Below are 57,671 nucleotides of genomic sequence, written 5' to 3' on the forward strand. Positions count from 1 at the left end.
CCGCCAGGTACTATGCAAATAAGTGTGTAAGTACTACGTTCAATCACTCACCGATAAAGCCCAATAATGTATCCAACCGTACAAGAGTGCGACGCAAGTAAAGCTGCGGTATAAACTACTGCCCGGCCAATAAGGCTTTTAAGCGCAGCGCTTATTATCTTTACAGCATGAACAAAATTATATTGGTTACAGGTGCTACTTCGGGTTTTGGGAAAGCCATTGCTGAGCAATTTGCCGCCAATGGCTGGGATTGTATTATTACCGGCCGCAGGGCAGAGAAATTAACGGCCCTTAGCGAACAACTGGTGCTTAATTATGGTGTTAAAGTATTGCCACTGGTGTTTGATGTGCAGGACAGACATGCAGTTTTTGCCGCGTTAACTAGCCTTCCCACCGAATGGAAGCAGATAGATGTATTGGTGAATAATGCCGGACTTGCATTGGGCCGCGATAATTTTGAAACCGCATCCATTGACGATTGGGATACCATGATTGATACCAATGTGAAGGGCTTGCTATATGTATCGAAAGCTGTACTGCCCTATTTTACCGCACACAATAAGGGGCATATTATTAATATTGGTTCTACGGCTGCCAAAGAGGTTTATGCCAATGGCAATGTATACTGCGCCACCAAATCGGCCGTGGAAGCCATTAGCAAAGCACAACGTATTGACCTGTTGCCACATCGTATAAAAGTAACTGCCATACACCCCGGCGCAGTGGATACCGAATTTTCGCTGGTGAGGTTTAAAGGCGATGCTGCCAAAGCAAAAGCAGTGTATGATGGTTACCAGCCCTTGGTAGCGGAGGATATTGCTGCTACTGTTTTTTATTGCGCCAATTTACCCGAACATGTATGTATTAACGACCTGGTAATTACCTGTACAGCGCAGGCTAATTCGCTTACTACTTTTAAAGGATAAAACCACTAATTAGCATGCAGGTGCTGTGTTGGCGGGGTGGCCATACGGTTCTCGTAACCGGGTGGTGCAAAACGGGGATCTTGTATTAAAACAGAATCGGTTAGGGTGTACATAAAAGCGCTTAGCTGTCCAATTTCAAAATTGGACAATGGTATGCCATGTAACAGCAAAGAATCGGTAGTGGGGCCCTTTACTACTGCCGTGCGATAAAAATTAAGCACACTTAACAAAGAAACAAAACGGCCATCGTGGCCATAGGGAAAACTTAGCTGCACATTGCGTAATGTGGGTACTTTAAACAATAAAGAATCTTTTGCATTGCCGGTAATCTTCATACGGCCAATATCCTGTAAATAATCATCCATTGGCAGCCCGGCATTACGATAGCTTAGATCGGTAAATAAGGGCGGTGTATGGCAGCTGATACATTTTTGCTGAAACATATTATACCCCAGCCGCTGTGGCAGGTTAAAACTGTCTTCCCCACGCATTACCCTATCATATTTACTATTGGCACTTACCATCATTACTACAAACTGGCTTAATGCTTTGGTTAGTCGTTGGGTATTGATGATTTCATCGCCAAAAGCGGCTTTAAACATGCGGCGGTAGGCGGTATCGGCTTTTAATTTGGCCAGCACATTGTCAAGGGTTTCGGCCATTTCGTTGGGGGCGGTAATGGGTGCCAGTGGTTGCAGGTCTAAATGATTGATGCCACCATCCCACATAAACTCTTTTTGCCAGGCCATATTTACCAATGTAGGGGCATTGCGTTTGGTAAAAGTATAATTATAGCCATGGCTTAGGTTATGATCGTAGGTGGTAAATGCGGCAAATTGCTGGTGGCAGGCTGCGCAGGAAAAATTACCATCCTTGCTTAAGCGGCCATCGTAAAACAGTTTTCGCCCAAGTTGAAACCCTTCCTGGGTTAAAGGGTTTTGTTTAAAATTATATACCGGTTTGGGCCAGCCTTTTGGCACTACAAATGCCAGCGGATGAGTTTGTGGTACCGCTGTAAATTTTACCCAGCTTACACTGCATAAACCGGCCAGTAAAATAAATAATATGGTATAGGCTAATTTCAAGGGTTGGGTATAATGCTAAACATGTGCTGGTAATTATCCGCCATTTGAACAGCCAGTGGGCCAGGTTCATGACAAATGGGATGTTGTGCAATTTGCAAAGGCTGCAGGGCAATAAACCATTGCAGTATGTTTACCTGAATTGTAATGGTACCATTGTTTTTTATAACCATTGGCTGGGGCAAGTTTAATACAACCGTTCTTACCGTTTGCTGCTGTGGTTTATAGCCACCAACATGATAACTAAATGCATGTTGGGGCGTTTTGGCTACAGGGGCATTGCCTTCCAGTTTGGCCATGATATAGCCGGAGTTCCATGTCCAGAACATGCCTTTTGCCGGGTCCAGTGCACCTGTTTGTACACCACTTACATTCTTTACACTATCCACCCCCACCATAAATTGTATGGACTGGATCGTGTTGAGTGTGGTAGGTAACTGCAATTGTTTGGAATTACTATCGGCTTCGTTGATTAGGAAGTAATCATTGGCGTATTGCTGTTCACCATCGCCTTTTAATACCAAATTGGAGATATAATATTTAAACCCGCTGATAGTAAATGATTCGCCGGCCGCATTGGTGTAAAAGCTATCTGGTTGTAATGGTGTATTTCCAACTGTATGTACCCATTGTATGGTGCAGGAATGCCCTGAAGGCTGCTGTGCATGCACAATTGTTATCTGCAAAATTAGCAGTACAACCAAACAGCCAACATATTTGAAACAATACCTCATGATGGGTACAAATATATTTGATTGTAGGCTGATATTATAGGACTGTTTATTTAGGCATTTGCTAATTGGCTGTTAACTAAAAGCTAAGGGCTAACAGCTAAAAGCCCTATGACGAATAGCATTACTACAGTACAAGTGTGCGACGCAAGCAAAGCTACATCTGGCTCTCCTGCCCGGCCCATCCATTATTTAAACATCACCGTTTTACCTGTTTTGGCCGATTCCCTTGCGGCATCTAAAATTTTTACTACCATCATATTGGTTTTTAAAGCATACACACCATTTTCGGGCACTTCAATTTTCTTTCTTATCACATCTGCCAGGTATGCAAAAGGATCGGTATAAACGGGCACATCCGCAGCACTCACCTGTATGGTTTGTTCGGGTACAGATTCTTTATTCCTAATGCGCATGGTATTATTGTTTACGGTTATGGCATAGCCTTTTTGACCGTACACTTCCATATCTTTCCGTCCAAAGGGCCAGTTCCACGAAGCCTGAATAATGCATTGTGCCGCCGGATAGGTAAGAACAATGGTGGCTTCATCGTCTACTTTGGGATAAATAAGCGGCTTATACTGTTGGGTGATAGCCGTTACAGAAATGGGCGCTTCGCCCTTCATTAAATAGGTAATTAAATTGGCGCCATAGCAACCAAAATCTACCAATGCTCCCCCGCCATTTTGCACAGGATCTGTTAACCAGTTAAAAAACTCGTTGGATACCCCAATTTCTTTGGGGCCCTGGTGACCATCATGAATAATCACTTTGGTAATATTGCCCATATAATTGCTGTCGTTAACCAGCTGATAGGTTTTTACCGTGGAGGGATACCAGGAAGTTTCGAAATTGGTGAGCAGGAATATATGGTTTTGCTGTGCCAGTTGCTGCATCCTCAAGGCATCGGCGTAATTGGTAGACAATGGTTTTTCTACCATTACATGTATACCACGCGGCGCACAGGCTTCTACTACTGCGGTATGCTGATAAATAGAGCCAAATGCAGCTACGGCCTCTGGTTTAACTGCCTCCAGCATGGTGGCTAAATCGGTAAAAAATAGTGAGGCCGGCAAGTGGTATTTGGTAGCATAACTTTGTGCCAATGCTGTGTTGGGTTCGTAAATGCCTACCAGAGAAATATCGGTTTTATCCTTGCGCTCAAAAATCCATACGGCATGGCCATGGGTAAGTCCGGCAATGGCTAAACGTACCGGCGCAGTTGATTGTGCGTTTGCCATAAATAGTGCCGCATTACACAAAATAGTTAGCAGCAGACAGTAAAGATATTTTTTCATTAAAGCATGTTTTAGCAATCGAAATAAAAATGGTGACTATCTGTTTTTAAAGATACATCTTTATTGGCCCGGCAATAAAATAAGCAGCAGCTTTACTTGCGTCGCACACTTGTACCGTAGCATTGGATGGAGCTTTTAAAGGCAAAGAAGATGAAGAAAGGGTTGGGAACAAAGCTTCATCTGGCAAATCTTAGTGAAAACTATTTTCCAATAATCTATAGAAAGCCAAAAAATGTTGTTTGTTCGTTTCTTTAATTAGCGGCTGTATGGATTGTTTCATTGTATTGAGGCAGTTTTTTTCCTTGCCTTCACAATTAATAGCTATTTCACCTGCAATTATTTTAGCCCAATTGGTTAAAAAAGATTTATCAATTATTGGGTTGCCTGAATATAAAAACGCAATTAAATCATTAGGTTTTTTTTGAAAAAATTCATTGCCGGAATAACCTATCGCTTCTGATAATGCGCCATCTGAACTGAAAGCCATTTTTGAAACCAAATAAATATAAAATGGCCTTGTGCTATTGTTCTTTGTAAAAAGGCTATCAATAATTGACAATGTTTTTTCGTCGTCCTTTGCTTTAAACTTCTTATTATAAAAATCTTTTGCCGCAGTTGATACTTGTTGATTATCCAAATATAATTGTATGTTAACAAGTGCCTGACCATTAGCATTACTACAACATAATAAAAAGATAAAAATGAATATTTTCATAATGTACAAAATAAATCTAAACTATGAAGCGACAATACGTTTAAGGACTGGTTTAGCGCTTATCAAATTACTCTTTTGTATTTAAATTTTTTGCCTTGGTTTAAAAGTAATTGGTTGCTGATAAAGTTGCTGCCCATAGCACGGAACGTACAAGTGAGTGACACAACAGCAGATGACACTAGAGAAAGAGCCGACTAACAATAAAAATCCCCGCTACCATTATGGCAACGGGGATTTTTGCATTATGAATTTAATTACAAATGGCTTAATACCTGCTCGCCCATGGCATCGGTGCCCAATATCATTTCGGGGGCAGTGGTGGCATCGGCTATATCACGGGTGCGATAACCAGCTTTTAATACCTGGTCTACTGCATGAATAACCAGTTCTGATTCTGCCTTCATACCAAAGGAAATATCGAGCAATAATGCGGCTGATAAAATAGAAGCCAGCGGATTGGCTACGCCCTTACCGGTAATATCATGCGCAGAACCATGAATAGGCTCGTACACACCGGTACCATCGCCAATGGAAGCAGAAGCAAGCATACCCATTGAACCGGCAATTTGCGAAGCTTCATCGGTAAGAATATCGCCAAACAAGTTGGCAGTAACTACCACATCAAAGCGACAAGGGTCTTTAATTAACAGCATGGCGGTAGCATCCACAAACTGGTATTCAACTTCCACATCAGGATATTCCAAGGCCAGCTTTTGAATTTCTTCTCTCCATAAACGACTGGTTTCTAAAACATTGGCCTTATCTACTGAACATAATTTTTTACGTCTTGTACGGGCAGCATCAAAGGCTTTTCGGCCAATGCGCTCTACTTCAAAACGGCTGTATTCTGCCACATCGTAAGCAGTGTCGCCATTGTTTTTACGGCCTTTATCGCCAAAATAAATATCACCGGTTAATTCGCGGAAGAACAGAATATCTGCACCTCTAAGAATTTCTGGCTTAATGCTGGATGCCGCCAATAATTCATCAAATAATTTTATGGGGCGCAGGTTGGCATACAGGCCCAACTCCTTACGCATTTTTAATAAACCTTGCTCTGGACGCACTTTGGCAGAGGGATCGTTATCGTATTTAGGATGACCTACTGCACCAAACAAAACAGCATCAGAGGCTTTCATTTTTGCCAAAGACTCTTCAGGCAATGGATTACCGGTAGCTTCTATGGCCACATGACCAATTAAAGCTTCATCGTACGTAAACTCGTGACCAAATTTTGCAGCCACTTTATCTAACACTTTTTTACCTACTGCTGTAACTTCCTGGCCAATACCATCGCCGGGAACAATAAGAATTTTTTTGTTTGCCATATATGTTGTTTGTTGAAGCAAGACCCATTAGCAAAAAGCAAGTGGTCTTATAAACTATAATTGAAAATACTTACTTAAAAATATCGGCCACTGGCTAAATTATATTCAGCATTTTTTGGGTGGCTATAATTGCTGAAACAGTTTGGTCACTATCAAGACCTCTTGTTTTAAACTCTTTCCCTTCCTTACTCCAGGTTATAATGGTTTCGCATAAAGCGTCAGATTTACCACCCGGCGGAATACGCACTGCATAATCAGTTAGTTGTGGCAGGCATATTTTTTTATCGGCATAAACTTTTTTCAGGGCATTCATAAATGCATCGTATTGTCCATCGCCCTGTGCATGTTCTTCAAATACTTCGCCATCAATTTTAATACGCAGGGTTACCGAAGGCCTTAAATCTTTAGAATGCGTTAGTACATAATTTTCTACGGTTACATTCTCCTCAACTGCACTATAGCTATCCAATACATCAGAAATGATATAAGGTAAGTCAGCCTGCGTAACCACTTCTTTTCTATCGCCCAGTTCAATAATACGCTGGGTAACTTTTTTAAGATCTGCATCAGATAATTGAATACCCAGTTCGTTCAGGTTATTTTCTATATTGGCTTTGCCGCTGGTTTTACCCAGTGCATATTTACGCTGGCGGCCAAAACGTTCGGGCATTAAATCGTTATAATACAGGTTGTTTTTCTTATCTCCATCGGCATGTATGCCGGCGGTTTGGGTAAATACATTTTCGCCAACCACGGGTTTGTTGGCAGGTATCATAAAGCCTGAAAAGTTTTCAACCAGCTTGCTTACCTTATACAACGATTGCTCTTTTACTGAAGTGGTTACATTTTTTACATAATCATTCAACACGGCAATGGCGCTGGCAAGTGGTGCATTTCCGGCTCTTTCACCCATGCCGTTTACCGTTAGGTGCAAACCGTGGGCACCTGCTTTTACCGCTTCCAGCACATTTGCGGTACCCAAATCATAATCGTTATGGGCATGAAAATCAAAATGAATACCGGGGTAGCGGTCTACCAGTTCCTTTACATAATTAAATGCTTCTTCGGGTATTAGTACGCCCAATGTATCGGGTAATAAAATTCTTTTAACGGGTTGTGTTACCAAAAAATCCAGGTATTGCAATACATACTCTTTTGAGTTGCGCATACCATTGCTCCAGTCTTCCAGATACACATTGGTATCTATTCCATTTTTTAGGGCCAAAGCAATTACGGCACCTACTTCTTCAAAATGCTGTTCCGGGGTTTTCTTTAACTGATGGGTTAAATGGTTTAAAGAACCCTTGGTTAACAGGTTCATTACTTTGGCACCTGCTTCCAGCATCCAGTTAACTGAGGTTTCGCCATCCACAAAAGTGAGCACTTCTACCCTGCCAATAAAACCGTTATTATTGGCCCATTCAGTAATTTTTTTAACGGCTTCAAATTCGCCTTCCGAAACACGGGCTGAGGCAATTTCAATTCTGTCTACCTGTACTTCGGTAAGTAATAATTGCGCAATCGTTAATTTTTCTGATGCGGAGAAGGATACACCACTGGTTTGTTCACCATCCCTTAAAGTGGTATCCATTATTTCTAAATGCCTTGAAGAAGTTGCCATCGTTAGTTGTGTAACCATTATTTACTGTTATTGGATGGTTACCGGTTAATTTCCTTATTGAAAAATAATATAGCTATTGTTGTACTTAGCTGTTGTTGTATTACTGGTCTTTGTTGTGTCACTCACTTGTACTTTCTCATTTATGGCAGCATTCATTTTTTTTGTATTGCTGCTATACCTACTGCAGTACAAGAGTGCGACGCAAGTAAAGAGTAGAACAGTACAAAAGCCGGGTAAAAAACCGGCCTTTGTATAAATGTGCCTTTAAATAAGTCTTGCTCCTGAAAAATTTCTAATTTCTTCTCTCATGGCCTGCAGATAATCTATATCATCAAAACCATTTAACATGTTGTGTTTTTTGTATCCGTTTATATCAAAAGATTCCTGTTCGCCGCTGGCATCAATGGTAATGGTTTGGGCTGGAAGATCAACTGTTAATGATGCATTTGAATTTGCTTCTATAGCAGTAAAAATTTTATCAAGAAAAGCTGGTGAAACGGTTACTGGTAGTATGCCAATATTTAATGCATTGCCTTTAAATATATCAGCAAAAAAACTGGAAACCACGCAACGGAAACCATAATCGTAAATAGCCCATGCCGCATGTTCGCGGCTGCTGCCACTGCCAAAGTTTTTACCAGCCACTAAAATTTTACCAGTATAAATTGAATTGTTTAATACAAAATCCTGTTTGGGACTATCATCGTTATTATACCGCCAGTCTCTGAAAAGATTGTCGCCAAAACCTTTACGCTCGGTTGCTTTTAAAAAACGAGCGGGAATAATTTGATCGGTATCTACATTCTCTATTGGTAATGGTACTGCTGTACTTTGTAATACGGTAAATTTATCGTAAGCCATATGATGAAACTTTATGCTGTAAGCCTGCGCCTGCAGCTTTTATTAAATTGAAATAGTGAATAAAATGCGTTTATGCTTCCAGTAATTCTCTTGGGTCGGTTACATAACCTGTAACTGCTGCTGCGGCTGCCACTAATGGGCTTGCCAGTAAAGTGCGGCTACCCGGGCCCTGGCGACCTTCAAAGTTTCTGTTACTGGTACTAACTGCATATTTACCTGCGGGAATTTTATCATCGTTCATCGCTAAACAGGCAGAACAACCTGGCTGACGTAACAAGAATCCAGCTTCTGTAAGAATATCCAGAATACCTTCTTCTTTAATTTGAGCTTCAACAATATGTGAACCGGGAACAATCCATGCCGTAATATGATCAGCTTTTTTACGTCCTTTTATAATAGACGCAAATGCCCTGAAGTCTTCAATACGTCCATTGGTACAACTACCAATAAATACATAATCAACCTTTTTGCCTATCATAGGTTCATCTTCGCCAAAACCCATATAGGATAATGATTTGGCATAAGTAGATGCACCACCTTCCACATCGGCTGCTTTGGGAATGCTTTTAGATATACCGATGCCCATACCGGGGTTGGTACCATAAGTAATCATGGGTTCAATATCGGCTGCATTAAAATGATATTCCAGATCGAAAGTAGCACCTTCATCTGTTTTCAATGTTTTCCAGTACGCAAGTGCTTTATCCCAAGCTTCGCCTTTTGGTGCTTTTTCACGGCCTTTAATATAATTGAAAGTAGTGTCGTCTGGGGCAATCATACCACCACGGGCACCCATTTCTATACTCATATTACACACTGTCATACGGCCTTCCATGCTCATGTTTTCAAATACATCGCCGGCATATTCTACAAAATAACCGGTTGCACCACTTGCAGAGATTTGAGCAATAATATATAGAATAACATCTTTAGGTGTAACGGCTTTACTTAGCTGGCCATTTACATTGATGCGCATTTTTTTGGCTTTGGGCTGCATAATACATTGTGAAGAAAGTACCATTTCAACTTCTGAAGTACCAATACCAAAGGCGATAGCACCAAAAGCACCATGGGTAGAAGTGTGTGAATCGCCGCACACAATGGTCATGCCTGGTAGCGTGATACCATTTTCGGGGCCTACTACGTGAACAATACCATTTTTAGGATTACCTAAACCCCAGTGTGAAATACCATATTTGGCAGAATTACTTTCTAAGGCTTTTAATTGTTTTGAAGATAACGGATCTTCAACCGGAAGATGCTGATTAATGGTAGGTGTGTTATGGTCGGCAGTGGCAAAAGTATGTTCCGGAAAAAGCACAGAAAGATTACGGCTTTCCAAACCCAAAAAAGCCACCGGACTTGTTACTTCATGAATAAAATGACGGTCGATAAAAAACACATCCGGACCATCTTCAATTTTGCGTACCACGTGTGCATCCCACACTTTATCAAACAATGTACTTACAGCATTACTCATTCTTCAATTGTTTAAAATATTATTTAACAGAATTCTAAAAGGCGATTGCAAATTTCCTAAAAAATTCACTAATAATAAGCTTCACTTAATAATTATTTAAAATAATTTCCCAAATGAAAATGCTTGTTTTTTGAAGCGAGGGATGTGACGGCTAATTAGCTGTTTTGCGAAATTTTGAATTTATAATAGACTGATATTCATATACATATAATACGTATATCAGAAAAAATATTGATAAGCGTTTATTGTTTTTAAGGTTTTATGGCAATGTTTATTAACAAAACAACTGGCAGCAATCAATAATTTTACCACAAAATTTCATACTTACAATTGATAGTTAGCGCTTTATGTAAAATTGCAGTCATTTACAAGACACATAAAAGTGTGTTGCTTGGATTGAATTTATAGTAATAAAAAAGCAGCATAGCATTGTTGCCGCACAAGAGTGCGACGCAAGTAAAGCCTCCTATTTAATCAGTTGCTGACACAACAATTGACCTTAAAAATCTACTACCATTTTTTAAAATAAGCCGGATTTTAAACATAACTTCCGCCTCTGAAAAAAAGCATATGAACAGTAAACTAATTTTGGTTCTTTTATTCTTAGGAGGGATTGTAATAATGGCATTTAAAGCTGATACCGGTGGCAAGAAGAAAGTAGTTTTTTTTGGCGATTCAATTACTCAGGCCGGCGTACAGCCCAAAGGTTATATAACTGTTTTGGCGAATATGCTTAGCAATGATCATATTACCAATTATGATTTGGTGGGTGCTGGTATTGGTGGTAATAAAATATATGATTTGTACTTAAGAATGGAAGATGATGTTATTAGTAAATCGCCTGATATTGTGGTGGTATATGTTGGCGTAAACGATGTATGGCATAAGAAAACCTCTGGTACCGGAACCGACGCAGACAAATTTGAAAAATTTTACCGCGCTTTAATTGCGAAATTACAGGCTGCCGGCGCAAAAGTAATTGTTTGTACACCCGCCACTATTGGTGAAAAAAACGACAACAGTAATGAACTTGACGGCGATTTAAATAAATACAGCAATATCATTCGCAGCATGGCGGCTGATTTGCATATTCCGCTTGTTGACCTGCGGAAAGCGTTTTCAGATTATGAAGTAGCTAATAACAGCGCAAATACAGATAAGGGAATACTTACCAGCGATGGTGTACACCTGAACGATAAAGGCAACGAAATGGTAGCCAAATTAATGTGGGAAACCATCAAAACCGTTCAATAAAATTAATCATCCAGTTCTTTAATCAATACATCCAGCTGTTGTATATGGTTGCCATACAGCTTTTTAAGGTACCAGCGGGTAAAATAGTACATACCTATACAAAGGCCAATGATATATACCAGTAAAAAGGCAATAACCCATGGCAGTTTACTCATAGTAATCACCAACGGTTCATTGGCTGATGGGTTATATAATGTAGCATCGTTATAGCCCAACAGGAAGGATACGCCCAGGCTTATAGGTATTAAGGCCATGGTAAGTTGAAAATACCTTTTTACAAATTCTTTTAAAATACCAGCCATTTGCTGCAGGTTTACCTTAACAGGCAAAATACTGCCAGTAAGCTTATTTATTTTTTTAAGCAGCGCAAAGAGTACTACTATAAACAGTACAAAAACAAAGGCAAAAATACCAAAGTACATACGAATGGAAGGGTATTTGGTTTGTATACTTATAATAGCAAAAGCGACTAAAAAAGTAATGCAAAAACCAATTTCTATCCATAAACTTCTTTTAAGTTTACCGGTTATGGATTTTGTTTTTTTACCCAGCATTTGGCTAAAATCCAGTTCAGATTTTACCACCTGCATCAGGGGCTGTTTATCCTTCCATAATATTTTTAGTTCATCCAATTCCATTAGAACAATATTTATGTAAACTGGTAATGTTTTTTACTTTCTTCTTTCAATTTTACTTTTAACCGGTTCATTTTAACGGCTACATTATTAGCGCTTATTCCCAGCATTTGTCCAATTTCATCATAGCTGTAATCTTCCAGATATAGCATCACCAGGGCCTTATCTATTTTAGAAAGTGTTGCAATGGCTTTGTACATGGCCTGCATTTGTTCCTCTATATCACTTTTCTCCTCTACAAAATCTGGCAGTATTTCGGTGCTAAAAACCTGTGGCTGACGTTTTTCCTTGCGGTAAAATGAAATTGCAGTATTCAAAGCCACACGGTACAGCCATGTAGAAAACTTTGCCTCCCCCCTAAAACTATCAAATGCATGCCATGCCTGCAGGGTCACCTCCTGAAAAAGGTCTTCCCTTTCAGCCACATCGTTCATATACAGGTTACAAACCTTATGAATAATGTTCTGATGCGTATTTAAAAGGTTGATAAAAGTACTGGCCTCAGGCATTAAAAGCTTTTAAACAAAAGATAGTAGAAATCTACTTTATTAAAAAATTCTGTTTATCAGTAGCGTAAAAACAATAAATATTACAAAACAATTTATTTTTTATGTAGGCGGCATTTGAATATGCAGGTGGCTTTACTTGCCACGCTCGGTTCGGGGTTCTGTTTTCATGGCATCAAAAAAAGCATAGGGTATTGGGCATAAAAAAACAGCACCTATAAGATGCTGTTTTGGGGTAATAAATATTTATAGTATAACAATCAACGCATAAATAATGCCTGGTAAGAAAAAGAATAATGTAAGTAATAAATCCAACCAAAACTTGCCATTTATGGCATTTTCGTGTAAATACACTGCCAATGGTGGCAATAGAATGGCTAAAATTACCAGTAAAAGGGTATTCTCACTTGTATCAGCATTCCCGGCTTTCTTATCTTTTTTATACTGCTTCATTTGCTTTTTTGCATCGGCAAGTCTTTCCTTTTTATCTTGTTTAGATAAAGACTTAAACTCACTCAGGGCATTGTCAGCAGCAGCCTGGTCGGTTGTAACGGTGGTAGCAGGTTGTTCATCAGGTACAACATTATCCAGCGTTATTGCAAACGTAGCTGGCACAAAAAGCAAGATGGCCATTAAACCCAATACAATCGATTTAAGTTGATTTCTTTTCATAGATAAAATTTAAAATTGTGGTGAATAGAAAGCAAAGTAAACAAATATTAACAAGTACATTTCTTATCAGTAAATTATGTAAATAAAATACTTTAATGTTTAACCAGCCTGTAAATGATTGTACTTTCTTTTAAAATAAATGGCGCCAATGACAGTACCAATTATTCCTATTACAGTTATTATCATTACGGCATCAGTAAAAAATGCTGTCCACGATAATGTAACGCCAATAAACTCTTTTAAAAACAAAACAAATGCACTACCCAAATAACCAAAAGCATCAGCTATATACATAATAAAACCCACATTACTTTTTATACGATAGGTGGCAATCATACGCTCAAAATACAAAGCATTAAAGGGTACATAAGCCAGGTATAATCCGGTGCCAATACTGGTAATCCATATAACAGGATTTACGAGCTGATACATAAATAAAACAGTTACAATTAAGGCCAGGGCATAACCTGCAATTATAATCACATGGTTAATCATAAAAGCCCTGATATTATTTTTTACCAGGACCAGGCAGCTCATAATTGCCAGCACGATTAACGATACATAGGTTTCTGATACGGTAAAAATAGCAGCATTGTTGCCATAGCCAAGTTCTGTCCATAATTCATTGGCAAAATTATCCCTGAAATCCCGCAAAATGGTAAGCAAAACATAAGTAATAACAATGATAACAATACCCGGCAAAAAAGTACTGATAAAAGATCGTCGTTCTTCTTTGGTCATGGGTTTACGTACACTGCGCAGGGCAATATCTTTTTCATCTGGCGGTGGTATATGGTTTAGTAACCAGGTAAATAAAAACATTGGTAATACAAAAAAACCGCCAGCCAAAAAAGGCATCCAGAATTCGCTAACATGCCAGTTTAGCAAAATGCTTTTACCCACCGTTTTTACAACTCCTGAGGAGAATATAAAACTGATTGAAAGCACTGCTCCCATAAATTCGGTGGCTTTGCGCCCTTCTAAAAACCCAAATACCAAACCCCAAACCATGCCTAATGGAAACCCATTTAATAATAAAAACACAATACTATATGGCGCCGGTGTTATAGCAAATAACAGCAAGGATAACCAGGCCAACAAAATCAGTTTTACAATGGTATTGGCTCTTTTTTCGGGTTGCATGCCGCTGATAAAACGGATACCATAAAACTTACTTAGCATATAGCCTATTAACTGTGCTGAAACCAGCCATATTTTATAGTCGAACCCCAGAAATTGAATACCATCGAAAGTACCAACCGTAAAGGGTTTACGAAAAGCATACATGGAAAAATACACACCAAATGAAGTAACTGCGGCAAACAAGGATAAAGCCCATGGCGGGAATTGCTGCAACTTACGTTGTAATACGGCTGAGGTATACATAAAAGTATAGTAGTAATGTTAGTAGCGTGAATGTAGCTAAATTTTATATGGACAGTATAATAAAGATGTCTTTTGAATTGTTTAAAACCCTTTTGCTGGACATTGACCAGAACCCTGCAGTGTGCGACGCAAGTAAAGCCCAATTCTTAATCAACAGCCTGGTACAAAATCGCCTTTTAGGTAATACTAACCACTTCGCTTTTGGGAACGTGCCAGCGCACATTGCTGCAACCATTCATCACTAAAGGGATCAATAACACCAAATCTTTCCAAATTAAATGCACTTATATCAAAAGGACTTTGTTTGCCGGCAACCAGCTCAGCCAGCGCCAATCCCACACCGCCGGCGGTTGAAATACCTGCGCCTACGCAGCCTGCCGCCGCAAACAGTTGTTCAACACCGGGTACTTTACCTATGCTTAAATTATTATCGGGTGTATAGCCCGAAAAGCCTGCGATATAATGCTTTAAACCAATATCGTAAATGCCGGGAAAAAATTTGGCCAGCTGGTGCATTACTGCTGCAAGATCTGCCATCCCACCATCGGCACTAAAAGAATAATTGCTAATATCATCTGGAATTTTATCAGGGGAAACTACCAGCGATTGTGGCTCCCTAATACCAAATAACAAACTGCCTCCTTCGGGCCGGGCATATGCCTGCGCATCGGGTAACAGCGCAATGGGTTGGGTTACCGGAAACAAGTTATGCCTTTCGGTAATCCAATATTGGCTACGTACGGGTGCCAACGGCAAACCTACCCCCACCTGCTTGCCCAATAGCGGCGACCAGGTACCCGTAGCAATAACCACAGCATCGGCATAAAAATTACCGGCACTTGTGCTTACACCTGTAACAATATTTTGTTGTTGAATTAAACCGGTAACCGCCACCCCTTGCCGAATATTGGCGCCTTGCATTTTAGCACAACGCGCAAAGAATGTACCCAGCAGGTAGGGGTCGCAATAACTTTCTGTAGGCATAAAACCCGTAGCCAGTACTTCATCAGTTTGCAGCCAGGGAAGTTTTTGTTTGGCAGTATTGTTATCAATGTATTCAGCTGTATCACCAAATTCTGCAGCAATTTGCATCAACTGCTTCAAATCGTTTACCGAGTTTTCGGAGGCAGCAATATGTAATACGCCTGTTTGTTTTATATCCAGGCTTTCCTGTAATTGTTTTTCCATAGCAGCAATTGCTGCGTAGGTTTCTAATGAAAGTGGTATAAAATGCTGTTTGCTGCGTATACGGGTAAGTAAGGCCGCAGCCCTGCTGGTAGCAGCATTGCAAATTTCATTGCGCTCTAACACTAACACTTTACGGCCGGGATTATTCCGGGTATAATAATAGGCAATAGCGCAACCAAATATACCACCGCCAACAATAATTACATCTGCCTGTTGAGCTGTTGTCATACCGCTTATTATTTTGCCGACAATTCTTTTATGGCTTCCAGTAATGCCTTAACATCATCAGGATAAATCTGGCCAATATTGCCAATCCTGAATGCATCTGTCTTACTCAGCTTACCGGGGTAAATCACAAATCCCCTGTCATTTAACTGATTGTAAAAATCTGCAAAATTAAAAGAAGGGTCTGCAGGATATAAAAATGATGTAATAATATGCCCTTGAATTTCCGGTTGCAGGTATTGAATATATCCTAAAGCGGCCATCCCTTCATCCAGCACTTTTTTATTGGTTTTATACCTGGCTTCCCTTGCAGCAATGCCTCCCTCCTCTTCCAATTCCCTCATGGCTTGCCTGAAAGCAAGTATGCTTAAAGTGGGCGGCGTAAACCTAAACTGTCCATTGGTTTCCAATCCATACCATTGGTCATAAAGGTCAAGACTTAAGCTTCTGGCCTGCCCCTTGCATTTGTTCAGTTCTGCGCTTTTACATAAAGCAAAAGAAAAACCGGGTACCCCTTCAATACACTTATTTGATGATGAAACAAGATAATCAATCTGCATGGCTTTCATATCCATTTCCACACCGCCAAAACTACTCATAGCATCCACAATAAATACTTTGTTAAGCGTTTTACACACATGGCCTATGGCTGTTATCGGGTTAAATAATCCAGTTGTTGTTTCGCTATGTATACAGGCAACATGTGTAATCTCTTTATGTTCCTGCAAAAAGGCATCTGTGGCTGCAGCTGTAACTATTTCATCCTCATCAAAACGTAAAACATGGTGTATAATTCCATGAATATTGGCCATTTTCACAATACGTTCTCCGTATGCTCCATTCACTAATATAAGCAATACATCATTTTTACCAACGGCACTGCTAATTACGCTTTCTACGCCAAATGTGCCAGAACCCTGTACAATTACACACTCGTAGCCATCCTCTTTACTCACATGCGCCAGGGCAAGTAAACCATTGCGAATATCTTTCACCGCCTGTACAAAAACGTGGTCTCTAGATCCTACATCTTCCAGCATAGCCTGCTTAACAGTATCAGAAGTGGTAAGCGGACCAGGGGTAAACAATAATTTTCTCATATGTCAAGGTATTCTAATAATTAATTAAATTTTTGTAGCCAAACTAGTGCCCAAAGCCAGTCATTACTTGCGTCGCACACTTGTACTGTAGTAATGCTATTCAGCTGTAAACAGCCATAACACTTAAATTTATTCTGCCAATTTGCATGAATAACAAAAAGAAAACTTAGTAAAACAAGTATAGATTCAGCTTATATAAAAAGCTAATTCTCATTACCAGGGCATAGAAAATGTTTTTACAAAAGTGAAACATTTCATGGCTTCAATTACGCCTTCCTTCACTCCAAGCCCTGAATCCTTTATGCCACCAAATGGAGAGCTTTCAATACGATAACCCGGTACTTCATTAATATTTACCGTACCCACTTTAAGCTCTTTTATAAAGCGAATGGCGTTTTGCATATTGTTGGTAATAATACCGCTTGATAAGCCATATGCGGTAGAATTACTTAAAGCAATGGCATCATCAATATCAGTAAAGCTAAGTATGGGTGCTAATGGACCAAATGATTCCTGCATCACCATGTCTGCATGGCGAGGCACATCAGTAATTACAGTTGGTTGCATTAGTGCCCCTATACGTTTTCCACCCAGTACAACTTTGGCACCCTGTTCAACAGCTTTGTTTACTACAGTCTCCAAATAAATTGCCGATGCCTCATCAATTACAGTACCTACAACTGTTGCCGGATCAGCGGGATCACCACAGAGATAACTCTTTGATTTTTCTACAAATTTTTCAATAAAAGCGTCTTTTATTTTTTCGTGTACCAATATGCGCTTAACGGCAGTACAACGCTGACCACTATTACGGTAAGCGCCTTCAGCTGCGAGGTGAACGGCAGTATCCAGATCAGCATCCTCCAGAATAATAACCGGATCGTTACCTCCTAATTCCAGAATCACTTTTTTATAACCCGCGGTTGTTGCAATTCTTTTACCAACTGGTACACTACCGGTAAAAGAAACAATTTCTACCCTTGGGTCTTTCACCAACGGCTCTGCAATTTCACTGGTTGGGCCCAGTAAAGTACTTAGCATGTAAGGTGGCAACCCAGCTTCATATAATAATTCTGTAAACTTAATCGCTGTAAGGGGCGTTTTCTCGGATGGTTTTAAAATTACCGGTGTACCAACTGCAATTGCCGGAGCAATTTTATGTGCCACCTGATTTAACGGATGGTTAAATGGTGTGATGCATAAGGCAAGCGATAATGGTTCCCGCATAGTAAATATTTTGCGGGCTTTACCTTGTGGAGAAATATCGCAGGAATAAATATCTCCATCATCTTTTAAGCTCTCCATTGCTGCAAACATCAGCACATCATGTGCCCTGCCTGTTTCATAAATGGCTTCTCTTATTGCTAAACCAGATTCGGCACTTATAATTTTTGCAAACTCATCTTTACGCTCCACAAGCAGCTGTCTTGCCTTATCCAGAATACTAAATCTATCGTACCTGCTTAGTTTTTTACCACCTTGTAATGCTGCTTCAATTGCCTGTTGTGCATGTGCAGCATTGGCCAAAACTACAGTTCCTACCACACGGTTATCATAAGGGCTTTTTACTTCCAGTATTTTCTCTGAAACCACTTTTACCCCTGCCACATAACAATTGGTTTCTAATACCGGCAAACCATTTCCCAAGGAAGGGAATTGTGTTGTTATTGTTGTTTCACTCATAGCATTAGATTTTAATTGGTTCCATTAACAGTAAAATCAAAAATGTCGAAATTACGTGGATCGCCAGCCGCCTTCATTCTATAGGCTGCATTTAAGGGATGAGAAATAATCATTGGAACCATTTCTTCATACCTGCCGCCATGAGATCGCAAAGTACCATCCAGTGCAGATAGATCATGGTATTGAGGTTTTCTACCTACTACTACATCTCTGCCTGATAAAACCACTAAATCCCCAATTCGATCTTCCGGCTGTTCCAGTACACGAACCGCAGTAGCCCTGTCGTAAACTTCTGTTATACCCGGTTGAATGGTTAACCAGTTTTTGATTTCATTTATTTTAGAGGTGTCTGGCACATGCACAACTACATAAGAACCCAAAGCACCATGGTGTTTTACATAAGGATCTGTAATAGGACATATTACCCTGAAGCCTTCTCCAAATTGTGCTTCCAGCATATCTTCTACAAAAAGCACATTGGGTGTACCATCCTGTTTTACTTTGGCGTTCATACCATGATCGGCAGTGGCACCTACAACAGCACCCAAAGCAATCATTTTACCAATTTCTGCATCCATTGCTTCGTAAAAAGCCAATGATTCTTCGGCTTCAGGTGCATAGGTATGCTGCATATAATCTGTAAGCGACAGGTATAGAAAATCGGCCATTCCTTGTTCAATTAGGGCAACACCGGCACGCAGTACAAAAAGGCTGGCATCCGCACTATAAATGGCAGGTGTGGGAAACCCAATCACTTCTTCGGCATTTTCGATACCATGGGTTTCTATTTTTGCCAGGTTGGCCTTTTCTGCAGAAAAAGCAATTCCGTTTAATTTGAACGATAAAATATCTCTTAGTTTTTCCTTAGCTGTAACCACCCCAACCTTACGACCTGCATTGGCAGCAGCAGCTAATAAAGTTTCGGCACGTAAATATTCTGATGAGTTCATCATTACTTCCTGATCGATGGCGGCATTATAAAAAAAGTTGCCGCTAATACCATGAACGGCTGGTGAAACGCCCGTTACGATAGAAGAATTATTAACATTGGTAAAAGAAGGTAATGCACCGCGTACCATGCCGCGATACCCATTCACTGTCATTGCTTTTAGATTTGGCATCCGGTTATGGGCCGAGGTAATATCCAGGTATTCATCTGCAGAACCATCAATACAAATAACCACAATTGGTTTAGCTGCGGGCTGATAGGTTTTTCCATTTACCGAAAAAGCATTCGTTGAAATAGTCATGTGTATATATTTATTATTAGAACTGTTTTAATTTTAATCATTTGAATAATTACTGGTCATTCAAATAGGAATTTATTAGTTTATTAAAATGTTGCAAGGGTAAAATTTCAGCATTGGCATCTTTGGCCATTTCATCCCATAGTCTTACCCGAATAATATCATCAAAAAAAGGATGTTGTTTAAAAATGAATATTTCTTCTTCGGACATGGGGCCACCCTGAAAAATTAGTGTTTGCTTACTGGCCGGCGAAAGTCTTGCTGCATACTCATTATCTGTTGCAACAAGGTATCTTTTGGCATCTACATGTTTGCTTACCATAGTGCAGATGCGTTCTGAAAATCCGTTTTGCTTTAAATACTCTGCCCCTATCGCTTCATGATTTAACACTCCAAAAGTTCCCATAGCTTCGGTTTGCTGTATGTGTTTTAGGAGATGGCCAATATCATGCAGAAAGGCGCCAAGTATAAGTTCCATATCTGCGCCTTCACTCATAGCCTGCATGGCACATTGTACCATATGCGAGGTTTGTGAAACGGGCTCACCATCATAATCTTCGCTGCCATATTGCCCAAACAACTGCATTATTTCAGCGGCAATGATACTGTTATTAATTTGCGATTTATTCATGAGTGCCCTTACTGTTTGAAAATTGAAAAAATGGGGGCAGCAACAGGATGGGCAGGAGTAAAATTAAAACCTAATAAAGCAGCAAATGTTGCAGCCAACTGCCTTTGTTGCAAAGGCGTACTGTTTTTTGCTTCTCCGGCTGCCTTGGTATCTGGCCCAATAGCTGCAATCCATATTTGATCAGCATCAGGAATTTCTTCACCATGGGAAGTCCATTGTGCTTTTATCTTATCTCCACGACCATGATCGCAAGTGATGAGTAAAGTGGTTTTATCCTTGTATTCGGGCATAGATTGTATGATATTCCAAATATCCGCTATCATGGCATCTTCAGCATGAGCACTTTTGATGTATTGATCGTAAATACCCGCATGGGCCATATCATCTGTTTCATCGAAAGCGATATACAACACTTTTGGTTTGTATGCCTTAAAATATTCACGTGCTGCGAAATAGGTAATTACATCAGGGCGAACACCAATGGGCCTTGTGGTTAGAAACTGCATATCATTAATCAACTGCAATTGCTTGTTTGGGAAATTAATGGTATCAACATCGGCGTTAACATATATGCCACTGCGCCATTTATTAAGTATATAAGGAAATACATCCCAGGTAGTAAATGCAGCTACCTTATCTGAATAGCCTTTTTGTTTATTGATGAATTCAAGAACGTTTTCGTTTTTGTTTTTTATTTTATCGTTTGAGTTAACAGCCGTATCAGGATATCCGGTAAAAATTTCGTTGTATCCGGGATAGGAAAACTTGTACGGGTTAGCTACATTAACATTACTACCCTGATTTCTGTTACCATATAGCTGACCATGACTGGCAATTGTTTTCCAGAAAAAGGGAAATAATTTTTGTCTGCGTTCTTCGGCTGTGGAAGCCCAAAAACTGGTGGCCATTTCTGCAGAATCCTGCGTAAATTTTTTATTGCTCATGATGGCAGGATCTACCCCGCCAAATACTTCCTGCCAGCGCATACCATCTAATGTAACGATGACCAGGTTTTCTGTTTTACGGTCTTGTGCTAATAATACGAAACAAGAAAAACAGGTTAATATTGAAGTAATTATATATTTCATGCCAGTTGTTTTGCTATGAGATTTTCACAGGTTAATAAGATCGCAGGCATCTTTTAATACTGCTTTGCTAATGCTTTTGCTGCATAGTATTGGTACAGTACAAGTGAGTGACACAAGGAACGATGCCAATTGATTAATAAGCTGACTAAAAAAGAATTGAAACGGTATAACATGAAAAAGAGGCGAAGCTGAAACAACTTCGCCTTCTTTTTATGCAACAACATTTATTTGATGATCCACATTTCTGCATTGATATCATCCTGACCGCCATATTGACTAGATAAAGCAGCAGCAAGATTGGTACCATTTACAGTTAACTCGTTAGATGGATACTGATACCTTTTAGGAATTACACCACCATTACCAGAACCTGAACCTGCATCAAATGAAGGTATACCAGTTCTACGCCATTGGTAGTATGCCTGTAAGCCAGAGTTGCGGGCATATGCCAGGTATTTTTGTGTAAGTATCTGGGCTAAACCATCGGCGTTATTGCCTTTATATTTTACACTTGACTGGTTAAAATAACCGTCGAAACTAAATGGAACTGTGTAGGTAATATTTGAACCACCCAAACCCTGGAAATAAACTGTATTATCACCATCTATAATACCATAGAAATCGAACATTGCAGTAGTACCTTTTTTATACCATGCTTCAGCATCACCGGTAATCCATCCGCGGTTGATAGCTTCTGCTATGCAGAAACAAACTTCTGGATAGCTTACAATAAGTGTTGGCTCAGCAGCATAGCCAGTATAATAGTGATGGTAGTTATACAATGATAATTTACCTTCTCCAGACTGTGTTGCCAATGTACTAACATCCTCACCTGATTTCGCACCTACAAATGAGCTATATGAAGTATCGCTAAAGCCAAGACCACGGGCAGGCTCGGCCAATACCATTGCACGAATATCATGCAGGTTACCTAAGGTAGATAACAGCGTTGCAGCAAGGTTTAAACGGCCTGCATTATTACCATAGTTAGTGATATTATCCGGGTAATAATTGTAGGTTGCATTATACTCGTACTGCAGATTATCATCGTTACTGGTAAATATTGGATATTGACTTGGGTTGTTAAAAATGGTAGCAAATTGTTGTTTAACATTAAGATCTGCATCATCTGCACGTTTACTTAATTCAATTAATACACGCAATTTGTAACTGTTTACAACTTTTTGCCATTCTACCAATGCGTCGCGGCCATTAGAACCACTGAAAGGAGCATTGATTCTTTCTTTATAATAGAAATCACCAGAGAATTCAAGAAAACCATTGCCTAAGAAATCGTTCAACATAATATTAGCAGAATCTAACCATGCCAAAGATTGTTTGAAGATTTCTTTTTGAGAATCGTAAACGGGAGCCGGATTGTCTAAGCCCTGTAATGCCGCACTCATTGGTAAATCGCCCACTTTCTCGGTCATATTTACGAAGAAATATGCACGGAAGAAAAGGCCTAATGCATGATAAGGATTGTTATCAGAACCAGCAAGTCTTCTTGCTTCAGACTCCATTGCCAATACATTTCTTAAAGTACCATAATTTAAATTGGCACTACCGCTCCAGTATTGGTTTTGACCATAGTAGGTATAATTGGAAACAATAAACTGGCAGGCTTTATCTTCATCACCACCAGGATATACAATCATATCATTTAAAATAACCGGCAATACCAAAGATGGTGGAACCTGCAGTGGCAGGTTTGAATTTTTTGAGTAGTCCTCAAACTTTTTCGAACAGCTGGTGACAAGCACTACCGCTGTAAGAGCAAGTATTATTTGGAATTTTACTGATTTCATATAAAATATTTTTTGCTTTAATTTATTAATAGAGCCAATAAACAAAGTGAATTTAGAATACAACATTTATGTTAATACCATAGCTTCTGGTAGTTGGTGTTTGGAGATCATATTCTCTGTTAATACCACCAAACAATGTACGACCAGGATATTGATCAACATCAATATCATGAAATGCTTTAGGGAAGAAGTAGAGCAGATTTCTACCTACCAATGAAATATCTACTTTATTAATAAATGATTTACCCAACACTTTTGAAGGCAAAGAATAAGTAATAACTACCTGACGAAGTTTAGCGTAGGTTTTGCTTACCATAGTGTGCTGAGGATCGTTATAAAAGCTACTTACATAATCCTGAATCCACTGTGTAGCAGTAGCATTTGGTGCAAATTGTAAATCTTTGTAGTTGGTAATTACACCGGTAACAGGATCGTATTGAATACTGGCACCATTAGAAATTTGTACACCATCATTACCCAGCATTGGAGATCCGTCTGCATTGTATGCACCAGCATAGCCTGCATCGCCCCAATGTTGAGATTCGTATAAACGGGCATCGCCAATCACACCTTCAACGGTATTTTGACCACGGCCACCTTCAGTAAGTTTACGCAAAACACGGTCTTGTATTTTACCACCTACCATTCCATCAAACTGGAAAGAGAAGCTAAAAGATTTGTATGAGAATTTGTTATTAATACCCCAAGACCAATCAGGATCGGCGTGACCTAAATATTGGGCTTTAGGTAAATACATTGGGAAACCAGATTCATCATGAATTACTTTACCATCGGGAGTTAATGCTTCATAGCTACCAAAAAGCTGATCAACACGGTCTCCAATATGATAAGGATATCCAGTACCATTTGACACTTCTGTTACGCCACCTGCAAATGCAGTAAACACCTCTTTATAGCTGGCCCAGTTTACCAATACATCCCATGTTAAACCATTTTTGGTTTGAACCGGAGTACCAGTAATTGAAATTTCTCCACCTGTTCTTTTTGTTGCACCACCATTAGTAGTAAAATAACCAAGACCACTAGTTTCAGATAATGACTGATTAGAAATGTTTGGACCATCCTTATATTGGAAATAAGTAGCATTCAAACCCACACGGTTTTTAAGGAAACGGGCATCAAAACCAAACTCATAGTTGCTTCTTGAAGATGGTTTGATATCTGTATTGATTACATAATTTGGAGAACTGGCCTGTGTTTGGTTATTATAACCTGGGTATGTTGCATATGGAGGTGTTGACAAACCAAAACTTGGTCCATCATATGGAGTAAAATAGTTATTACCATATCCTACAGGGCTACCTACACCAAGGCTCTGAAATGCTGTACCAACATAAGAACTTGCACCACCGCCTTTTACATTTGCGTAACTACCCCTAACTTTTAAGAAGGAGATAGCTTTTGGCAAACTAATATAATCAGACAGCGCAGAACTTAAAGTTACTGAAGGATAGAAACCTGAATTATGACCTACTGGCAACGCAGAAGTTTTATCCACACGGCCTGTTGTTGAAACAGTGAAATACTTCTTATAGGTAAGATCAACTGAGTAGTAGGCACTTAACATCAACAAATTTGAACCATAAGAGTAAGCCCTGATTGGTTTTAAAGTATTGGCAAAAGTGTAAACATTAGGTATAATCAATTGATCGGTACTTACATAACTTGAAGTAAATTTCATGCTACGGGCAGTTCCACCACCAAATGCGCTAAGAGAAAATCCACTGTTTGCCACATTTTCCTTATTAAACCTTACAATCAAATCTGTATTATTTTCCCAAAGATCACGACGGTCTTCACGGTAGTTACCATGATTATGTTCATCACCATAAGGGTGGGCAGAGAATGGTAATTTTTCAGATCTTAATACGTTGTATGTAGTTACATTAGAACGTAACATCACATCCAGGCTCTTATTAAATTTATAGGTTAATGCTCCCCAACCATAAATATCATTTTTGTAATGGCTTCTTAACCACTCATAACTACTGAAATAAGGATTATGGTAACGCTTATATTCAACAAAGTTTGATTGAATACCTTCTTTACCCGGCTGCCAGTAATTAACAATATTTGGGTCAAGTACATTCCAGTCAGCACCTGTCCAAACATCTATATTATATATAATACTGTTTGGTCCATACACCGCATCCGGGATATTTGGTGTAAACTGGCGGTTATAATTTAAACTACCTTCTACTTTAAATTTGTCAGTAACATCGTAGCTACCTAAAATATTAAAGTTAATAGCGTTTAATTGTGTATTAGGTGTAATACCTGTTTGGTGTGTATTAGAAACAGACATACGAACCGAAGAACGGTCGTTAGCTGTTGAAAAGTTAACATTATTGGTGGTTAGTAATCCAGCCTGTAAAAAGTTCTCCAGGTTATTTTTACCACGTGCCACCCATGGAGTTGGCTGAATATGACCTGTATAGGTTTGGCCATTGGCAAAAGTGGTTACATAATTTTGGGTTGGGTCATAAGGACCATCATATTGAGGCAGTAACAATCCGGCATCTAAGCGGGGGCCCCAAACATCATAGTCTTTATCATTTACACCAGATCCTGAACCATTGCTATTGTAGTCGCCAAAAGCATATTTTTGGTTATCACCACCACCATACTGGTTTTGCACCTTAGGTATAGCAATAAAACCTTTATTAATTTGCGTACTGCTATTTACTTCTACGGTAAAGCCTTTGTTATTTTTCTTACCTCTTTTAGTAGTAATTAAAATAGCGCCATTAATACCGCGGCTACCGTACAATGCAGCAGCTGTAGGCCCTTTCAATACTGTATAAGTCTCAATATCATCGGGGCTGATATTCCAGGTATCTGAATTAATTGGGATACCATCTACTACATAAAAATTCAGCGGAGATCCGCGAAGTAATACTGTTGGGGAAGCCAATAATTCCTGGTTTATACCAACATTTAAACCTGCTACTTTACCCACTAAACCGTTAACCGGGTTAGATTCACGGGCTTTAAGCAAATCACTGCCTTTTACTTCCTGTACTGAGTAACCCAGGCGCTTGGTTTCTTTTCTAATACCCAAGGCCGTTACTACTACATCATTTAATTGTGAGTTACCAACAGACAACGCAATTTGCAGGTAATCACTTCCGGTAACTTTTACCTGTTGTTCATCATAGCCAACATAAGTTACCATAATAACATCACCTTTTTGAGCTGCAATAGAAAACTCTCCATTGGCATCAGAGATTGCAGATTTAGATGAGCTCTTTATAAAAAGAGAAGCTGCAGCTATCGGACTTTTTGAAGCTGCATCTACAACTTTACCCCGCAGGGTAAACCCCTGGGCATTGGCGCCCAGAAACAAAAAAAGGGAACAGCATATTAAAATGCATCCCTTTAACAATGAATGTAATTGTTGGATCATAAGTGTTAGTTTAGTTAAATGTATGCAAATCTACCCTTACAAAAATGCCTGACAGCCAAAATAATATTAACAAATAGTAAAGTAATTGTAAACATTTATAACGTAACAATTATTTAAAATACAGAAATACTAAACTTTCTAAAAAAAACCTATCATATAAAATGCATCCAAATGTTACCAAATTGTTGCCCCGGCTATTGAAAATTAAGCAACTTTTCTTGCGTCGCACTCTTCAACTGCATAAATCCTAATCAGCCAAAAAAAAGCACTATTTATTAACCTCACTAATTACTACCCAAGAGCAGGACTTTTTTACCAAAATATATTTATCAATAGCTTTTGCAAATATGAACTAGGTAAAATGTGCAGGTTTTAAGAAGGAAAAAAATCAAATCCAATAATTTATGCAAACAAATAAATAGTAAACCTCTCTTTAACAAACGGTGTAATTTTTGACAAAAATCTTACACTAAAACCCTTTGTATTTAAATTTAATTATATACATTTAAGTTACAGTTCAAACATTAATTTTTTTATATATATAATCAGATTTTTATATATATTACATCAATAAAATATCATTCAACCCCCATGATAAATACGGTATTATGCATAGATGATGACTTTACCACTCAGTTTCTTACTAAAATATTATTAAATGATGCAGGCATAGGCGGCAATTTTGTAACAGCCAATAATGGCAGAGAAGCGCTTGATTATTTACATAACCTGCTTTCAAAAAACATTAATGATAAAAATGTACCTCAACTAATATTACTTGATTTAAATATGCCAATTATGGATGGTTGGGAATTTTTGGATCACTATTCAAAAAATTATGCCAATAAATTGCCCCTGGTAAAGGTGTATATAAACAGCTCCTCTATCGATCCCAAAGATTACGAAAAGGCCAAAACATATAGTTGTGTAAAAGATTTTATTTCCAAGCCCCTTAATGAAAATTTTGTACATGTGTTGAAAGCTACCTTGGAATAATAGATATCATCCTGCTCACAAAAAACTAATCAGATAATCCTTTTTTTTAGCGGGTAAGGCATTAAACGAAAAATATTGTTGAATAACCATTTAACCTTTATTAATATACCCTATTGCATTTATATTTTTTGACGATAAAAGCGATGCAGATGAAAGGATTGCGACGCAAGGAAGATGCCATTTGGGTAAAGGCTGGTATCAGCAAAAAAAATTAATTAATTACTGATATAAAGCATAGTTTTTAATAAAAATCCTGAGTAAATTTATATGTTAGGCTAAAAGAATAAAATATAGAAGTATAAGCCTTTTGTTTTTCAAAGGGTGTATAACTTTTAATATTTGCCTGTGCGATACCAGGCATCAAATCAACGATTACTATGCCCGAAAAAATTGAATTACTTACCAGGCGTAACAGGTATTATGCTGTAAACAGCAAAATAAACACTGCTATTCTCCGAATAAAAGACAAGTACCTTTTATTGAATGAGATTTGCCGTATTACCACCGAAGATGGAAATTTTAGAATGGCTTGGGTAGGACTTAAAAATTCATCAGCCTTTTTTGAACCTTTTGCATGGAGCGGACATGAAGCTGGTTATTTATCTATTATCAAAATTGCATCCTGCAATTTTGATCCAAATAGCAATGAATCTCATGTTTTTGACAGAAAAGAATACCTGATAAGCAATGATATTTTGGCCAACAAAGAAAAAAATAAATGGTGGGCTGCAGCAGAAGAAAGAAATTATAAATCATTTATTGCATTACCCATTATACTACAGGAAGAAACTACTGGCATTTTTATCATCTATTCAGAACAGTTAAATTACTTTATAGATGATGAAGAAATAAAGCTACTAAATTCTATCGCCGAAAATATCTCCTACGCGCTGGAAGCAATTGAAACTGCTCATTCAAATAAACAATACCAAATTGCGCTACAGGAAAGGGAATCGCATTTGAAATTATTAATTGAAAATTTAAATGCGGGCCTGGTAGTACACGATGCCAGCGCTGCCATTATATTATGGAATAATAAGGCAATTGAACTATTAGGTTTAACCACCAATCAGATGTTTGGCAAAACGCCAGTGGATGAGGCATGGCACTTTATTCATGAAAATGGCACTAAAATGGCAATAAATGATTACCCGGTTATGCAGGTAATAAACACATTGGCGCCATTAAATAATTTGGTTTTAGGTATTGTAAAGACAATCAATGAGAAACCAGTTTGGGTATTGGTAAATGCTTATCCGGAATTTACCCAGCAAAACGAATTAAAGCAGGTTGTGGTAAATTTTGTAGACATTACTGCCCGCAAAGAAGCTGAACTGGCATTAATCCAATCTGAAAACAAACTATTTGCCTTTTTTAATTCTTCCAAAGACGCTATAGTTTTATTAGATAAGGAATATTCCATTTTATCGTTTAATAATAAGGGTAATGAAATTATAGAATTGGTGTTTCAAAAACCAATGACCATTGGCGGTAATATAATAGATTTTGTGCACCCTGGGGTAAGGGAGGATTTTAAGATACATTTTCAAAAAGCTTTTGAAGGACAGGAAATTCACACTGAACGTTTTTTGCCCTTTCCAACCTTATCCAAATGGTGGTCGTTTACTTATACACCTATACACAGCTCAGCGGGTGAAATATTTGCTATTGGACTAATAATAAGTGATATTGATGCCACCAAAAGAGCAGAAGAAGCACTTAGGCTAAGTGAAGAAAAATACAGGATGATTGTAGAAACAACATCAGAAGGTATTTATATGATAGATAAAGATGGCTATCTCACTTTTGTAAATGAGCAATTACCCAAAATGTTAGGGTATTCTAAGGACGATGATATCATTGGTTCTCATGCATTCAGGTTTTTGAAAAAAGACCTTATCCCATTAGCCACTGAAAGGCTGGAGAAAAGAAAAGAAGGCATATCAGAATCGTACGACCTTACCCTTGTAAAAAAGGATGGCTCCTTTATAACCGCCATGCTTTCATCCAACCCCATTTTTTATGAGGGGGTTTATCAGGGTGCATTGGTGGTAGTAAATGACATTACCGACCGTAAAATAGCCGAAGAGTTACTAAGGGAATCAGAACAAATGTTTGCTACGGCATTTAAAGGCAGTCCAATTGCCATTTCAATTACATCACCCATTGACGGTACGATTTATGACGTAAACGAGGTGTTTTTAAAAGATTCCGGGTATACCAGAGAAGAATTAATTGGCAATACTACGCTTAGCCTTAACTTTTACTCTAAAGAAAGCGACCGTAATTTCATCTTATCTTCCATTCAAACTAATGGATATTTATATAATTATGAATGCTTATTTAAACCCAAGAACAATCAATTACTTACCTGCCTTCTTTCATCAGTAAAAGTTAGTATTAAAGGTAAGCCACTGGTACTGTCTTATGTGGTAAATATTACCGATAGAAAAAATATAGAAACAGAATTACGTACCAGCGAAGAAGAGAATAAAGCCATTGTAAATGCCATTCCCGATCTATTATTCAGATTGGATAAAGAGGGGATTTTTATTGATTTCAGGGCCAGCAAATACGAAGAACTTTTAGCGCCACCTACCTTTTTCCTGGGCAAACATATCAGCGAAGTATTACCAAAAAACATAGCTGATAAAGCTATGCAAAGTATTGAAAAAGCGATTTCCACAAAAGAAATGGCTGCATTTGAATACGAAGTACAAATAGATGGTAAAAACAATTTCTATGAGGACAGGATTGTGGCTCTTTCCAACGGAGAAGTTTTATCATTTATAAGAAACATCACCGAACGCAAAACCAATGAAAGCCAGCTGATAGAATCTGAACAAAAGTTTTCTCAGGTTTTTAACAGCAGTCCTGTTCCTATTACGCTGAGTGCTTTGGATGGTACTTTTGTAGATATTAACAGAGAGTTTATTCTCCAATCAGGGTTTACAAGAGAAGAAATAATTGGGCATACTTCACTTGAATTAAATTGCTTTGTTGTTCCGGAAGAACGCAGTAACATGATAAATGAAGTGCAACAACATGGTAGTATGTTAAACAGGGAATTTCTGTTCCGTAAAAAAAATGGAGAAATTATCAATGGCTTAATGTCTGCAACCATAGTACATATCACAGGCGTTCCCTACTTATTATCATTTATAATTGATATTACAGAGCGTAAAACAGCGGAAAAAGAATTACTAAAACTTAACGATACACTTAACAAAAAAACTTACGAACTGGCCACATCCAATCAGGAACTCGAAAGGTTTGCCTATATAGCATCACACGATTTACAGGAACCATTGAGAATGATTACCGGATTTTTACAACTTTTTAAAAGCAAATACGACCATAAGGTAGATGAACTGGGCGATCAGTATATTCAGTTTGCCGTAAATGGCGCAGAAAGGATGAAAAACCTGATAAAAGATCTGCTGGAGTATTCGCGTATTGGCACTAATAAAGAAGCAGCCATTGTTACAGATTTAAACCAAACAGTACAGGAAGTACTACAGCTTTTTAGCAGCACAATTGAAGAAGAAAAAATACAAATCACAGTGCCCGCATTGCCAACTATTTTGGCCAACAAAACCCAAATGGCTCAGTTGTTTCAAAACCTTATTGGCAACTCCATTAAATACCGCAAAAAAGAAAACGCAATCATCCAAATCGAATACACCAATAACACCGAAAATCATTTATTTAAAATCTACGACAACGGTATTGGTATAATGCCCAACAGCATACATAAAATATTCAATGTATTTCAAAGGGCACATAGCGAAACATCCAAATATCCCGGCACCGGTATAGGTTTATCTATTTGTAAAAAAATTGTAGAATTACATGGCGGCAAAATCAGTGTAGAATCTGTTTATGGTAAAGAAACTTCTTTCTTTTTTTCCATTCCAAAACAGTATACGCAGCAATTGCAGTAATTTTTTTTGTTACAGGCAATAGTAATAATGGCATCGCTGCTTGTGTCACTCACTTGTACGTTCCACATTTATGGCGACAATGCCAGCTGTTGGAAAAAAGATGCCATAAATGAGGAACCCTGAACCGAGCGTGGCAATTGCTGATGCCCAATGTACTTCAGCTGGGTACATACACAAATAACTACACTTTTTTAAGCATAATCAAATAGGTGGGAAAATGATCGCTATAACCGCCGCGATAGGTATTACCATCCCATGTTCTCATTGGATAGCCTTTGTATTTACCAATATTTTCAATTAAAAACTCTTTATTAAAAATATGCTGCTTATAAAAAAAGAAACCGTTTTGCTCTTTATTTAACCAGGAGGAGGAAATGATGATTTGATCGAACAAACCCCAGGCATCCTGATAAGCCAGTGTACCAATGCCTTTTTTGTACATTTCTACCCATGGGTTATAAAAACCACCGGCACTTACTTTTTCCATATCGCCTTTGGCGCCCATTACCCTGGTAAGCGATGGGCTAATGGGGTCGTCGTTCAGATCGCCCATTACAATTATTTTGGCATTCAAATCAGTTTTTTGAAGGGAGTCGATAAAGTCCTTGCCCACCTGTGCAGCTGCGGCACGTGCAGGGGCACTTCGCTCCTCCCCGCCCAACCTAGAAGGCCAGTGGTTTACAAAAACATGTACGGTTTCTCCGTTTAATTTGCCCTTAACCCATAACACATCCCGGGTAAAAAAAGATTCTTTAGAACCGCTTGGCAGGCGTACAAACAATTTACGACTATCTTCTACCACAAAGTATTTGGGATTATATACCAACCCAACATCCACACCACGAAGGTCTTTAGAGTCGTAATGCACATAATGGTAGTTTCGGTTTTTTATTTGTGGGTTTGCTATCAAATCATTTAAAACGGTATCATTTTCAATTTCAGCAACACCTAATAAAGCCGGGCCATCGGGGTTAACCTCGGTGCCAATTTGTGCAATTACCGACGCCAGGTGCTGTATTTTGCTGGAATAAATCTTACTATTATAATTTTTATCGCCAAGTGGGGTAAATTCATCATCATTTACAATTGGGTTATCTATCGTATCGTAAAAGTTTTCCAGGTTATAAAAAGCTACAATGGCTACTTTATATTGTTGCTTTTGAGCAGTGGCAAACATGGATAAAAAACAAAGAAGCAAAAAATAAATATACCTCATATACACAGTTATAACACAAACATACAACTTGAGAAGTGAGGCAATATTAATTATTGATTATAATTTATGCTGGCTGGTATATATACATTAACATGCCTATTTTTGTCGCCGACCAAAACAACCTTATGCGAAAATTGATATTAGGGGCGATTAGCTGCTTAGCTATAAGCATTTGCGTAGCACAAACCAGCCCTACTCAAAACAAAGACTCAACAGGCCGGTTAGATTCAACCATTCTGGACGAGATAAAAGACAATGTACTGGACAATATTCCGGTAATTTCTCTGGACGATAATGATCAAACTGATGTTAACTCGCAAAACATTTCCTCTGTTTTAACGGCAGGCAGAGATCCATTTTTCTCAGCTGCTTCGTTTAACTTTTCTCCTGCCAGATTTAGAGTTAGGGGCTATGATGCAGATTTATCGGGTACTTATATGAATGGGGTACCGATGGACAATCTGGATAATGGTTTTACCCCCTTTGGTTTATGGGGAGGTTTAAATGATGTAATGCGCAACAGGGATGTATCCTTAGGCTTGCGATATAATACATTTTCATTTGGTGATATAGGAAGCACAACCAATATAGATTCCCGTGCCAGCAAGCAACGTAAAACAACCAGCTTTAGTTATGCCAGTTCCAACAGAAGTTATGATCATCGCTGGATGTTAACCCATAGTACTGGTATTAATAAAAAAGGCTGGGCATTTACTGTATCAGGCAGCAGGCGTTGGGCAGATGAAGGTTATGTACCCGGCACTTATTATAATGGCTGGAGTTATTTTGCTGGTGTAGACAAACGTTTTGGTCAAAAACACCTGCTATCTCTGGTATCATTTGGCGCACCAACTGAAAATGGCCGTCAGGGCCCTGCGGTACAGGAAATGATGGATTTGGCTGGCAGCAAATATTACAACCCTTACTGGGGCTACCAAAATGGCAAAAAAAGAAATGCCAATATAGGTAAAACATTTCAGCCGGTTACCATACTTACACATGATTTCAGGATAAACAACAATACATCGCTGATTACTGCAGCAGGATATACATTTGGTAAAAGAAGCGTATCGGGTATTGACTGGTATAATGCACCAGACCCAAGGCCGGATTATTACCGGTATTTACCCAGCTATCAAACAGATCCCTACCAAAAAGATCAGATTACTGACCTTTTACAGAATAATGAAGCTGCCCGCCAGCTAAACTGGCAAAATTTTTATGATGTAAACAGAGATCATACCGCTACTATTGCCAATGCCAATGGTATTGAAGGAAATAATGTTACCGGTAAACGCTCACTATATATAGTACAGAACAGGGTTACCAATACCCAGCGATTTAATTTTAATACCGTTATAAATTCCAGGATAAGCAATAATGCAGATTTTTCTGGTGGCCTTTCTTTTCAGATGCAGCGCAATAATTATTACCAACAGGTAGAAGATTTACTGGGTGGTGAATTTTATGTAGACCTTAACCAGTTTGCTGAAAGGGATTTTCCTAATAATAACGACGCAGTACAAAACGACCTGAATAACCCAAACAGAATTTTACATAAGGGAGATAAATATGGCTACAATTATGATATTGATGTAACAAAAGCTGCTGCCTGGTGGCAAACTGTTTTTAAGTTTAATAAAATAGACTTTTTTATATCCAGCGAAATTGCACAGAACAAATTCTGGAGGGTTGGTAATGTAAAATCAGGTTTATTCCCTGACAATTCTTTTGGCAAATCTCAGGTACAGGAATTCATCAATTATTCGGTAAAAGCAGGTTTAACCTACAAAATAAATGGCCGCAATTATATTTACGGGAATGCATCCTATATTACCAGACCACCGTATTTTGAGAATGCATACATTTCACCTAGGAAAAACGATATTGTACAGGCCAACCTGAAAAGCGAAACCATAGAATCAGTGGAAGGTGGTTATATATTAAATGCACCAAAATTAAAATTGAGATTAAGTGGGTATTATACCAACTTTAAGGGCGGTTTTAATGTACTTACCTTCTATCATGAAACCTATAGAAACTTTGTTAACTATGCAATAAGCAATATTGACAAAGTGCATTTTGGCGGCGAGTTTGGTTTTGAAGCAAAAGTGGTTAAAAATGTAACACTTACAGGTGCAGCAGCCGTGGGTAGATACTATTATAACAGCAGACAAAATGCGGTAACCACCCTGGATAATACTTCCACTATATTGGATAACCAATTGGTGTATAGCGAAAATTTCAGGGTAGCTTCTACACCTCAGGAAGCGTATAGTTTGGGGCTTACTTACCGTTCTCCAAAATTTTGGTTTGTAAGCTTAACCGGTAATTATTTTGATCAGATGTGGCTTGATTTCAATCCCATCCGCAGAACATACCCGGCGATTGAAGGTATTGATCCCAAGAGCAATGAATGGAGAAGCATTATTGATCAAACCAGGTTTAATTCACAATATACTGTTGATTTTTTTGCAGGCTACTCATATAAACTACCAAAATCAATACACCCGAAAAGGGCTACATTTTTGGTGTTTAATGCTGGTATAAATAACCTGCTGAATAACCAGAATATTGTAACTGGTGGATATGAACAATTGCGTTTTGATTTCGATACACGTAATCCGAATCAATTTCCTCCAAAATTGTTTTATGCCTATGGTTTAAACTATTTTGTAAGTGTAACCATACGTTATTAGTATTTGGTAAGCTGCTGAATAGTATTGTTAGCGATGAAGAGTGCGACGCAAGAAAAGCTATATTAATAAAAAAAGTTTGGCCCAAAAAAAGGCCGTAAAATATTTAAAGCCCCCTCACTATGCAAATAAGAAATTGGAAGACTAAAAGAACACTTAGCTGGTTGAGTTTATTTGTTTTTATAATTACCCTGAGTATAATTGTGGTTTCGTGTAACAAAAAATTTGATGAGCCACCATCATATGTTGGCCCGAATATTACCCCTGATTTAGCCATTAGCGATTTAAAAGCCATGCACACAAATGGTGGGCTGGAATTAATTACTGAGGATAAAACCATTGGCGGTGTAGTTGTTGCAGATGACCTGAGTGGTAATTTTTATAAAACAATTGTAATACAGGATGAAACCGGTGGTATACAAATTAAACTGGACGGCTTTGATTTATATACCCAATACCCAGTTGGCCGTATGGTGTATATTAAGGTAAAGGGACTTTATCTTGGCGATTATAATAAATTGTTACAACTGGGTGGTGGCATTGATAATACGGTAAGTCCTGCCAGACTTGGCTATCTAGCTTCTACCCTATTTGATCAATACATCATTAAGGGCAGCCTTAACAATGTAATAACACCTAAAGTAGTAAAGGTGGCCGACCTGAATGATAGCTATCAAAATACCCTTATTCAACTGGATAATTTTGAATTTGCTACAGGCGATACGTCCAAACAATTTGCGGATGTTACTTTAACTGCATCTGCAATAAACTATACCATAAAAAGTTGCGGTGGTGAAAGCATTATTTTAAGAAATAGCAGTTATGCAGATTTTGCCGGTTATGACCTGCCAAATGGCAATGGTAGTATTTTGGCTATTTACACCGTTTTTGGTTCTACCAAACAATTGAATATCCGCGACTCATCTGACGTTAAATTTTATAATACCCGTTGCGGCGGTGGTGGTGGAGGCGGTGGCGGTACCGGTTCTATTATCAGTATTTCAGATTTAAGGGCTTTATACACAGGTACCGAAGTTAGTTTAGGTTCTTATCAGGTTAAAGGCATTGTGATTTCTGATGCAGGTAGTAAAAACATTTCTGCCGGCAATATCATTTTACAGGATGGCGCCAAAGGCATTGCCCTTTATTTTGGGAGTAGCGCTGCAACCAGCAATTTCCTGATTGGAGATTCATTGGTGGTGGATATTACCGGTGGTACATTAAAACAATTTAGTGGTTCGCTGGAAGTGGTACTACCTTCTTCCTCTTTACCAAATACCAAGGCGGGTACAGGTAAAACAGTTACGCCACAAACGCTTACTGTATCGCAGTTTAACAGCGCCATGCCAGATATTGAATATACGCTGGTTAAATTTGTTGATGCTACCGCCAGCGGCAATGCCACTTATAGCGGCAATAATACGTTAACGGATGCCTCGGGCTCAACTACCATGTATACTAAAACAGGCTCATCTGGCGCCACTTTTGGGGGTGACGCCTTGCCTACAACTGCTAAAACATGGGTTGGTTATGGTAGTATGTTTAACAGCACCAAACAATTCTCCATCCGCAATACAGCCGATGTTACCGATGGTGGCAGCAATGGCGGTGGTGGTGGTGGAGGCGGTGGAACCGGCACTGCAGACCTTATTTTCTCTGAGTATATTGAAGGTTCTTCCAATAATAAATACATTGAAATTTATAATGCAGGCAGTGCTGCAGCCGATTTGTCCAGGTATATAGTAAAACTATATGCCAATGGTACAACTACTGCCACCAATTCTGCCAAATTAGATACTTTGGTAGGTAGCAGTACCCTTGCACCTGGTGCTATATTGGTGCTGAAACAACCAAGTGCTGTACTTGCTTTACCAGGTGGTGTTACCGCATTTAGCAGCAGCGTTTGTAATTTTAACGGTGATGATGCGCTTACCATTGAGAAAGATGGTACAGTTATAGATGTTTTTGGAACAGTTGGTACCGACCCAGGTACCAGTTGGACAGTCGCAGGCAGTACCAGTGGTGCAGCAGATAAAACCGTGCGCCGCAAATCTACCGTTACTGCGGGAAATACAGATTGGGCCAGTTCATCTGCCAATGAATGGGATTTAGCTTCTACTGATGATGTATCCAATCTGGGTAGCCGATAATACTTGCTAAACTCAAATTTACTAAAGCCCCTTCTTGGGGCTTTTTTTTGTAGCAAGCCACTAACAATAGCAAAAACACCAGCCAATCAGGTTAAAAACCATTTTGAATAATAATAAACACTGTTCAACAGCAGGAATAGGCTAACTAGGCAACCCTACGCATTAATAAAGCGTTTCTTATTCATTATCAAGCTATTTGGGGTATTTTTTTATATAAATTTTGCCTTCCAAACAAAATTTGGCAGCTAAAGATGTACTGTATTAAAAAAAGATTAACTTTAAAATGAAGGAACTGTAAGAACACCGATGTTTTAACCCTATCCTGTTTTTAGAACACTCCTTTTAAACGGTAATATCAAACTAAGAAAGGAAATCTGCCAACAGGAAAATGAATGATACAATGATTGATTTCCAATACTTGTTTGAAAATTCAGCAGAACTTGAACTAATTCTCTCCAAAGAATTAACCATACTATCTGTAACAAACGGATTTCTGTCGTTAACCCATACGCAAAAACTGCAAATAATTAATCAACCCTTCCTTTCATTTTTACAATCAAAACCGGATAGTGAATCGAATGTAAACCTGCTTCATAGGCAATTAAAACATGCCATTCACCAACAAACAAACATTCAAATTCCAGTAGCAACGTATCATTTTAAACAAAACCAGTTTCATCAACAATTTCATTGGCAAATAACTATTACGCCGGTTGTAAATCATCATAAGGAAGCGGTAATTAAGTTACAAATCCATAATCATGTACCACAGGTATCGGCTAACAGTATAGATAACTTGTCTCTAACGGCAATTTTAGATAAAAGCCTTAACGAAATTTATATTTTCGATGTATTTACCCTGCAATTTGAATATGTAAATGAAGGCGCCCTTAAAAACCTTGGTTATACCCGACAGGAAATGTTACACCTCACCCCTGTACATCTAAAACCAAAATACAACGAAGCTTCTTTCAGGGAGATGTTGGAGCCACTAAAAAAAGGTGAATCAGATAAACTGGTAATTGAAACTGTTCACAAACGCAAAGACAATACACTATATGATGTACAGGTACATCAACAACTTATTTCTATCAATAACCAATTAAAATATCTTTCCATTGTACTAGATATTACCGAGGACAAAAAGAATCAAATTACCCTAAGAAAACTATCAAAAATTGTTGAGCAAAGTCCGGCCTCTATTGTAATTACCAACTTAGATGGCAATATAGAATATGTTAACCCTGCTTTTTCAAAACTTACTGGCTATACCTTTAAACAGGCTTATGGCAAAAATCCTAAAATATTAAAAACACAATTTACACAACCCGGTACACATGCCCATATGTGGAAACTAATAAAACAAGGTAAAGTATGGCATGGCGAGTTTTGCAATAAAAAGAAAAACGGGGAACTCTATTGGGAGTCTGCCACTATTTCTCCCATTATCAATTCGCAAGGTAATATTACCCATTATGTAGCCGTAAAAGAAAATATAACCGAACGCAAAAAAGTAGAGCGGGAAAAAGAAAAAATGATTGTTGACCTTATCAAAACCAATAACGAGTTAGATCAGTTTACCTTCATCGCTACCCACAATTTAAGGGCACCCTTATCTAATTTACTAAGTATCGTAGACCTGCTAAAAACCGATACCATTCAAGACGAAAGAACCTTAAAATTGATAACAGGTTTTAAAGAGTCTACAAAAATGTTAGATGCCACATTAAACGACCTGCTTAAAATATTGCTGATTAAAAACGATTTGGATATTAACCTAAAACCTATCTCCTTAACAGAAGCTTGTCAATATGCCATCAGGTCTATCAGTCAACTAAATAACAATGGAGATATTATTTTGGAAACAGATTTTTCTGCGGCAGATACGGTTATGTTTTACCAACCTTATCTGGAAAGTATATTCCATAACCTGCTTACCAATTCCATCAGGTATTGTTCGCCGGAGCGGAAATTACATATCTCCATTCGTTCTGAACTGTCAAAAAAAACAACCTTTGTGTACTTTACTGATAATGGACTGGGTATAGACCTGGAGAAAAATAAAGACAAAGTATTTGGCTTGTACCAGCGCTTTCACAGTCATCAAAACACCAAGGGACTAGGCCTGTATATGACCAAATCTCAAATGGTTAGCCTGGGTGGCAATATAGAGGTAGAAAGCCAGGTAAACCAGGGCGTAACTTTCATCCTCAGTTTCTCCAACAAACACTTGCCTGCTCTTTAAGCATAAAAGCCGCCATCCAATATTTAAAACCAATATTGTTTCAGCTACAGCAAATCTAATGCACATCCGTTGTGTCACTCACTTGTACGGTTAGATTCGCTATTGGGCTTTTATCAAAACAACCATTAAAGCGCCGGCTATTATTTAGCCTACCTATATCCGCAGAAGAAGGCAATTATTTGGAAAGGGTATTTAGTTCGGTTATTTTTGAGTTGAAGTCAACCGAAACACACGCTCTACTAATGACACTAACACCCAGCCATATTGAATTTGAAAATTTTTGTAACCAACTCATTGGTTTTACAATTACTAAAGTTGAATATTCAGAAATTGATTATGAGCCGACTAGAGCTATACCTTATTATCCAACACAATTTCAAAACTTGCACTCAGTTGACTTTTCAATTTTCTTACATACGGACAAAAACAATTTGATTGAAATTTATTGGGATGGACAATTTTTTGAGTATGGTATTGGAGTTAAACTAGATGAAAAGTCAGACTTTTCAGGTTTCATAACGTGGGATGTATCTGAAAGTGAACTTTGGAAAAAGTTTATAGGTACAACGATTACTGATATAAAAATTTCATGGGTGAGAGTTAACTCAAATGAACAAAAGTCAGGTAAAAAAGAGAGTTTTATTTATCCGCAAGACATCTCATTAATGTTTACAAACCACAAAAAAGTATTTATTAGTGCCGCGGGTTTTCTGGAGGAAGGAGACTCAGAAGTTTACGGAATGCTGGATAACTTATCAGTTACAGACAACGAATATTTAGCTAGACAGGTTAAAATGATAACATGATTAAGAAGGGAGGTGCTGACACTAGGCAAGTAAGCAAGGAGGATTTGTTCCCCTGCTACCGACAGCGGCAGAAGAACACATTTTTTGGAAAAGGTATTTAGTTCTTCTATTTTTGAGTTGAGCATCATTTGAATTTATTTCTTAAAACTTTTATTAAAATAAGTCTTCTAAATATCTAATGTGACAATAAAAAACTTTAAACTCCTTTTTATCTTTTCATGTACATCATTTTGTATTACGACTTATGCTCAATCTGTCGTTTCAAATGATTTTGATAGCTGTAAAGTTTTTGCTATTAGTTATTCAGCTATGTATAGAATGAGAATTTATCCAGAAAATTTGATTTACGATTTTAATGATACATCTTTTATTGTTGACAAAGCAAGTGCTGAAAAAGTTTTAAATGTTATTTATACATTTCAAACTCGAATAGTAAAACAAGATAATAATAAGCCGTTTCAAAATATGTATCGCGTTGACTATAGATTGTTGTTTTTATTTTACAAAGAACAAAAAATAAACTTAGTTGGCTTTGGTGCAAATGGACTAATGGCTATTAATGACACTGTTTATAAGTTTGACAAGAATATATTAAAGACATTGACAACAGTTATTCCAGGTTTAAAACCAACAATACGTTTATAATACATTCAGATAAAATCAAACAAACGAACGCCCAGTCTAGTAACCAAGGGGGGATTTCGTCCCCTGCTACCAAAAGCGGAATAACGCATTTTTTTTGGAAAGGGTTTTTAGTTCGCTATTTTTGAGAAAGGCTCAATTATTATGCAAGACACAAACATCTATATAGAAAAAATAGGCAGTTCTACAAGACAAATAGACTTTGTTGAGCTTAACCAACTCAAAAAAGACATTTTATGGATATTTGATGAAAATGGTAGTGATTTACATAACGCATACGTTCCAGACTATTCTTTTACGCTACCTTATTGGGAATATGCATCAATTAACGGGAAATACTTGTATGATGATGATAAGAATTTTTATAGAGAAGGAGCCCTTATCATCATTTTATGCATGTTGGCTGAATATGTGGACATTCAAGGTGGTAGTCAATTAGTTTTTGGTGACCATAATTTAAACGATATTCTAAACTATATCAATTTGTTTAAGCCAGAAAATGAAAATCAAAATTCTCTTAAAGAACTAGTAATCTTGGGAATTTCAATATCAGTAACAATTACAAAAGAGGATATTGCGAAAAATGAAGATTTTGAGCATTCAGACTTAGACAAATTTCTTTCCTCTTTGAAGTGGGTGGACAATACATTCATACAGGCGTATTACAAATCAAAACTAACTTGAACTTCGTCTATTTCCCTGCTGCTGCCCGTCCCCACCATCAGCTTTCGCTTTAACATTCGCTTCGGTAAAGCTCCACTTACAATCCAACTGTACAAGAGTGCGACGCAAGTAAAGCCCAATAGCTGATGAATGTTTGGCATATAAAAATGCCTTTAGCAATAAACAAATAAGCCCAATTTTTTATTGGCGCCAACGCGTAATAGAATTAACCATTTCAACCGGTGAATATTGGTAAAACACAGTACTTTCGTGCCGTTAATACAATCTATTTTACAGCCCGGTACCAGCCATTGTTACCTGCTGTTTTAACCGAAAATATATGAATATGGAAGCTTGGAAAACCTACCAGGAACAACACAAAGACCGTTTCCTGAACGAATTGCTGGAACTTTTGCGCATACCCAGCGTAAGTGCCCGTACCGAAAACAAGGATGATATGATTGCCTGCGCCAACCTGGTAAAACAACGTTTACTGGAAGCAGGTGCAGATAGTGTAACCATTTACCCCACCGCCGGCCACCCCATAGTATATGGCGAAAAAATGATTGATGCCGGCAAACCCACCGTTTTGGTATATGGCCATTACGATGTTCAACCCGCAGACCCACTGGAGCTTTGGAACAGCGGCCCTTTTGAACCCGTAATTAAAGATGGTAAAATTTTTGCCCGTGGTGCCTGCGATGATAAGGGCCAGTTTTATATGCATGTTAAAGCATTGGAAACCCTTACCAATACCAATAGCCTGCCCGTTAATGTAAAATTTATAATTGAAGGCGAAGAAGAAATAGGCTCACCCAACCTGGGCATATTTGTAAAAGAACATACCACCTTGCTAAAAGCCGATGTAATTTTAATTAGCGATACGGCCATGCTTAGCATAGATAACCCCAGCATTGATGTGGGCGTACGCGGTTTAAGTTATATTGAAGTAGAAGTTACCGGCCCCAACCGCGATTTGCACAGTGGTGTTTACGGTGGCGCAGTAGCCAACCCCATTACCATACTGGCACATATGATTACCAGCCTGCACGATGAAAATAACCATATCACCATTCCGGGTTTTTATAACGATGTAGTTGAATCATCGGCCGAAGAAAGAGCGGAACTTGCCAAAGCACCTTACGATGAAGCTGCCTATAAAGAAGAATTAGGCGTTACCGCTTTATGGGGCGAAAAAGGTTACTCAACCAATGAACGTACCGGTATAAGACCTACCCTTGAATTAAATGGTATTTGGGGGGGGTATACCGGCGAAGGCTCTAAAACCGTATTGCCCTCAAAAGCACATGCCAAAATAAGTTGCCGACTGGTGCCCAACCAAAAGCACGAAGTAATGACGGAGCTGATTATTAACCATATCATAAGCATTGCCCCAGCCGGCGTTACTGTAAAAGCAGCACCGCACCATGGCGGCGACCCTTACATGACACCGGTTGACAGTATTGAATACCGCGCTGCGGCCAAAGCCATTGAAACAACTTTTGGCAAAGCACCTATTCCGGTTAGAGGTGGTGGCAGTATTCCTATCACCGCTTTATTTGAAGCAGAACTGGGTTGCAAAGTGGTATTTCTTGGTTTTGGGTTAGACAGCGACAACCTGCATAGTCCCAATGAAAAATACGACCTGGTAAATTTTTATAAAGGCATAGAAACCATCCCTTATTTTCATGCATTTTTTGCTGAAATGAAGCAATAAAATACCTGTATTTATACATAAAAGGCTTTCATGTATTTGCATGAAAGCCTTTTGTTTTCTTATACCAAACATTTCAACTTTATCCCGTAGGTGCCCAATTAAAAGTCCGGTATACCATTGGGGTATTTTTGTGGCCCGGCAATAGAATGGTCATTTGGCTTTTCTTGCGTCGCACACTTGAACTGCAGTAATTAGTGGCAACTTTTAACAGCCCATCACCATGTGGCGATTGATAGCTACCCGCTTTTATTATTTGCGAAGCATCTATCTGTTGTATTAATTGAAACAGAAAATCTGCCATTAACTGCAGTGTAGTGTCTTTATAAGGTGCAAACTTTAAACCCAGGTCATGTTTTGCAGATTGATAACCGTGAATGGTGGTAGTTAAACCTAAATTGGTTGCCCTGGTAAATATGGGCAGGCTGCCATACAATAACATTTCATCGTTGTTTTTATTATAGCCTATATTCCATGGTACCGTTACATCACCCCTAGATTGTACGCAACCAATGGGTGGATCGTTGTTTTCCATCCACGACGTATCGGTTATAGCACCCCATAATGAATAAACCCCTGCCACAGCACTGGTATTGGGTAATTGATTGGTATTACCCTCAATATCAGCATTGGAACTTATGCCAAGTGCGGAAGCCCGGTTTGCTTTAATATAGGCTTTGGTAATGGCAGCAATAGCCCCCGCCGAAGCCCCGGAAACAAATATTTTATTGGTGTCTATGGCATACGCAGCTGCATTGGCTTTGGCAAACCGGATAAACCCATTATAATCCTGTACCGCTCTTATTAAAGCAGATTGTAATGCTTTGGGGGCGGTAATATCCATACCCAGCCTATAATCAATGGAAGCAATTACAAAACCTTTTAAGGCAAGGCGTTGGCAAAAAGCTACAATAAAAGAATCGTTACGACTACCATTTCTAAAACCGCCACCATGCGCAAATACAATCATGGCGCGTTGTACCGCAGTATCATTATCCGGCAGGTAAATATCGGCCTGCAATTCTGTTGATTGTGCCTGGTAATTAAGGTTATTGCCATAGCTTAAGGTTTGCATATGGCTACCCGTAAAAACATCATCTTTATACCGCTGCAATAATTGCTGGCTATTGGCTTGCAACTGAATAAATAATAGTAAAACCGGTATTAGTGTTTTTTGCATGATGCATAGATTTCCCCACAAACTTAACTGTAAACCGGCGGTTAATCACACAAAAAAATCCTGCCATTAGGGGCAGGACTGAAACATATTTTTACTATAAAATTTACAATTTTGCCAAACAGGCTTCCAGGCTTTCTCTCCAATTGATGGCTGGTGTAGCATAGGTTTGCTGAATTTTAGTTTTATCCAATACTGAATATCCGGGCCTTTTTGCCGGTGTGGGATATTGTACGGCATTTATGGGGTGTACATTACAATCCAATTGCTTTATATCCCTGATGGCCGTAGCAAATTCAAACCAGGAAATCTCACCCTCATTGGAGTAATTATAAATTCCGGGTACAAAGCTGTTACTATTGGCCTGGCAGGCGGCTGCAATTTGTAAAATAACGGCTGCCAGATCTTTGGCATAGGTTGGTGTACCCCGCTGATCGCTAACTACATTAAGGTCTTTACGATCTTTCATTAAACGCAACATGGTTTTTACAAAATTGTTACCAAATTCGCTGTATACCCAAGCGGTGCGTATAACCATGGTGAGCGGATTATTTTCTAATGCCAGCTGCTCTCCCATCCATTTGGTATAGCCGTAATAATTGACGGGATCGGTTTTGTCATCTTCCTTGTATGGTGCAGTGGCGCTACCGTTAAACACATAATCTGTAGAAATATGAATAAGTTTAGTGCCATATTGCTTGCAGGCATTGGCAATATAACCACAGGCGGCAGCATTTATTTTATAGGCATTTTCCTGATCAGTTTCAGCTTTGTCTACAGCAGTATATGCAGCAGCATTAATAAAATAAGCAGGCTTACAATGCCCAAATAATTGTAATAGCGCTGTTTCGTTTGCTATATCAAGGGAATCTCTGTCAGAAAATTGAAATTCGAATTGGGGGAATTGTTCGGCTGCGGCCTGTAATTCGCTGCCCAACTGGCCATTTTTGCCTGAAACAATAATAACGGGTTTTTGCATAGTTGGTGGTTTTATATTGGGTGGCTACTGCAGTAAATTTGGGAACTATTTCGGCTGCATGACTATGTCGCTTTTGTTTATGTACAGTTGCATAGTGTGCTGAACGTACAAGTGAGTGACACAAGGATGTTTAATGGATATGCTAATGCCTGTAACCCCTTATCTAACTGCATTTAATGATTAGAAACAAAAAAAACTCCGTAACATGCAAGCATAGTTACGGAGTTGGTATTTTATTTTCTTGATTCAAATTCTTTGGGTTGTTTTACCAGTTCTTCTTTAGGTAAAGATTTAAAATATTCGTAAGTAATTCTTAAACCTTCGGCCCTGCCTACTTTGGGTTCCCATCCAAGAATTTCCCTGGCTTTGGTAATATCGGGCTGGCGTTGTTTTGGATCGTCTACCGGCAATGCTTTGTGTATGAGTTTTACATTGGAACCGGTAAGTTTCAGCACTTCTTCTGCAAAGTCTTTTAATGAAATTTCGTTGGGGTTACCAATATTTACGGGGTAAGCATAATCGCTTAACAGTAAACGGTAAATACCTTCAATCAAATCATCAACATAGCAGAAAGAACGTGTTTGGCTACCATCGCCAAATACGGTTAGGTCTTCGCCTCTTAATGCCTGACCAATGAATGCAGGTAGTGCACGGCCATCATTCAGTCGCATACGTGGCCCATAGGTATTGAATATACGCACTATACGTGTTTCAACGCCATGGAAGGTATGGTATGCCATGGTAATGGCTTCCTGAAAACGTTTGGCTTCATCATATACGCCGCGTGGACCGATAGGGTTTACATTACCCCAGTATTCTTCGTTTTGCGGATGTACCAATGGATCGCCATAGATTTCGCTGGTTGAAGCAATAAGCATTCTTGCATTTTTTGCTTTAGCCAAACCAAGACAGTTATGTGTACCCAATGAACCCACTTTAAGGGTTTGAATGGGGATTTTTAAATAGTCGATAGGGCTGGCAGGAGAAGCAAAGTGCAGTATATAATGCAGTTCGCCCGGGATATGTATATATTTCGACACATCCTGATGATAGAATTCAAAATCGGCCAGGGGAAACAGGTGCTCGATGTTTTTAAGATCGCCGGTAATAAGGTTATCCATACCTATAACATGATAGCCTTCTTTAATAAAACGATCGCACAGGTGAGAACCGAGGAAACCGGCAGCACCGGTAATAAGCACTCTTTTTTTTGTTGACATAGTATTTGGATTTATTGGTTTACATATTCTAAAACAGCAGCTGTTATATATTGTAACTGCTCTTCATCCAGCTCGGTATGAATAGGTAATGATATTACGCGTTCGGTAAGCCAATCAGTAACGGAAAGTTGTGTTGCTGCAAGGTTAAATGAAGCAAACATTTGTTGGCGGTGGCCGGGTACAGGATAATAGATCATTGATGGAATATTTTTCATAGCGAGATATTCATTCAGCCCATCTCTGTTTACACCCTCTAAAGTTAAGGTATATTGGTGAAATACGTGCTTAGAATTTTCTGAGCGATAGGGTGTGGTAATTTTTGGATGATTGGCAAAGGCGGCATCATAATAATCGGCGGCCTTTCTGCGGGCAGCAATATAGTTATCCAACTCTCTTAACTTGATATTTAAAATAGCTGCCTGAATTGTATCCAATCTGGAATTACAACCCACTACATCGTGGTAATAACGTTTGCTTTGTCCATGATTTGCTACCATTTTCATTTTGGCTGCTAGGGCATCATCATTGGTGCAAATGGCACCACCATCGCCATAACCCCCTAAATTTTTTGAGGGGAAAAATGAAGTAGTTCCAACATGGCCAATGGTGCCTGTTTTTTTGGATGAGCCATCTTTAAAATAATAATCGGCACCAATGGCTTGTGCATTATCTTCAATTACATAAAGGTTATGTTCATTGGCTATTTGCATGATTTCTTCCATATTGGCGGGCTGCCCATATAAGTGGACCGGCACAATAGCTTTTGTTTTTGGCGTAATGGCTTTACGTAAAGCTACTGCATCCATACAAAATGTACGGGCATCTACTTCAACAAAAACTGGTGTTAAACGTAGCAGTGCTACCACTTCTGTGGTGGCTATATAGGTAAAAGAAGGTGTAATTACTTCGTCACCGGGTTGCAGGTCCAAAGCCATCATTGCAATTTGTAAGGCATCTGTACCATTGGCACAGGGTATTACATGGGTTGCGCCCAAATAGGCTGATAAATGTTGTGCAAAATCCTGTACGGGTTTGCCATTAATAAATGCGGTACTTTCCAAAACTCCAATAACAGCAGCATCAATTTCGGGTTTAATTTTCTGGTACTGCGTTTTTAAATCCACCATTTGTATAGGCCTCATATATCAAAAATTTGTGGGGCAAAACTACACTAAAAATAGGTGTAAACCATTTTCATTAGCATTTGATACATGCGTAAATACGTTAATGGTTTTAGTTAAAAGGTAAGGCTTCCTTTTGTGTTTTTCTGCTTTTTAAAGCAAAACATAAACCTGCATTTTATTGCTGCTACATGTTTTGGAAGTACAAGAGTGCGACGCAAGGATGCTGCCACTTATGCAATTGTCTGGTTCAAAAAATGTATTTATTATGGAGTTGATGGTGCCAAAGAAATACGTATTTGTACGCCTGCCCTTGTATTGGTAACTGGTGCAGAAGTAGATATATATGGAACAACACGTTGCTGATCGAAAAAGAGTTTCAGGTTTACACGACTGCTCATTACCATATCTACAGAAGGTTGAATGCTTACCACTTTTTGTCCACCTGTACTATAAGCATTGGCCTGGTCTAAGCGGCTATTGCTTTGTATATCATCCCGCATAGACAGATCGAGGTTTAGGTTAATATCGTTGCCTGCTTCGGACTCTTTTAAGAAAGGAAATTTAAATGGCAGGTGCACCCCTTTTTGCCTTAGACTGCCACCAAAACTCCATTCGGTGCTGCGTACTTCGCTTAATTGAAAATCTATAAGGCTTAAACTGAGTTGCCTGCTCTTTTTAAATTCGAAGCGGAAATTGGTTTGATTGGTAGTGGTTACATCAATACCAAATAAGGGGGCAAAAGACTCTTGTATGGTGATATTTGGCAAAAGGAAAAATGGTATATAATTACCTGAAATGGTATCAAGAAATGCCGGTGCCCCATAATGAAAAGGATCGTAATACAACAATGCACTGGAATAGGCATTCATACTTAAAGTAGATGAATAGGCATGCGTTAAACTGATATTACTAAACACATTGGCAATAGCCTGCACTTTTGACAAACCCGTATAGGTAACCCTCCAATTGGGCAATGGTTTAATACCGCTAAACGGATTTGATTTAATATTGGGATTAGACTGTTTGATTAGGCTAACTGATAATGGATCTTTACCCGTATAAGCAGCCAGAAATGCAGGAATAAGCACATCCTGTGCATAACGGCCATAACCCAAAGGATAACCATCTGCTGATACTTGCGAACCCGCAGCTTTATAATAAGGATTACTATTGGCCAACCTGCCGGCAATTACTTTACGATAATCCTGGAACTTATTAAAGGTTTGCGATACCTCAGTAGGTTTATATTTTTGGAAAAGCGTTTTATAACTAATGTACGATACACTAAAGCCACCAGAAGCCAATGGATTAAGGTGCTGGGGATTACCCAGGTTTAGTGTATCCTTAAATAACTCAGAATAATTTTTTGAGAAGGTTTTATCAAGATTAATATCTATCACAAATTCCTTGATAGGCTCTAATTGCGCTGTTAGGCTTAATCGCTGATCGAAAGTTTGGTTAAAGAGTAAATTAAAGGAACTATCCCTGGTAATTACCCCCTGCGATGCTTTTTTATTAAGCCAGGCACTATCCGGTTGTTTACCCAATACATAATCTAAACCGGGCTGATAGGTTTTCCAGTTTTGACCCAAAATTTTTGTACTATCGGTAAAGCCGGGTAATCGGGTATTATAGTTTTCGCTATAATTCACAGAAACTCTTTTAACCATTGTAACCACCTGCACGGCAGATTTTAGCACACCGGTTGGGCCATTGTGTTCTTTATTATTTCGATCCTGCTTACGTTTATTTCTTTTTTGCAGACGCCATTTGCGCAATGCAGTTTTTTTAGCTTTGCCTTTAAGGTCTTTAATTACTTCGGGTCGTGGTTTAATAATGATGGTGGTGTCGGTTTTATTACCATTATTATCTTGCTGTTCATCTGCATTTTCAGCAGGCTGGTTCATTTTTTCTAACCATGCAGATTTACTGTATAACCGGGAAAAGTCAAATTCGGCATTTAGTGCGTTTTGCTGACTGTTCTCAATAATGTTACCCAGGTTTTTTGCCAATAAACTGGCACCAACCCAATTATAAGTAGTAGTATAACTATAACGGGCCGTAATCCAATCAGTTAAAGGCAATTTTGATAACGGAAAATTATAACTAAGCACACCCCTTTGTTGGTATAAGGTATTACGACCACCCTTGAATAAATTGTTTTTAACGGAATCTTTTTTGGACTGAGTATCCAGCAGCCCGGCAGGTTCATCGATGCGGGCAAAATTAGAAGCACTAAAATCGAGGTTAACGCTACGGCTTAGATCCCAGCGCATATTATAAAAGCGATCGAAAGTGAAATATTTGTCGTAGGTGGTATCAACCCTTTCTACTTTATTATCAAAAGTGTTTACAATACGTGGAGTGTATTTACCAAACTGGCGGTTAACATCAGCTCTGAAACTGATAAGGGAAGGAATAGGATTAATATTAAAATCTCTGGCCAATGCAAACCATGGGCTCTTGTTTCTGATAAGCTTTTTAAATGGCTCAATAAATTTAGAACTGGCGCTATAGGTATAGCCCAAACCTGCTCTTTGTTTGGTAACACTATTTAATAATATTACAGGATTGATCTGTTCTATTTTTGTAAAAGAGTAACTAAAATCAAAATTGCTGATACTCCATAATTTGGGCCGTTTACCTGTTTGCCCAAAACGCATATTGGTAAAATTAAGCGTTGTAATTGTGGTTTGGTCTAATGCCACCTTTTTGATAGAATCTCTTTTGGCCCCGCCATTATCCAGTTTGTATTGATATTTCACATCCAGATCATAGGGATCGTATTTTGGTGTAAGTACATTTTTATTAATACTGGCATACACAGGAATACTAATACCAGCTTTCTTAGGTAAGAGTTTACCAGCATCCAATGTCAAAGCGGCATCAAATTGTAAAAGGTTATCACGGGCTCTTTCATTTGCTCTTTGTTCAATGGTACCAAAACCTTGCGTGTACGTATTTGCAGAAACAGATAAAGAACCCAGGTCTGCCAATTGAATATCAACTCTACCCAATGCAGCCCATCCCCCATTTTCATCAATCCGCGAAAGCCTCAATTCATTTACCCAAACTTCAGTTGAAATGGGGCTAGCGGAATTGTTATTTTCTATACCAATTAAAAAGCCCTGCACTTCGCCCAGGTTTGGATTACCTAATACTGAAATGGTTTTAGTACCCTGTAATTCTCTATAAATGGTACTAAGTGAACCACCGTTACTATTTCGCCTGAGTTTTAATTGTACCAATTCGTTTAGAATGATATCCAGGTTATTATCAGTAGGCCAAATTTCGGCAGCTGTAGCTGTGGCACTTGGCTGAGTAATTTTTAGCGGAATTTTTATTTCATAATAATTATTCAAAAAATCCTGGCCAATACGAATAACTGCATTTACCTGACCATCCTTTACATCTGTCTGTCCAATTACTGACTCTGCATGTAAAAACATAGATAGTTGTCCATACTGACGCATATCCAGGTTGAGTGTTTTAAATACAGCCCTTGCATCCCCTTTTCCAAGATTGCTTATTTTAAGACTCATGGATTGCTCATTCTGCAAAAGATTTACGCCATTATTACCCAATAACTGCACTCTTTCAATACCCGGAGGAATTTTGTAAGGTATGGGCTGACGACTACTATTCTCTTCGAGGTTAACAGCCAAAACATTCATTGTGGCATTACTCGATACCTGAGTATATGAACCAATTGTGTCAAGATCATAGGTAAAAGTTCTCCATTGGTTACGCACCAAATCAAAACTGGCAAAACGCATTACTACGGAATCTTCAAAATCTGTAGCATACATCCTTATAAAACGAATAGATTTGAAATCTGGAATCTTACCCACTTTACCCGTGTAATTCTTTATAGGTATCCTGAACAAATACCATGTTTCCGGTTTTGAAGATCCATCAGCCAATCTTGGTGTAATTACTTTAGAATCGGTAATATATTTGGTAATACCGGTTGCCATTCCTGGTTGCAGGTCAATTTGGTATTCATAATACTCTTCTGTTTCACTCAATGTATTATCCCTGTTCAGGTCTTCATTATCCGGGTATAATGTTGCGGCAGGTGAAAACTGAGAATTGCCTGTTGACACTGGAGAATTACCCTGTGGATTATTGTAGTTTTTATACCGCCCCAATATATCAGTAGCAGCAGCATCATAGGATGCATCACGATACCATTTATAATCATCCCCTGCAGGGTCATTCACTGCCTTTTGATAAATGGCCGATGTAGTACCAAAATTGGTAGCCAATTCACCTAAATATTGTGCCTGTTTTACTTTTTCATTTTCATCATCAAGCCCATCAAATCCCACATCCTGATAAGGCCTGTCGGCAGGGTCATTACTAAATGCCTGGGTAACCTGAAATGGATTTACCGGCGTTGTTCCCCATTTACTGTCAGTAGTATTTACTGCTGCAGGTTGTGTAGGTGTATTTAACCCATTCTCATAAAAACGTAACCCATCCTTTAATACATCCTCACTTATATTTCCCAGGTTAATAACTAACTTACCACCAGCACTATTTGGATTTTTCAGGAAGGGGTCCTGCATCCAAAATTCCATAAACTCAATATTGCCGGTTTCAAAATCCGTCTGATCAATGTTACGCATAATACCCGCCCATCGTTGTCTCGGGTTTTTCAACTTTCCATTGCCATCAATATCGGCCACATCGCTGGTAAAATTATAAGGGCCTGGTTCTGTTGGATAATAGGCCAAATCAAATGTCGCATTCAATACATCGGTAATATTGGTGGTACGTTGTGGAAACAATTCATTGGTGTACACTGCTCTAATTCTGGGATCACTTAAAGCGGTAAGGTTACCCTTTAAAGGATTGCTTGGGTTAGATTTGTCCTGCAAAATTGGCTCAATGTTATACCAGGCCATTTTTGCCCTGCTCTTTCCATAATCCAGGTTATTACTTAAGCTTGCTTCAGGGAATTTAGTGCCTTGCGGTGTAGATGCCAATACCCAAGAAACAAAAGGAAACCTCAAATCAATACTACTGGTTGTACCCTCAAAATCATCAATATAAATCAACCCTTCATTTCCCTTACCAATTTGTTTTGGGTGACCAGGTTTTAACACAGCGGCCTCACCATAAGCATTAATATTACTTACCGTTTTTGAATTGTAAAACGGAAGTTTATTAATCAATCGGGTTAAACCTGGCAGTTCAGCTCTGTAATTAAAGTCAACACCGTACATGGTATTTTGAATCGGGTCTTCACCATAATTTACCTTAGTAAAAAAGGGTCTTTCCGTAAGTTTTTGCATTGTAGCACCAACCGTTAGATTTTTATTAGCCACATAATCTAACCTTAAACCCATAAAACTTCGCTGCTGAATACCAAAGCTTGCGTTGTTTTCATACTGCACATTAACAGGTACACCAGAATTAATAATCGCCTGATTAATAATCTTTAAAGTACCTAGGTTATAATCAATTACAAAATCTACATTCTCCTGTAATACCTGACCACCTGCGGTTACAGAAACCGAACCAGGCGGTATATTAAATCCTCCCAAATAAATATCGGTAGAAGAGCTACCCTTTACTGTTCCCTGTATATAAAACCGGTCAAGATTGGCATAGGTTTGCGCAATGGCTTTAATAGAATCATATAACTGCGGAAACAAATATTTATCTTTTACATCCTGAGGCTGGTCTTTTAAGGCGGTACTTTCCAAATAATTACCAAATGGTTGTAAAACCGGAAATATAATTTTACCCATCTGGCTATTTACAGTGAAACTGTCTACAAAGTCGTATTGCCCGTCTGGTAAAGGGTCGTTACGGTTATTTAACCGGTCCAGGTTTAAGATGGTTAGCAAGGGCTTACCGGAATAATCAGGATTTGTTTCCGGCAAATATCTTTTCATACCTCCACTTGGCTCAAGATACAATACATTCAGGTTAAAGTTTTCACGCTGAACACCTGATACATCAAGGGAATACACATTCTTCATCATCAAATCCCATAACGGAAGTTCAACTCTTTGGGAGGTAGCTTTTAATAATTTCAGAAACAATACTTTTTGTACACCCTGTGTAGAATCCAACGTCACATCCTGAGAAAACTCCCCCACCTGGTACACTTTACCATTGTAAGTGTATTGGTAAGCCACCGCCAATACATCATCTGGCTGCAACTGCTGGTTTAACGAAATAAAACCCACCTGAGGATTAAAATAATATTCACTTGGGTCTAACTTTCTGGCAAATGTCTTCTCAAAATCATTTACTGGAGATAACCCCTTTGCTAATAAAATTGAATTAATCAATGCAGGATTCCTGTTATTGGTAGCATCCCCAGCTAAAAAGGAGTAAAGGTCATTACCCCCGTTTTGTGGCAAAGTGTTACTCGTAAGGGAATGTACAATTGGGTTGTAAGGCTGTGGCTCTGCTAAATCAGTAAAACCAACAATACTTCTGGTGTTAATGGTTGATCCATTTCTATTCGTTAGCCACACTTCCAAACGCAATATCTGTACCTGGCTGGTTACCACCGGCAGGTTGGCCATGGCTTTGTCGTAATTATCCTTAAAATATTGCCCCAACAAAAAGTGGCGGTTTTCTTCATAATCGTCAAGACGCTTATTTATTTTTTGGTTTAAGCCACCACCTTGCAGGGTTAAAGATTGTTTTTGCGAACGCTGACTAGCCAATGCAGCCGTTACATATAATTTACCAAATTGTAAAGAGGTTTTTATACCAAATAAACTTTGAACGCTCGACATTAATGAACCCTTGCTTTGAAAAGAAATATTACCGGCTTCCACCGATTTTAATATCTCATCATCCATCCCTTTATAATCCAGCTTTAACTGATTCTCAAAATCAAAATTGGCCAGGGTATTATAACTAATGGGTAGTTTTAATTTATCACCAATACTGGCATTTACGTTAATGTTAGAATTCATTTTAAAATCAAAGCCACCATTCTTTCTGGCCGATTCAGGCAATGTGGGGTTCTTTACATTTTGCCCATCATAGCCTGCCGTTAAATCCACCGACCCCTGTGGTTTAATATCCACTTTTAAACCTCCTGGTGCAACACCAAAAATCCTATCAAATAATTTATCGTATACCCTGGGTTTTGGCCGGGCAATTTTTCTGTTTAAATCAAATAAAGTTCGGCTGCGTGAATTAAAATATTCTTTCTCTGCCTGTGCCGATTGAATTTTCAGGTACTCATCAAAAGTTAGTGTGGTAGGTTTACGGTAAAGCGTATTACCTATTTTCTCAACAATATAATATTCATTGGTTTTGGGATCGTATTCAATGGTTTGTTTTATAAAACCAGTGTCTTGCAGGTCAAAAGGATTATTAGACTGCCACGAAAAGCGGTCGCCACGCCTGTCTTTTATAGGAAACCGTAAAGAATCCTTTGCAGCACGGCGTGTAGTGTCAACTTTTTGGGCTACTGCCTGCAGGGTTAATGCAGTTACACAATAAGTAAACAATAAAAGAAATATGATTCGAAAAATCTTATACAATGTACAGTAAGATCTGGTTAGGTAGAAGTATTTGCGATAGGTTATAAATTTTTTAAAGCTTGTTTAATAAATTCCTCCAAAGAAAGCGATTCTTTGGCAGACAAGGAAACTTTTTTAACAGCCGATTCGGCCATGGGTCTGGCTATACCTAGTCCTACAAGTGCCTGAACAACATCCTGTTCAACCGATCTGAAATGATTTGCACCCGTACTTACACTCAACTCTGTTTGCACTTTAGCCAGTTTATCTCTCAATTCCAATACCAGTCGCTCTGCTGTTTTTTTCCCAATACCTTTAACGCCTTCCAGCTGTTTTGTATTGCCCTGTACAATTGCTTTCATTATTTCATCGGGGTTTAAACCGCTCAACATCATACGTGCGGTTGAAGCGCCTACACCCGAAACACTTATTAATTGCAAAAAAAGTTCCTTCTCCGTCTGTTCAAAAAAGCCAAATAAAGTTTGCCCATTTTCGGTAATGTGCAAATAAGTAACCAGTTGCCCCTCCTCTTTATTGCTAATAAAAGAATAAGTATGCAAACTAATCTGCAATTCATACCCAACTCCATTCACATCTACAATTACCTGCGAGGGCGATTTTCTGGCAAATTTGCCTCTAACAAATGCTATCATAAATACGATATTACCAAAATTATAGTTTCAGGGCAACAAACAGGTTAAATTAATAATAATAAAAGGCCTAATACCAGTTGTTTAATCAGCTGCACCGCTATGGGCATCGCCGCTTGTGTCACTCACTTGTACGTTCGGTAAAGTGGGCAGCAGTTAGTACTGAAGCATTTTAGCATTGGGGTTTCCCAATACAAACTGGAAGCTAATACAATCGGTTATTAGCTAAAGGCAAATAACTATCAGCAATAGTTTGGTGTTCTTAAATTGTAGTATTTATACCCTATGCAGGGTATGATACACAACCCTTTCAACTATTACCTTTCATAAAATTATCAAATATGAAATCAATGCAAAGTTTTATGGTTGCCCTAATAATGGTGGCCTTAATTTCCTGTAATAACGAACCCGCTGCCGATACTACTTCAGCAGCCCCTGCTTTTAGTTTAGATTCAGCAAAAGCGGCTATTGCTGCCAGTAATGATGCATTTATGGCCGCATTTACCAAAGGGGATTCTACCGGTGTTGCAGCTTGCTATGCTACTGATGGCAAAATAATGCCTGCTGGTATGCCTGCTATAGAAGGACAAGCCGGTATCAGCGGTTTTGTAGCCGCATCTGTACACATGGGTTTAAAAGATTTTAAACTTAGCACCAGCAATGTTTGGGGTGGCGAAGAACTGGTTGGCGAAGAAGGTACATATACCCTTACCGCTGCAGATGGAACAGCTGTTGATAATGGTAAATATATTGTTCTCTGGAAAAAAGAAAACGGCGCCTGGAAAATGTTCCGCGATGTTTGGACAAGTAATGTACCGCCTGCACCAGTAAAATAAGATGGTTTTAGTTAGTGGCTTTTAGCTGTTGGCTATTAGCTTTTAGCCAATAACATTCGTCTATACTACATCACAATAGTAAAACAGCTTAACACATATTTACACCCGAAAACGGCAATTTGGTTTTCGGGTGTTTTTTTGTTCTTTTTTAGACTAAAAAAGGTGAAAGCTAATGAAAATTGTTAGTTGTATAAAGCTAATGGCTAGCAGCTAAGGCTA

At 38.6% G+C, this 57,671-nt stretch carries 39 protein-coding genes; 12 read left to right on the plus strand and 27 right to left on the minus strand.

The annotated features are described in order from the left end of the window. Positions 1-167 precede the first annotated feature (167 nt). Positions 168-926: an SDR family NAD(P)-dependent oxidoreductase gene (locus GD597_RS09005; protein WP_171607520.1), complete on the plus strand. Its 759-nt coding sequence runs from the start codon at positions 168-170 to the stop codon at positions 924-926. A 5-nt stretch (positions 927-931) separates the two neighbouring features. Here GD597_RS09005 and GD597_RS09010 read toward each other — a convergent pair whose 3' ends face one another. The 8 genes from GD597_RS09010 to leuC form a co-directional block, all read right to left on the minus strand. After that, positions 932-2,011, minus strand: coding sequence for a cytochrome-c peroxidase (locus GD597_RS09010; protein ID WP_171607521.1), 1,080 nt, complete (start codon positions 2,009-2,011; stop codon positions 932-934). Continuing rightward, positions 2,008-2,742: an MbnP family protein gene (locus GD597_RS09015; RefSeq protein ID WP_171607522.1), complete on the minus strand. Its 735-nt coding sequence runs from the start codon at positions 2,740-2,742 to the stop codon at positions 2,008-2,010. The genes GD597_RS09010 and GD597_RS09015 overlap by 4 nt, the downstream gene beginning before the upstream one ends. A 185-nt stretch (positions 2,743-2,927) precedes the next feature. Continuing rightward, a complete protein-coding gene (locus GD597_RS09020; protein WP_171607523.1) occupies positions 2,928-4,037 on the minus strand; it encodes a Gfo/Idh/MocA family protein in 1,110 nt (369 codons plus the stop codon). 190 nt (positions 4,038-4,227) lie between these two features. Beyond that, positions 4,228-4,752, minus strand: a complete 525-nt coding sequence (locus tag GD597_RS09025; RefSeq protein ID WP_171607524.1) for a hypothetical protein — start codon at positions 4,750-4,752, stop codon at positions 4,228-4,230. A 254-nt stretch (positions 4,753-5,006) separates the two neighbouring features. Further along, positions 5,007-6,080, minus strand: a complete 1,074-nt coding sequence (leuB, locus tag GD597_RS09030) for a 3-isopropylmalate dehydrogenase (RefSeq protein WP_171607525.1) — start codon at positions 6,078-6,080, stop codon at positions 5,007-5,009. Positions 6,081-6,174: 94 nt separating this feature from the next. Beyond that, complete coding sequence (locus GD597_RS09035) at positions 6,175-7,719, minus strand: alpha-isopropylmalate synthase regulatory domain-containing protein (RefSeq protein WP_235954245.1); 1,545 nt, start codon at positions 7,717-7,719, stop codon at positions 6,175-6,177. Positions 7,720-7,965: 246 nt separating this feature from the next. Beyond that, positions 7,966-8,562: a 3-isopropylmalate dehydratase small subunit gene (leuD, locus tag GD597_RS09040; protein WP_171607526.1), complete on the minus strand. Its 597-nt coding sequence runs from the start codon at positions 8,560-8,562 to the stop codon at positions 7,966-7,968. A 70-nt stretch (positions 8,563-8,632) separates the two neighbouring features. Then, the gene (leuC, locus tag GD597_RS09045; protein WP_171607527.1) at positions 8,633-10,042 is read right to left on the minus strand and encodes a 3-isopropylmalate dehydratase large subunit; all 1,410 of its coding nucleotides are present in this window, start codon (positions 10,040-10,042) and stop codon (positions 8,633-8,635) included. Positions 10,043-10,612: 570 nt separating this feature from the next. Here leuC and GD597_RS09050 point away from each other — a divergent pair. Continuing rightward, positions 10,613-11,296 carry an SGNH/GDSL hydrolase family protein gene (locus GD597_RS09050; protein WP_171607528.1) on the plus strand — a complete coding sequence of 228 codons (684 nt, stop codon included), beginning with the start codon at positions 10,613-10,615 and terminating at the stop codon, positions 11,294-11,296. 2 nt (positions 11,297-11,298) lie between these two features. Here the strand turns inward: GD597_RS09050 and GD597_RS09055 are convergent, their stop codons facing one another. The 12 genes from GD597_RS09055 to GD597_RS09110 form a co-directional block, all read right to left on the minus strand. Continuing rightward, a complete protein-coding gene (locus GD597_RS09055; RefSeq protein WP_171607529.1) occupies positions 11,299-11,934 on the minus strand; it encodes a hypothetical protein in 636 nt (211 codons plus the stop codon). Between the two features lie 11 nt (positions 11,935-11,945). After that, positions 11,946-12,440 (minus strand): RNA polymerase sigma factor, encoded by a 495-nt coding sequence (locus GD597_RS09060; protein ID WP_171607530.1) that lies wholly within the window; start codon positions 12,438-12,440, stop codon positions 11,946-11,948. Positions 12,441-12,683: 243 nt separating this feature from the next. Then, complete coding sequence (locus GD597_RS21965; RefSeq protein ID WP_235954246.1) at positions 12,684-13,109, minus strand: YqaE/Pmp3 family membrane protein; 426 nt, start codon at positions 13,107-13,109, stop codon at positions 12,684-12,686. Positions 13,110-13,208: 99 nt separating this feature from the next. Beyond that, a complete protein-coding gene (locus tag GD597_RS09070; RefSeq protein ID WP_171607531.1) occupies positions 13,209-14,495 on the minus strand; it encodes a DUF5690 family protein in 1,287 nt (428 codons plus the stop codon). Between the two features lie 186 nt (positions 14,496-14,681). After that, positions 14,682-15,911 (minus strand): NAD(P)/FAD-dependent oxidoreductase, encoded by a 1,230-nt coding sequence (locus GD597_RS09075; RefSeq protein WP_171607532.1) that lies wholly within the window; start codon positions 15,909-15,911, stop codon positions 14,682-14,684. 8 nt (positions 15,912-15,919) lie between these two features. Beyond that, positions 15,920-17,008 carry a 2-aminoethylphosphonate--pyruvate transaminase gene (locus GD597_RS09080; protein WP_171607533.1) on the minus strand — a complete coding sequence of 363 codons (1,089 nt, stop codon included), beginning with the start codon at positions 17,006-17,008 and terminating at the stop codon, positions 15,920-15,922. Between the two features lie 213 nt (positions 17,009-17,221). After that, complete coding sequence (gene phnY, locus GD597_RS09085; RefSeq protein ID WP_171607534.1) at positions 17,222-18,691, minus strand: phosphonoacetaldehyde dehydrogenase; 1,470 nt, start codon at positions 18,689-18,691, stop codon at positions 17,222-17,224. A gap of 11 nt (positions 18,692-18,702) precedes the next feature. Next, positions 18,703-19,941, minus strand: a complete 1,239-nt coding sequence (gene phnA / locus GD597_RS09090) for a phosphonoacetate hydrolase (protein WP_171607535.1) — start codon at positions 19,939-19,941, stop codon at positions 18,703-18,705. A gap of 49 nt (positions 19,942-19,990) precedes the next feature. Then, positions 19,991-20,569 carry an HD domain-containing protein gene (locus tag GD597_RS09095; RefSeq protein ID WP_171607536.1) on the minus strand — a complete coding sequence of 193 codons (579 nt, stop codon included), beginning with the start codon at positions 20,567-20,569 and terminating at the stop codon, positions 19,991-19,993. Positions 20,570-20,577: 8 nt separating this feature from the next. Next, a complete protein-coding gene (locus GD597_RS09100) occupies positions 20,578-21,657 on the minus strand; it encodes an alkaline phosphatase family protein (RefSeq protein WP_171607537.1) in 1,080 nt (359 codons plus the stop codon). A 224-nt stretch (positions 21,658-21,881) separates the two neighbouring features. Beyond that, positions 21,882-23,465, minus strand: a complete 1,584-nt coding sequence (locus tag GD597_RS09105; protein WP_171607538.1) for a SusD/RagB family nutrient-binding outer membrane lipoprotein — start codon at positions 23,463-23,465, stop codon at positions 21,882-21,884. Between the two features lie 52 nt (positions 23,466-23,517). Further along, a complete protein-coding gene (locus GD597_RS09110) occupies positions 23,518-26,892 on the minus strand; it encodes a SusC/RagA family TonB-linked outer membrane protein (protein WP_171607539.1) in 3,375 nt (1,124 codons plus the stop codon). Between the two features lie 591 nt (positions 26,893-27,483). Between GD597_RS09110 and GD597_RS09115 the strand changes: the two genes are divergently transcribed. Both GD597_RS09115 and GD597_RS09120 read left to right on the plus strand, forming a co-directional pair. After that, positions 27,484-27,888 carry a response regulator gene (locus GD597_RS09115; protein ID WP_171607540.1) on the plus strand — a complete coding sequence of 135 codons (405 nt, stop codon included), beginning with the start codon at positions 27,484-27,486 and terminating at the stop codon, positions 27,886-27,888. Positions 27,889-28,265: 377 nt separating this feature from the next. After that, the gene (locus GD597_RS09120) at positions 28,266-31,832 is read left to right on the plus strand and encodes a PAS domain S-box protein (RefSeq protein ID WP_171607541.1); all 3,567 of its coding nucleotides are present in this window, start codon (positions 28,266-28,268) and stop codon (positions 31,830-31,832) included. Positions 31,833-32,013: 181 nt separating this feature from the next. On the opposite strand, the gene GD597_RS09125 is transcribed toward GD597_RS09120, so the two are convergent. Then, positions 32,014-33,048, minus strand: a complete 1,035-nt coding sequence (locus tag GD597_RS09125; protein WP_171607542.1) for an endonuclease/exonuclease/phosphatase family protein — start codon at positions 33,046-33,048, stop codon at positions 32,014-32,016. Between the two features lie 125 nt (positions 33,049-33,173). Here GD597_RS09125 and GD597_RS09130 point away from each other — a divergent pair, with 125 nt between their 5' ends. The 7 genes from GD597_RS09130 (at position 33,174) to GD597_RS09160 (ending at position 43,967) form a co-directional block, all read left to right on the plus strand. After that, positions 33,174-35,747 carry a TonB-dependent receptor domain-containing protein gene (locus tag GD597_RS09130; RefSeq protein WP_171607543.1) on the plus strand — a complete coding sequence of 858 codons (2,574 nt, stop codon included), beginning with the start codon at positions 33,174-33,176 and terminating at the stop codon, positions 35,745-35,747. A gap of 119 nt (positions 35,748-35,866) precedes the next feature. Continuing rightward, a complete protein-coding gene (locus GD597_RS09135; RefSeq protein WP_171607544.1) occupies positions 35,867-37,894 on the plus strand; it encodes a DUF5689 domain-containing protein in 2,028 nt (675 codons plus the stop codon). Positions 37,895-38,282: 388 nt separating this feature from the next. After that, positions 38,283-40,139: a sensor histidine kinase gene (locus tag GD597_RS09140; RefSeq protein ID WP_171607545.1), complete on the plus strand. Its 1,857-nt coding sequence runs from the start codon at positions 38,283-38,285 to the stop codon at positions 40,137-40,139. A gap of 242 nt (positions 40,140-40,381) precedes the next feature. Continuing rightward, positions 40,382-40,945: a hypothetical protein gene (locus GD597_RS09145; protein ID WP_171607546.1), complete on the plus strand. Its 564-nt coding sequence runs from the start codon at positions 40,382-40,384 to the stop codon at positions 40,943-40,945. Positions 40,946-41,125: 180 nt separating this feature from the next. Then, on the plus strand, positions 41,126-41,590 hold the full coding sequence (locus tag GD597_RS09150; RefSeq protein WP_171607547.1) for a hypothetical protein: 465 nt from the start codon (positions 41,126-41,128) through the stop codon (positions 41,588-41,590). Positions 41,591-41,731: 141 nt separating this feature from the next. Continuing rightward, positions 41,732-42,271, plus strand: a complete 540-nt coding sequence (locus tag GD597_RS09155; RefSeq protein ID WP_171607548.1) for a hypothetical protein — start codon at positions 41,732-41,734, stop codon at positions 42,269-42,271. A 325-nt stretch (positions 42,272-42,596) separates the two neighbouring features. After that, positions 42,597-43,967, plus strand: a complete 1,371-nt coding sequence (locus GD597_RS09160; RefSeq protein ID WP_171607549.1) for a dipeptidase — start codon at positions 42,597-42,599, stop codon at positions 43,965-43,967. A gap of 79 nt (positions 43,968-44,046) precedes the next feature. Here the strand turns inward: GD597_RS09160 and GD597_RS09165 are convergent, their stop codons facing one another. The 6 genes from GD597_RS09165 to ruvA form a co-directional block, all read right to left on the minus strand. Continuing rightward, positions 44,047-45,144, minus strand: a complete 1,098-nt coding sequence (locus GD597_RS09165; RefSeq protein WP_171607550.1) for an alpha/beta hydrolase — start codon at positions 45,142-45,144, stop codon at positions 44,047-44,049. A gap of 103 nt (positions 45,145-45,247) precedes the next feature. Next, positions 45,248-46,120 carry a dTDP-4-dehydrorhamnose reductase gene (gene rfbD, locus GD597_RS09170; protein WP_171607551.1) on the minus strand — a complete coding sequence of 291 codons (873 nt, stop codon included), beginning with the start codon at positions 46,118-46,120 and terminating at the stop codon, positions 45,248-45,250. 233 nt (positions 46,121-46,353) lie between these two features. Further along, entirely contained in the window at positions 46,354-47,340 is a 987-nt protein-coding gene (locus tag GD597_RS09175) for a UDP-glucuronic acid decarboxylase family protein (protein WP_171607552.1), read from the minus strand. 11 nt (positions 47,341-47,351) lie between these two features. Continuing rightward, the gene (locus tag GD597_RS09180) at positions 47,352-48,482 is read right to left on the minus strand and encodes a DegT/DnrJ/EryC1/StrS family aminotransferase (protein WP_171607553.1); all 1,131 of its coding nucleotides are present in this window, start codon (positions 48,480-48,482) and stop codon (positions 47,352-47,354) included. A 245-nt stretch (positions 48,483-48,727) separates the two neighbouring features. Beyond that, on the minus strand, positions 48,728-55,987 hold the full coding sequence (gene sov, locus GD597_RS09185; RefSeq protein ID WP_235954247.1) for a T9SS outer membrane translocon Sov/SprA: 7,260 nt from the start codon (positions 55,985-55,987) through the stop codon (positions 48,728-48,730). Positions 55,988-56,028: 41 nt separating this feature from the next. Further along, positions 56,029-56,619 carry a Holliday junction branch migration protein RuvA gene (gene ruvA / locus GD597_RS09190; RefSeq protein ID WP_171607554.1) on the minus strand — a complete coding sequence of 197 codons (591 nt, stop codon included), beginning with the start codon at positions 56,617-56,619 and terminating at the stop codon, positions 56,029-56,031. 338 nt (positions 56,620-56,957) lie between these two features. Between ruvA and GD597_RS09195 the strand changes: the two genes are divergently transcribed. Next, on the plus strand, positions 56,958-57,452 hold the full coding sequence (locus GD597_RS09195; protein ID WP_171607555.1) for a YybH family protein: 495 nt from the start codon (positions 56,958-56,960) through the stop codon (positions 57,450-57,452). Positions 57,453-57,671 lie beyond the last annotated feature (219 nt).

It is taken from the genome of Limnovirga soli (assembly GCF_013106755.1).
GTDB lineage: Bacteria > Bacteroidota > Bacteroidia > Chitinophagales > Chitinophagaceae > Limnovirga > Limnovirga soli.

Coding starts and splice junctions, on each gene's coding strand:
- GD597_RS09125 (WP_171607542.1), bottom strand. CDS start 33,048: ATGAGGTATATTTATTTTTTGCTTCTTTGTTTTTTATCCATGTTTGCC.
- GD597_RS09130 (WP_171607543.1), top strand. CDS start 33,174: ATGCGAAAATTGATATTAGGGGCGATTAGCTGCTTAGCTATAAGCATT.
- GD597_RS09055 (WP_171607529.1), bottom strand. CDS start 11,934: ATGGAATTGGATGAACTAAAAATATTATGGAAGGATAAACAGCCCCTG.
- GD597_RS09155 (WP_171607548.1), top strand. CDS start 41,732: ATGCAAGACACAAACATCTATATAGAAAAAATAGGCAGTTCTACAAGA.
- GD597_RS09095 (WP_171607536.1), bottom strand. CDS start 20,569: ATGAATAAATCGCAAATTAATAACAGTATCATTGCCGCTGAAATAATG.
- GD597_RS09025 (WP_171607524.1), bottom strand. CDS start 4,752: ATGAAAATATTCATTTTTATCTTTTTATTATGTTGTAGTAATGCTAAT.
- GD597_RS09140 (WP_171607545.1), top strand. CDS start 38,283: ATGAATGATACAATGATTGATTTCCAATACTTGTTTGAAAATTCAGCA.
- GD597_RS09100 (WP_171607537.1), bottom strand. CDS start 21,657: ATGAAATATATAATTACTTCAATATTAACCTGTTTTTCTTGTTTCGTA.
- rfbD (WP_171607551.1), bottom strand. CDS start 46,120: ATGCAAAAACCCGTTATTATTGTTTCAGGCAAAAATGGCCAGTTGGGC.
- GD597_RS09105 (WP_171607538.1), bottom strand. CDS start 23,465: ATGAAATCAGTAAAATTCCAAATAATACTTGCTCTTACAGCGGTAGTG.
- GD597_RS09060 (WP_171607530.1), bottom strand. CDS start 12,440: ATGCCTGAGGCCAGTACTTTTATCAACCTTTTAAATACGCATCAGAAC.
- GD597_RS09115 (WP_171607540.1), top strand. CDS start 27,484: ATGATAAATACGGTATTATGCATAGATGATGACTTTACCACTCAGTTT.
- GD597_RS09160 (WP_171607549.1), top strand. CDS start 42,597: ATGGAAGCTTGGAAAACCTACCAGGAACAACACAAAGACCGTTTCCTG.
- phnY (WP_171607534.1), bottom strand. CDS start 18,691: ATGAGTGAAACAACAATAACAACACAATTCCCTTCCTTGGGAAATGGT.
- phnA (WP_171607535.1), bottom strand. CDS start 19,941: ATGACTATTTCAACGAATGCTTTTTCGGTAAATGGAAAAACCTATCAG.
- GD597_RS09145 (WP_171607546.1), top strand. CDS start 40,382: ATGACACTAACACCCAGCCATATTGAATTTGAAAATTTTTGTAACCAA.
- GD597_RS09075 (WP_171607532.1), bottom strand. CDS start 15,911: ATGACAACAGCTCAACAGGCAGATGTAATTATTGTTGGCGGTGGTATA.
- GD597_RS09135 (WP_171607544.1), top strand. CDS start 35,867: ATGCAAATAAGAAATTGGAAGACTAAAAGAACACTTAGCTGGTTGAGT.
- GD597_RS09015 (WP_171607522.1), bottom strand. CDS start 2,742: ATGAGGTATTGTTTCAAATATGTTGGCTGTTTGGTTGTACTGCTAATT.
- GD597_RS09195 (WP_171607555.1), top strand. CDS start 56,958: ATGAAATCAATGCAAAGTTTTATGGTTGCCCTAATAATGGTGGCCTTA.
- GD597_RS09110 (WP_171607539.1), bottom strand. CDS start 26,892: ATGATCCAACAATTACATTCATTGTTAAAGGGATGCATTTTAATATGC.
- GD597_RS21965 (WP_235954246.1), bottom strand. CDS start 13,109: ATGAAAAGAAATCAACTTAAATCGATTGTATTGGGTTTAATGGCCATC.
- leuD (WP_171607526.1), bottom strand. CDS start 8,562: ATGGCTTACGATAAATTTACCGTATTACAAAGTACAGCAGTACCATTA.
- GD597_RS09120 (WP_171607541.1), top strand. CDS start 28,266: ATGCCCGAAAAAATTGAATTACTTACCAGGCGTAACAGGTATTATGCT.
- GD597_RS09080 (WP_171607533.1), bottom strand. CDS start 17,008: ATGAGAAAATTATTGTTTACCCCTGGTCCGCTTACCACTTCTGATACT.
- GD597_RS09020 (WP_171607523.1), bottom strand. CDS start 4,037: ATGAAAAAATATCTTTACTGTCTGCTGCTAACTATTTTGTGTAATGCG.
- GD597_RS09165 (WP_171607550.1), bottom strand. CDS start 45,144: ATGCAAAAAACACTAATACCGGTTTTACTATTATTTATTCAGTTGCAA.
- ruvA (WP_171607554.1), bottom strand. CDS start 56,619: ATGATAGCATTTGTTAGAGGCAAATTTGCCAGAAAATCGCCCTCGCAG.
- GD597_RS09180 (WP_171607553.1), bottom strand. CDS start 48,482: ATGAGGCCTATACAAATGGTGGATTTAAAAACGCAGTACCAGAAAATT.
- leuC (WP_171607527.1), bottom strand. CDS start 10,042: ATGAGTAATGCTGTAAGTACATTGTTTGATAAAGTGTGGGATGCACAC.
- leuB (WP_171607525.1), bottom strand. CDS start 6,080: ATGGCAAACAAAAAAATTCTTATTGTTCCCGGCGATGGTATTGGCCAG.
- GD597_RS09035 (WP_235954245.1), bottom strand. CDS start 7,719: ATGGTTACACAACTAACGATGGCAACTTCTTCAAGGCATTTAGAAATA.
- GD597_RS09175 (WP_171607552.1), bottom strand. CDS start 47,340: ATGTCAACAAAAAAAAGAGTGCTTATTACCGGTGCTGCCGGTTTCCTC.
- GD597_RS09050 (WP_171607528.1), top strand. CDS start 10,613: ATGAACAGTAAACTAATTTTGGTTCTTTTATTCTTAGGAGGGATTGTA.
- GD597_RS09005 (WP_171607520.1), top strand. CDS start 168: ATGAACAAAATTATATTGGTTACAGGTGCTACTTCGGGTTTTGGGAAA.
- GD597_RS09070 (WP_171607531.1), bottom strand. CDS start 14,495: ATGTATACCTCAGCCGTATTACAACGTAAGTTGCAGCAATTCCCGCCA.